This window comes from Paraburkholderia phymatum (genome assembly GCF_038900715.1).
Taxonomy (GTDB): Bacteria; Pseudomonadota; Gammaproteobacteria; order Burkholderiales; family Burkholderiaceae; genus Paraburkholderia; species Paraburkholderia phymatum_A.
Window position 1 is genome coordinate 1 of the sequence record NZ_JAYMRZ010000021.1, and the last position, 55300, is coordinate 55300.

The window sequence follows — 55300 nt, forward strand, 5'->3', positions numbered from 1 at the left end:
CCCGTCATGCCTGATGACCATAGCGAGTCGGTCCCACCCCTTCCCATCCCGAACAGGACCGTGAAACGACTCCACGCCGATGATAGTGCGGATTGCCCGTGTGAAAGTAGGTAATCGTCAGGCTCCTCACCCAGACCACAGCCCCGCCCCTCAAAAGGCGGGGCTTGGGCGTTTACGGTTCTGCTATAAGTGAGAGCCTATGGGTTCCGAGCGGTCAAGTAGTGCTTGACAAGACGTTATCGCTCCCCCATAATCATCAGTTCTCTGCGGAGGGGTGCCCGAGTGGCTAAAGGGGGCAGACTGTAAATCTGTTGGCTTACGCCTACGTTGGTTCGAATCCAACCTCCTCCACCAGATTTCAAGGCTGTAAAGCGTTTGTTGGGAATCGACAGATCCTTGCGGGTGTAGCTCAATGGTAGAGCAGAAGCCTTCCAAGCTTACGACGAGGGTTCGATTCCCTTCACCCGCTCCAGCAGGCAAAGTAGATGTAGCGCCCATGTGGCTCAGTGGTAGAGCACTCCCTTGGTAAGGGAGAGGTCGGCAGTTCGATCCTGCCCATGGGCACCAGCCAGTACCAAGTGATTGTTTGCGCCTGGCGCAACGTACGGAAAAATCCTCTTAGGAGTCGAAAATGGCCAAAGGTAAGTTTGAGCGGACCAAGCCGCACGTGAACGTCGGCACGATCGGTCACGTTGACCACGGCAAGACCACGCTGACGGCAGCGATCACGACGGTGCTGACCGCCAAGTTCGGCGGCGAAGCAAAGGCCTACGACCAGATCGACGCTGCGCCGGAAGAAAAAGCGCGCGGCATCACGATCAACACGGCACACGTCGAGTACGAAACGGCTAACCGCCACTACGCACACGTCGACTGCCCGGGCCACGCCGACTACGTGAAGAACATGATCACGGGCGCCGCGCAGATGGACGGCGCGATCCTGGTGTGCTCGGCCGCTGACGGCCCGATGCCGCAAACGCGTGAGCACATCCTGCTGGCGCGTCAGGTCGGTGTGCCGTACATCATCGTGTTCCTGAACAAGTGCGACATGGTCGACGACGCCGAGCTGCTCGAGCTGGTCGAAATGGAAGTGCGCGAACTGCTGTCGAAGTACGACTTCCCGGGCGACGACACGCCGATCATCAAGGGTTCGGCGAAGCTGGCGCTGGAAGGCGACAAGGGCGAGCTGGGCGAAGTGGCGATCATGAACCTGGCCGACGCGCTGGACACGTACATCCCGACGCCGGAGCGCGCCGTGGACGGCGCGTTCCTGATGCCGGTGGAAGACGTGTTCTCGATCTCGGGTCGCGGCACGGTGGTGACGGGTCGCGTCGAGCGCGGTGTCATCAAGGTCGGCGAGGAAATCGAGATCGTCGGTATCAAGCCGACGGTGAAGACGACCTGCACGGGCGTGGAAATGTTCCGCAAGCTGCTCGACCAGGGTCAGGCAGGCGACAACGTCGGTATCCTGCTGCGCGGCACGAAGCGTGAAGACGTGGAGCGTGGCCAGGTGCTGGCCAAGCCGGGTTCGATCACGCCGCACACGCACTTCACGGCTGAGGTGTACGTGCTGAGCAAGGACGAAGGCGGCCGTCATACGCCGTTCTTCAACAACTACCGTCCGCAGTTCTACTTCCGTACGACGGACGTGACGGGCTCGATCGAGCTGCCGAAGGACAAGGAAATGGTGATGCCGGGCGACAACGTGTCGATCACGGTCAAGCTGATCGCGCCGATCGCGATGGAGGAAGGTCTGCGCTTCGCCATCCGCGAAGGTGGCCGTACCGTCGGTGCCGGTGTCGTTGCCAAGATCATCGAGTAAGCCAGCTAGTTCTCGTTGATCGGTTGTTTCGGGGTTGGCAATGTTGCCGACCCTAATGGTTTAGGGGTATAGCTCAACTGGCAGAGCGTCGGTCTCCAAAACCGAAGGTTGGGGGTTCGATTCCCTCTGCCCCTGCCAACTCTCGCGTCGCAAGCGACGCTCGTTAAGGTGTTATGGCGAATCCTTCCGTCGAAACTGTTAATACTTCCAGCGACAAACTGATGCTCGTCGCCGGCGTATTGTTGGTCTTGGCCGGGTTCGTGGGGTTCTTCTGGCTGAATGGCCAAGAGTGGTACGTCCGCGGAACAGCTCTGGCTGTCGGGCTGATCGCAGGCGTCGCAGTCGGTCTTCTCTCAGCGCCCGGCAAGGGTTTTATCGCATTCGCCAAAGATTCGTACAAGGAAGTCCGGAAGGTTGTCTGGCCGACGCGTAAAGAAGCCAGCCAAACGACCTTGGTAGTTTTCGGCTTTGTGCTGATCATGGCGGTGTTCCTCTGGATTTGTGACAAATCCATCGAGTGGGCGATTTTCTCGGCGATTCTGGGTTGGAAATGATATGAGTGATATTCCGGCATCCCCGAGCGGAAAACGCTGGTACGTGGTGCACGCCTACTCCGGTATGGAGAAGAGCGTGCAACGTGCGCTTCAAGAGCGCATCGAGCGTGCTGGCATGCAAGATAAGTTTGGCCAGATTCTCGTTCCGACTGAAGAAGTCGTCGAGGTGAAGGGTGGTCACAAATCGGTGACAGAGCGTCGTTTCTTTCCGGGCTACGTGCTCGTTGAAATGGAAATGACGGACGAAACATGGCACCTCGTGAAAAACACGGCAAAGGTGACGGGTTTCGTGGGCGGTGCGCGCAATCGTCCGAGCCCGATTTCCCCGCGGGAAGTCGAGAAGATCATGTCGCAGATGCAGGAAGGCGTGGAAAAGCCGCGTCCGAAGACCCTGTTCGAAGTCGGCGAGATGGTTCGCGTGAAGGATGGTCCTTTTACGGACTTCAACGGCAGCGTCGAGGAAGTGAATTACGAAAAGTCGCGCGTCCGTGTGTCTGTGACGATTTTCGGTCGCGCAACGCCGGTCGAACTGGAATTCGGCCAGGTGGAAAAGCTGTAATCGGGTTTTTGCGGATCGCGCCAGATGGCGCGATTCGTCTTTCGCGCTTACGGTCCGCGTAACGGCCGTTGAGGAGCGTCGGTAGTCAGAAACAGGACGAAGGCGCGCTACTACTCACCGAACGCAATCGCGTTCTAAAGAGGTTTATCAACATGGCAAAGAAAATTGTCGGCTTTATCAAGCTGCAGATTCCTGCAGGTAAAGCCAACCCGTCGCCGCCGGTTGGCCCGGCACTGGGTCAACGCGGCCTGAACATCATGGAGTTCTGCAAGGCGTTCAACGCGCAGACTCAAGCGATGGAACCGGGTCTGCCGATTCCGGTCGTTATTACTGCGTTCGCAGACAAGAGCTTCACGTTTGTCCTGAAGACGCCGCCGGCTACGGTTCTGATCAAGAAGGCAGCGAAGATCGATAAGGGTTCGAGCAAGCCGCACACCGACAAGGTCGGCAAGATCACGCGCGCTCAAGCTGAAGAAATCGCCAAGACCAAGATGCCGGACCTCACGGCAGCTGATCTGGACGCAGCGGTCCGTACGATCGCTGGTAGCGCCCGCTCGATGGGCATCACCGTGGAGGGCGTGTAAATGGCTAAGCTTTCGAAGCGTCTGCAAGCATTTGCAAACAAGGTCGATCGTCAGAAGCTGTACGCGATCGATGAAGCCCTGTCGCTCGTGAAGGAATGCGCAAGCGCGAAGTTCGACGAGTCGATCGACGTCGCGGTGCAACTTGGCATCGATGCGAAGAAGTCGGACCAAGTGGTTCGCGGTTCGGTCGTTCTGCCGGCTGGTACCGGTAAGTCGGTTCGCGTTGCCGTGTTCGCGCAAGGCGAAAAGGCTGAACAGGCTCGCGCAGCTGGCGCGGATATCGTCGGCATGGAAGATCTGGCTGAGCAAGTCAAGGCCGGTAACCTGAACTTCGACGTCGTGATCGCTTCGCCGGACACGATGCGTGTCGTCGGTACGCTGGGCCAGATCCTCGGCCCGCGCGGCCTGATGCCGAACCCGAAGGTCGGTACGGTCACGCCGGACGTCGCGACGGCAGTGAAGAACGCAAAGGCAGGTCAGGTGCAATTCCGTGTCGACAAGGCCGGTATCATCCATGCAACGATCGGCCGTGCATCGTTCGAGCCGACGGCTCTGCGTTCGAACCTGAGCGCGCTGGTCGAAGCGCTGCAAAAGGCGAAGCCGGCTACGAGCAAGGGCGTGTACCTGCGCAAGATCGCACTGTCCAGCACGATGGGCGTGGGCGTGCGTGTCGACCAGGCTACGCTGGCAGCACAGTAAAGTTTTAACCGTCCCGCTCGAAAGGTCGGGGCGGATTTAAGGGCTTTGGGCGGTCGCAAGATTGCAGTCTGAATCGAGCGGCCGGTTGTCAAAGACCGTTGGTGGAAACGCAGCAGTCGGGCGTTTCCTTAATTCAAGCCAACGCAGATGGCGAACCCGAAAAAGTTTTGAAGTGATGAAGCCGTTTGATTCCCGCAGCCATGCGGACCTCGAATGGTTGAAATACTCCTGACTGGTCGGACGCCGTTGTTGAACGCGACGCACGAAGCATATGCCCAGTGCGTCGAATCTGGAGGTTAACCGTGCCACTGAACAAAGAAGGTAAGCAGGCCGTAGTGGCTGAGGTTTCCGCGCAAGTCGCGAAAGCTCAGACCATGGTTCTGGCCGAGTATCGTGGGATCACGGTTGGCGATCTGACCAAGCTGCGCGCGAAAGCGCGCGAGCAACAGGTGTATCTGCGCGTGTTGAAGAACACGCTGGCGCGTCGCGCTGTCGAAGGTACCCCGTTTGCTCCGCTGGCTGAGCAGATGACCGGTCCTCTGATCTACGGCATCTCGGAAGATGCGATTGCTGCTGCTAAGGTCGTCAACGACTTCGGCAAGAGCAATGACAAGTTGATCATCAAGGCTGGTTCGTACGAAGGCAAGGTGATGGACAAGGCAGGCGTGCAAGCGCTGGCCAACATCCCGAGCCGCGAAGAACTGCTCTCCAAGCTGTTGTTCGTCATGCAAGCGCCTGTTTCTGGCTTTGCGCGCGCTATGGCCGCGCTGGCAGAGAAGAAGCAAGGCGAGGCTGCGTAAGCGGTGCATCGACGCACTTCAGTCGGGCGTAATTGATCGCTGGCTGTATCCGAATTCAATTTAGGAGTATTTCAAATGGCAATCGCAAAAGAAGACATCCTCGAAGCCGTAGGCGCGATGTCGGTTCTGGAACTGAACGAGCTGGTTAAGGCGTTCGAAGAGAAGTTTGGCGTGTCGGCTGCTGCTGTTGCAGTTGCTGGCCCCGCAGGCGCGGGCGGCGGCGCTGCTGCTGCTGAAGAGCAAACCGAATTCACGGTTGTTCTGACTGAAGCAGGCGGCAACAAGGTTGCAGTGATTAAGGCTGTTCGCGAACTGACGGGCCTGGGCCTGAAGGAAGCGAAGGACCTGGTCGACGGCGCACCGAAGCCCGTGAAGGAAGCGGTGCCCAAGGCTGCAGCTGACGAAGCCAAGAAGAAGCTGGAAGACGCAGGCGCGAAGGCTGAAATCAAGTAATTTTCAGCACGCTGTGCGAAGGCTGGCGGTTTTCCCACCGCCGGCCTTTTTGTGCTTTGTGGGAACGACGTTTTTGCGTGCTTGCATCGGCAAAAATGTCCACCCAGAAGCCAAAGAGAATCGTCGTTCGGCAAGTTCGACTGGCGCTTCTCTTTGTCTTCTGAAGCGACTGCAGAAGGCAAGTTTGGTCGGGTAGCGGGCAACACAGGCATCCGCTGCCGTCAGCCAGCGGTTGGTAGCGGCCAACCACCAAGCTTCTAGGCTCGTTCAAGCCATCGGACGGCCAACGGGTCTCAGTCGGTGAACACTCGGGTTGTCACATCAAGGTATCCCGCCTCGACAACAATGCCCGCCGTGATTCGGAGATCGTATGCAATATTCCTTCACCGAGAAGAAGCGCATTCGCAAGAGTTTCGCGAAGCGCCCCATCGTTCACCAAGTACCTTTCCTGCTGGCTACCCAGCTTGAATCATTCAGCACGTTTCTGCAAGCAGAAGTGCCAACGGTGCAGCGCAAACCGGAAGGTCTGCAAGCTGCGTTCACCTCGGTTTTCCCCATTGTTTCGCACAACGGCTTCGCTCGTCTAGAGTTCGTCAGCTACATGCTGTCGTCGCCGGCATTCAACATCAAGGAATGCCAGCAGCGCGGTCTGACTTACTGCTCGGCGCTGCGTGCCAAGGTGCGTCTGGTTCTGCTCGACAAGGAATCGCCGAGCAAGCCCGTCGTCAAGGAAGTGAAAGAGCAGGAAGTGTACATGGGCGAAATTCCGCTCATGACGCCGACCGGCTCCTTCGTCATCAACGGCACGGAACGTGTGATCGTGTCGCAGCTGCACCGTTCGCCTGGCGTGTTCTTCGAACACGACAAGGGCAAGACGCACAGCTCCGGCAAGCTGCTGTTCTCGGCACGTATCATCCCTTACCGCGGCTCGTGGCTCGACTTCGAATTCGATCCGAAGGACGTGCTGTACTTCCGCGTCGACCGTCGCCGCAAGATGCCCGTCACGATCCTGCTGAAGGCAATCGGCCTGACGCCGGAACAGATCCTCGCGAACTTCTTCGTGTTCGACAACTTCACGCTGATGCCGGAAGGCGCGCAGATGGAGTTCGTGCCCGAGCGTCTGCGTGGCGAAGTTGCGCGCTTCGACATCACGGATCGCGACGGCAACGTCATCGTCCAGAAGGACAAGCGTATCAACGCGAAGCACATTCGCGATCTCGATAACGCGAAGACCAAGTTCATTTCGGTTCCCGAAGACTATCTGCTCGGCCGCGTGCTGGCGAAGAACGTTGTCGACGGCGACACGGGCGAAGTGATCGCGAACGCGAACGACGAGATCACGGAAGGCGTGCTCGACAAGCTGCGCGAAGCGAAGATCAAGGACATCCAGACGCTCTATACGAACGATCTGGACCAGGGTCCGTACATCTCGTCGACGCTGCGTATCGACGAAACGGCCGACAAGATGGCCGCACGTATCGCGATCTATCGCATGATGCGTCCGGGCGAGCCGCCGACGGAAGAAGCCGTCGAGGCGCTGTTCAACCGTCTGTTCTACAGCGAGGAAGCGTACGACCTGTCGAAGGTGGGTCGTATGAAGTTCAATCGCCGCGTCGGCCGTGACGAAATCACGGGTCCGATGACGCTGCAGGACGACGACATTCTCGCGACCATCAAGATCCTCGTCGAGCTGCGCAACGGCAAGGGCGAAGTGGACGACATCGACCACCTCGGCAACCGTCGCGTGCGTTGCGTCGGCGAACTGGCGGAGAACCAGTTCCGCGCGGGTCTCGTGCGTGTCGAACGTGCAGTGAAGGAACGCCTCGGCCAGGCCGAAAGCGAAAACCTGATGCCGCACGACCTGATCAACTCGAAGCCGATTTCGTCGGCGATTCGCGAGTTCTTCGGTTCGTCGCAGCTGTCGCAGTTCATGGACCAGACCAACCCGCTGTCGGAGATCACCCACAAGCGCCGCGTGTCGGCACTTGGACCGGGCGGTCTGACGCGCGAGCGCGCTGGCTTCGAAGTCCGCGACGTGCACCCGACCCACTACGGCCGCGTGTGCCCGATCGAAACGCCGGAAGGTCCGAACATCGGCCTGATCAACTCGCTGGCTCTGTATGCGCACCTGAACGAATACGGCTTCCTCGAAACGCCGTATCGCAAGGTCACGGACAGCAAGGTGACGGATCAGATCGACTACCTGTCGGCGATCGAAGAAGGCCGTTACGTGATTGCTCAGGCGAACGCGGCTGTGGCGGAAGATGGGTCGCTGACCGACGAACTCGTGTCGTCGCGTGAAGCGGGCGAAACGCTGATGGTCACGCCGGACCGCATCCAGTACATGGACGTGGCGCCGTCGCAGATCGTGTCGGTGGCTGCATCGCTGATTCCGTTCCTCGAGCACGACGACGCGAACCGTGCACTGATGGGCTCGAACATGCAGCGTCAGGCTGTGCCGTGTCTGCGTCCGGAGAAGCCGGTCGTCGGTACGGGCATCGAGCGCACGGTGGCTGTCGACTCGGGCACGACCGTGCAGGCCCTGCGCGGCGGTGTGGTCGATTACGTCGACGCAGGCCGTATCGTGATTCGTGTGAACGACGACGAAGCGGTTGCGGGTGACGTCGGTGTCGACATCTATAACCTGATCAAGTACACGCGTTCGAACCAGAACACGAACATCAACCAGCGTCCGATCGTGAAGGTCGGCGACAAGGTTGCGCGCGGCGACGTGCTGGCTGACGGCGCTTCGACGGATCTCGGCGAACTGGCGCTCGGCCAGAACATGCTGGTCGCGTTCATGCCGTGGAACGGTTACAACTTCGAAGACTCGATCCTGATCTCGGAGAAGGTCGTTGCGGACGATCGCTACACGTCGATCCACATCGAAGAACTGAACGTCGTGGCTCGCGACACGAAGCTCGGACCGGAAGAAATCACGCGCGACATTTCGAACCTCGCTGAAGTGCAGCTTGGCCGTCTCGACGAGTCGGGCATCGTGTACATCGGCGCTGAAGTCGAAGCCGGCGACGTGCTGGTCGGCAAGGTCACGCCGAAGGGCGAAACCCAGCTGACGCCGGAAGAAAAGCTGCTGCGCGCGATCTTCGGCGAGAAGGCATCGGACGTGAAGGATACGTCGCTGCGCGTGCCGTCGGGCATGAGTGGCACCGTGATCGACGTGCAGGTGTTCACGCGTGAAGGCATCCAGCGCGACAAGCGCGCGCAACAGATCATCGACGATGAACTGAAGCGCTATCGCCTCGACCTGAACGACCAGCTCCGCATCGTGGAAGGCGACGCGTTCCAGCGTCTCGCACGTATGCTCGTCGGCAAGGTCGCGAACGGCGGTCCGAAGAAGCTCGCGAAGGGCACGAAGATCGAACAGGCCTACCTGGAAGATCTCGACCACTACCACTGGTTCGACATCCGCCTCGCGGACGAAGAAGCAGCAGCTCAGCTCGAAGCGATCAAGGACTCGATCGAACAGAAGCGTCACCAGTTCGACCTCGCGTTCGAAGAGAAGCGCAAGAAGCTCACGCAAGGCGACGAACTGCCGCCGGGCGTGCTGAAGATGGTCAAGGTCTACCTCGCCGTGAAGCGTCGTCTGCAGCCTGGCGACAAGATGGCAGGCCGTCACGGCAACAAGGGTGTCGTGTCGAAGATCGTGCCGATCGAAGACATGCCGTACATGGCCGATGGCCGTCCCGCAGACGTCGTGCTGAACCCGCTCGGCGTTCCGTCACGGATGAACGTGGGTCAGGTTCTCGAAGTGCATCTGGGTTGGGCCGCGAAGGGTCTGGGCTGGCGTATCGGCGAAATGCTGCAGCGTCAGTCGAAGATCGAAGAAGTGCGCACGTTCCTGACCAAGATCTACAACGAGTCGGGCCGCGCGGAAGAGCTGGAAAGCTTCTCCGACGACGAGATCCTCGAACTGGCGAGGAACCTGCGCGAAGGCGTGCCGTTCGCGACGCCGGTGTTCGACGGTGCAACGGAAGACGAAATGTCCAACATGCTGGATCTCGCCTTCCCGGATGACATCGCGCAGAACCTCGGCATGACGAAGTCGAAAAACCAGGTGCGTCTGTACGACGGCCGCACGGGTGAAGCCTTCGAACGGACGGTGACGGTCGGCTACATGCACTACCTGAAGCTGCATCACCTGGTCGACGACAAGATGCACGCGCGTTCGACGGGCCCGTACTCGCTCGTGACCCAGCAGCCGTTGGGCGGCAAGGCGCAGTTCGGTGGTCAGCGCTTCGGTGAGATGGAAGTGTGGGCGCTTGAGGCCTATGGCGCATCGTATGTGCTGCAGGAAATGTTGACGGTCAAGTCGGACGACGTGACGGGCCGGACCAAGGTTTACGAGAACCTGGTCAAGGGCGATCACGTGATCGACGCGGGTATGCCGGAATCCTTCAACGTGCTGGTGAAGGAAATCCGCTCGCTCGGTATCGACATCGACCTCGATCGCAACTAATCGGACTACGGAGAGAAAGCAATGAAAGCTCTGCTCGATCTATTCAAGCAAGTCCAACAGGAAGAAGTTTTTGACGCGATCAAGATCGGTCTGGCCTCGCCCGACAAGATCCGTTCGTGGTCGTTCGGCGAAGTGAAGAAGCCGGAAACCATCAACTACCGCACGTTCAAGCCGGAGCGGGATGGTCTGTTCTGCGCGAAGATTTTTGGTCCGATCAAGGACTACGAATGCCTTTGCGGCAAGTACAAGCGCCTCAAGCACCGTGGCGTGATCTGCGAGAAGTGCGGCGTCGAAGTGACGCTCGCAAAGGTGCGTCGCGAACGCATGGGCCACATCGAACTGGCCTCGCCCGTCGCGCACATCTGGTTCCTGAAGTCGCTGCCGTCGCGTCTGGGCATGGTGCTCGACATGACGCTGCGCGACATCGAGCGTGTGCTGTACTTCGAAGCATATGTGGTGATCGATCCGGGCATGACGCCGCTGAAGGCGCGTCAGATCATGACGGAAGAGGATTACTACAACAAGGTCGAAGAGTACGGCGACGAATTCCGCGCTGAAATGGGCGCGGAAGGCGTGCGCGAACTGCTGCGCGCGATCAACATCGACGAGCAGGTCGAAACGCTGCGCTCGGAGCTGAAGAACACGGGTTCGGAAGCGAAGATCAAGAAGTACGCGAAGCGTCTGAAGGTGCTCGAGGCTTTCCAGCGTTCGGGCATCAAGCCCGAGTGGATGATTCTCGAAGTGCTGCCCGTGCTGCCGCCGGAACTGCGTCCGCTGGTTCCGCTGGACGGCGGCCGTTTCGCGACCTCGGACCTGAACGACCTGTATCGCCGCGTGATCAACCGTAACAACCGGTTGAAGCGTCTGCTCGAACTGAAGGCGCCTGAAATCATCGTCCGCAACGAAAAGCGGATGCTGCAGGAAGCCGTCGATTCGCTGCTCGACAACGGCCGTCGCGGCAAGGCGATGACGGGCGCGAACAAGCGTCCGCTGAAGTCGCTCGCCGACATGATCAAGGGTAAGGGCGGTCGCTTCCGTCAGAACCTGCTGGGTAAGCGCGTCGACTACTCGGGCCGTTCGGTCATCGTGGTCGGTCCGACGCTGAAGCTGCACCAGTGTGGTCTGCCGAAGCTGATGGCGCTCGAGCTCTTCAAGCCGTTCATCTTCAACAAGCTGGAAGTGATGGGCGTCGCGACGACCATCAAGGCGGCGAAGAAGGAAGTCGAGAACCAGACGCCGGTGGTGTGGGACATCCTCGAAGAGGTGATCCGCGAGCATCCGGTCATGCTGAACCGTGCGCCGACGCTGCACCGTCTCGGCATTCAGGCGTTCGAGCCGGTGCTGATCGAAGGCAAGGCAATCCAGCTGCACCCGCTCGTTTGCGCGGCGTTCAACGCCGACTTCGACGGTGACCAGATGGCTGTTCACGTTCCGCTGTCGCTCGAAGCGCAGATGGAAGCGCGCACGCTGATGCTGGCGTCGAACAACGTGCTGTTCCCGGCCAACGGCGATCCGTCGATCGTGCCGTCGCAGGACATCGTGCTCGGCCTGTACTACGCGACGCGCGAAGCGATCAACGGCAAGGGCGAAGGCATGTCGTTCACGGGCGTGTCGGAAGTGCTGCGCGCCTATGAAAACAAGGAAGTCGAGCTGGCCTCGCGCGTCAACGTGCGGATCACCGAAATGGTCCACAACGAAGACAAGTCGGAAGGCGCGCCGGCATTCGTGCCGAAGATCTCGCTGTACGCGACGACCGTCGGCCGCGCAATCCTGTCGGAAATCCTGCCGCCGGGCCTGCCGTTCTCGGTGCTGAACAAGCCGCTGAAGAAGAAGGAAATCTCGCGTCTGATCAACACGGCGTTCCGCCGCTGCGGTCTGCGCGAAACGGTGATCTTCGCCGACCAGCTGATGCAGTCGGGTTTCCGCCTCGCAACGCGCGCCGGCATTTCGATCTGCGTCGACGACATGCTCGTGCCGCCGCAGAAGGAACAGATCGTTGGCGACGCAGCGAAGAAGGTGAAGGAATACGACCGTCAGTACATGTCGGGTCTCGTCACCGCGCAGGAACGCTACAACAACGTGGTCGACATCTGGTCGGCGACGTCGGAAGCGGTCGGCAAGGCGATGATGGAGCAGCTGTCGACGGAGCCCGTCGTGGACCGCGACGGCAACGAAACGCGTCAGGAGTCGTTCAACTCCATCTACATGATGGCTGACTCGGGTGCGCGTGGTTCGGCAGTGCAGATTCGTCAGCTGGCCGGTATGCGCGGCCTGATGGCGAAGCCAGACGGCTCGATCATCGAGACGCCGATTACGGCGAACTTCCGCGAAGGTCTGAACGTGTTGCAGTACTTCATCTCGACCCACGGCGCACGTAAGGGTCTGGCTGATACGGCACTGAAGACGGCAAACTCGGGTTATCTGACGCGTCGTCTGGTGGACGTGACGCAAGACCTCGTCGTGGTCGAAGACGATTGCGGTACGTCGAACGGCGTCGCGATGAAGGCGCTGGTCGAAGGCGGTGAAGTCGTCGAAGCGCTGCGCGACCGTATTCTCGGCCGCGTTGCAGTGGCTGACGTCGTCAATCCGGAAACGCAAGAGACGCTGTACGAATCGGGCACGCTGCTCGACGAAACGGCTGTCGAAGACATCGAGCGTCTGGGCATCGACGAAGTGCGCGTGCGCACGCCGCTCACCTGCGAAACGCGTTACGGTCTGTGCGCGTCGTGCTATGGCCGCGACCTGGGCCGCGGTTCGCTCGTGAACGTCGGCGAAGCAGTCGGCGTGATCGCTGCGCAGTCGATCGGCGAGCCGGGCACGCAGCTGACGATGCGTACGTTCCACATCGGTGGCGCGGCATCGCGTGCGGCAGTGGCGTCGTCGATCGAGGCGAAGTCGAACGGTACGGTGCGTTTCACGTCGACGATGCGTTACGTCACGAATGCGAAGGGCGAGCAGATCGTCATCTCGCGTTCGGGCGAAGCGATGATCACCGACGATCACGGCCGCGAGCGCGAGCGTCACAAGGTGCCGTACGGCGCGACGCTGCTGCAACTCGACGGCGCGCAGATCAAGGCAGGCACGCAGCTGGCCACGTGGGATCCGATGACGCGTCCGATCATCACCGAGTACGGTGGTACGGTGAAGTTCGAAAACGTCGAGGAAGGCGTGACGGTCGCGAAGCAGATCGACGACGTGACGGGTCTTTCGACTCTCGTCGTGATCGACGTGAAGCGCCGTGGTTCGCAGGCGTCGAAGAGCGTGCGTCCGCAGGTGAAGCTGCTCGACTCGAACGGCGAGGAAGTGAAGATCCCGAACTCGGAGCACTCGGTTCAGATCGGCTTCCAGGTCGGCGCACTGATCACCGTGAAGGACGGTCAGCAGGTTCAGGTGGGTGAAGTGCTTGCACGTATCCCGACGGAATCGCAGAAGACGCGTGACATTACGGGTGGTCTGCCGCGTGTGGCGGAACTGTTCGAAGCACGTTCGCCGAAGGACGCAGGTATCCTGGCGGAAGTCACGGGTACGACGTCGTTCGGTAAGGACACGAAGGGCAAGCAGCGTCTCGTTATCACGGACCTCGAAGGCAACCAGCACGAGTTCCTGATCGCGAAGGAAAAGCAGGTTCTGGTGCACGATGGTCAGGTCGTCAACAAGGGCGAAATGATCGTCGACGGGCCGGCCGATCCGCACGACATCCTGCGTCTGCAGGGTATCGAAGCGCTGTCGCGCTACATCGTGGACGAAGTGCAGGACGTGTACCGTCTGCAGGGCGTGAAGATCAACGACAAGCACATTGAAGTGATCGTGCGTCAGATGCTGCGTCGTGTGCAGATCAGCGACAACGGCGATACGCGCTTCATCCCGGGCGAGCAGGTCGAGCGTTCGGACATGCTGGACGAAAACGATCGCATGATCGCGGAAGACAAGCGTCCGGCAACGTACGAGAACATCCTGCTGGGTATCACGAAGGCGTCGCTGTCGACCGACTCGTTCATCTCCGCAGCATCGTTCCAGGAAACGACCCGCGTACTGACGGAAGCGGCCATCATGGGCAAGCGCGACGATCTGCGTGGCCTGAAGGAAAACGTGATCGTCGGCCGTCTGATTCCGGCCGGTACGGGTCTCGCGTTCCACAAGGCGCGCAAGACCAAGGAACTGGCGGATCGCGAGCGTTTCGACCAGATCGCTGCCGAAGAGGCCTTCGAGTTCGGTACGCCGGAAAACCCGGCCGCCGAGCAAACGCCGCACACCAACGAGTAAGCTGGCCGGCGGCGCAAGCCGCCATGTCCGGCGAAGTTGGCAAACCGCCCGGTTTCGACCGGGCGGTTTTTTTTCGTCCGCCGATCGTGCGTTTCTCCTATGTCGTTTGGCGTCGGCCGGATAGCGAATGCGTCGACAAAGCCCAGGCGAAACGCGATTGCGTTGGTAAAATTCGTGTCACCGTCTCCGCGCTCTTCTCTCTTTTCTCCATGTCCCGTCCGCTCCAGATCCTCAACGAAGTCTTCGGTTATCCCGCGTTTCGAGGGCAGCAGAGCGAAATCGTCGAGCATGTCGCCGCGGGCGGCGACTGCCTGGTGCTGATGCCGACGGGCGGCGGCAAATCGCTGTGCTATCAGATTCCGTCGCTGGTGCGGCGCGAAGCCGGTTTGGGCGCGGGCATCGTCGTGTCGCCGTTGATCGCGCTGATGCAGGATCAGGTGGCGGCGTTGACGGAAGTCGGCGTGCGAGCGGCGTATCTGAACTCGACGCTGTCGGGCGCCGATGCCGCCGCGACCGAGCGCGCGCTGCGCGAAGGCGAAATCGATCTGCTCTACGTCGCGCCGGAACGCCTGATGACGCCGCGTTTTCTCGATCTGCTCGAGCGCGCGCGCATCGGCCTGTTCGCCATCGACGAAGCGCATTGCGTGTCGCAATGGGGGCACGATTTCCGACCCGAGTACATTCAGCTCTCGGTGCTGCACGAGCGGTTTCCGTCTGTGCCGCGCATCGCGCTCACCGCGACCGCTGACGCGATCACGCGCGATGAAATCATTCATCGCCTCGCGCTCGACGATGCGCGCGTTTTCGTGTCGAGCTTCGACCGGCCGAATATCCGCTACCGGATCGTCGAGAAAGATAACGCGCGCGCGCAACTGCTCGACTTCATCCGCGCGGAACACATGCGCGCTGACGGCACCAGCGATGCGGGCGTCGTGTATTGCCTGTCGCGTCGCAAGGTCGAAGAAACCGCCGAGTGGCTAAAAGGGCAGGGCATCCGCGCGCTGCCTTATCACGCGGGCATGGAGTTCGAAGTGCGTCAGCAGCATCAGGAAATCTTCCAGCGCGAGGAAGGCATCGTGATGTGCGCGACGATTGCGTTCGGCATGGGCATCGACAAGCCGGACGTGCGCTTCGTTGCGCACCTGGATCTGCCGAAGAGCGTCGAAGGCTACTACCAGGAAACGGGACGCGCCGGACGCGACGGTCTGCCGGCCAACGCGTGGATGGCTTACGGGCTCGGCGACGTCGTGCAGCAGCGCAAGATGATCGACGAATCGGACGCCGACGACGCGCATAAGCGGGTGCAGACAGGCAAGCTCGACGCGCTGCTCGGACTGTGCGAAACGGCGGCGTGCCGCCGCGTGCGTCTGCTTGCCTACTTCGGCGAGGCGGGCAAGCCTTGCGGCAACTGCGATACCTGTCTCGAGCCGCCGGCGTCGTGGGACGCGACGCGCGAATCGCAGATGGCGCTGTCGTGCGTTTTTCGTGCACAGCGCGCCAGCGGGTTCAATTTCGGCGCCGGGCATCTGATCGACATTCTGCGTGGCAATCGCAACGAGAAGATTCTGCAGCGCGGTCACGATCGGCTCAGTACATTCGGAATCGGTGCGGCTTTGTCCGAGCATGAATGGCGAGCGGTTTTTCGCCAGTTGGTCGCATTCGGATTTCTCACCGTCGATCACGAGGGCTTTGGCGCGCTCGTGTTGACGGAAGCGAGCAAGCCCGTATTGAAGGGCGAGCAGCAGGTGACGATGCGCCGGTATGTGAAGCCGGTGCGTACGCGTCAATCGTCCGGACGCACGAGCGAGCGCGCAGATCCGACGGCCGGCATGAATGCACGCGAGCGCGCGCGCTGGGACAGGTTGCGCGCGTGGCGCACCGAGACGGCGAAGAGCGACGGCGTGCCCGCCTACGTCATTTTCCACGATGCCACGCTGGCAGAAATCGCGCGCAATCACCCCGAGTCGCTGGACGATTTGCGCCACATTCCGGGAATGGGCGCGCGCAAACTCGACCGGTTCGGCGACGAATTGCTTGAAGTCGTCGCCGCGGACTGAGCTGGAATCATCGACAAACCCGCTCGGATCGACGCAACCTGTTGACTCGTTTGGGATTTTCGGAATATGATGCTAGGTTCCGGTTCTTGGCAGGATTGCGCGCGGCGTAAGCCCCGCGAGCCCGCCAGGGCAGGAAGTCAGAAGCGCATTCGTTTTTGCTTTGCCCAGAAAAGGATGCGTCGATTTTGTTCAATTTCAGGAATAAACAATGCCAACCATCAATCAACTGGTTCGCAAAGGCCGCACGTCGGAAACGACGAAGAGCAAGAGCCCGGCCTTGCAGGACTGCCCCCAGCGTCGTGGCGTGTGCACCCGTGTGTACACCACGACGCCGAAGAAGCCGAACTCGGCACTCCGTAAGGTCGCCAAGGTTCGTTTGACGAACGGCTTCGAAGTGATTTCGTACATCGGTGGTGAAGGCCACAACCTGCAGGAACACTCGGTCGTGCTGATTCGCGGCGGCCGTGTGAAGGACTTGCCGGGTGTGCGTTACCACATGGTTCGCGGCTCGCTGGATACCCAGGGCGTCAAGGATCGTAAGCAGGCTCGCTCGAAGTACGGTGCGAAGCGCGCCAAGGCCGGCAAGTAATCAGCCGGTCAATGCAGCAGTAACAGGTCGCCTGCAAAGGCGGTTATAGCGGTGGTGCCGGATAGCCGGTGCTGTCGAGTAAGTGGTCACCCGACCAGGCTGGTAAGTCGTAATGGATGAATCGGGTTAGTTGGTGGCCGCGGGGTGGTGCAGAGGCACTGCTCCAACTGAAAAGTCAAAGGAAGAAACATGCCGCGTCGTCGCGAAGTCCCCAAGCGGGAAGTGTTGCCGGATCCGAAGTTCGGTAACGTTGATGTAGCAAAATTCATGAACGTGCTGATGCTCTCCGGCAAGAAGTCGGTTGCCGAGCGCATCGTGTACGGCGCTTTCGAACAGATCCAGACCAAGGGTGGCAAGGACCCGCTGGAAGTGTTCACGGTAGCGCTCAACAACGTCAAGCCGGTGGTCGAAGTGAAGAGCCGCCGCGTTGGTGGTGCGAACTATCAGGTTCCGGTCGAAGTGCGTCCGTCGCGTCGTATGGCATTGGCGATGCGTTGGTTGCGTGAAGCCGCGAAGAAGCGCAGCGAAAAGTCGATGGCCCTGCGCCTGGCAGGTGAACTCTCCGAAGCGGCTGAAGGCCGTGGTGGCGCAATGAAGAAGCGCGACGAAGTTCACCGGATGGCAGAAGCCAACAAGGCGTTCTCGCATTTCCGTTTCTAAGCGTCCCGTCCCCGGGTTAGCAGTAAAGCGGAAAGAAATTCCGGGCGGGTGCGCTTACAGGCGCCTCGCCCGTTTGTGTTAGGGCGCGATGGACTCTCTGTTCCATCGCGTCATCCCAATAGAGGATCAAAGTGGCTCGCAAGACTCCTATCGAGCGCTACCGCAACATCGGTATTAGCGCTCACATCGACGCCGGCAAGACGACGACGACCGAGCGCATCCTGTTCTATACCGGCGTGAACCACAAGATCGGTGAAGTGCACGACGGCGCCGCTACCATGGACTGGATGGAGCAGGAACAGGAACGTGGTATCACGATCACGTCCGCTGCTACCACGGCGTTCTGGAAGGGCATGGGTAACAACTACCCGGAACACCGCATCAACATCATCGACACCCCGGGTCACGTCGACTTCACGATCGAAGTCGAGCGCTCGATGCGCGTGCTCGACGGCGCATGCATGGTGTACTGCGCAGTGGGCGGCGTGCAGCCGCAGTCGGAAACGGTGTGGCGCCAGGCTAACAAGTACAAGGTTCCCCGTCTCGCGTTCGTCAACAAGATGGACCGTACCGGCGCGAACTTCTTCAAGGTCTACGACCAGCTGAAGACCCGTCTGAAGGCCAACCCGGTCCCCGTCGTGGTGCCGATCGGCTCGGAAGAGAACTTCAAGGGCGTCGTCGATCTGCTGAAGATGAAGGCGATCATTTGGGACGAAGCGTCGCAAGGCACGAAGTTCGACTACGTCGACATCCCGGCTGAACTCGTTGACACGTGCAACGAGTGGCGCGAAAAGATGATCGAATCGGCGGCTGAAGCCAGCGAAGAGCTGATGGAAAAGTACCTCGGCGGCGACACGCTGACCGAAGCTGAAATCGTCAAGGCTCTGCGCGACCGTACGATCGCTTGCGAAATCCAGCCGATGCTGTGCGGCACCGCGTTCAAAAACAAGGGCGTGCAGCGCATGCTCGACGCCGTGATCGACTTCCTGCCGTCGCCGGTCGACATTCCCCCTGTCAAGGGCGAACTCGAAAGCGGTGAGGCTGCTGAGCGCAAGGCGTCGGACGACGAGAAGTTCTCGGCACTGGCGTTCAAGATCATGACCGACCCGTTCGTCGGCCAGCTGATCTTCTTCCGCGTGTACTCGGGTATCGTGAATTCGGGCGACACCGTGCTGAACTCGACCAAGGACAAGAAGGAGCGTCTTGGCCGTATTCTGCAGATGCACGCAAACCAGCGCGAAGAAATCAAGGAAGTGCGCGCAGGTGACATCGCTGCTGCCGTCGGCCTGAAGGAAGCGACCACGGGCGACACGCTGTGCGACCCGGCGCACCCGATCGTTCTCGAGCGCATGATTTTCCCGGAGCCGGTGATTTCGCAGGCAGTCGAGCCGAAGACGAAGGCGGACCAGGAAAAGATGGGCCTGGCGCTGAACCGTCTGGCTCAGGAAGACCCGTCGTTCCGCGTGCAAACGGATGAAGAATCGGGCCAGACCATCATTTCGGGTATGGGCGAACTGCACCTCGAAATTCTGGTCGACCGTATGAAGCGTGAGTTCAACGTCGAAGCGACCGTCGGCAAGCCGCAGGTTGCATACCGCGAAACGATTCGCGCGACGGCGACGGACGTGGAAGGCAAGTTCGTCAAGCAGTCGGGCGGCCGCGGCCAGTACGGTCACGCCGTCATCACGCTCGAGCCGAACGAGCAGGGCAAGGGCTACGAGTTCCTGGATGAGATCAAGGGTGGTGTGATTCCGCGTGAATACATCCCGGCGGTCGACAAGGGTATCCTGGAAACGCTGAAGAGCGGCGTGCTCGCTGGCTTCCCGGTCGTCGACGTGAAGGTTCACCTGACGTTCGGTTCGTACCACGACGTTGACTCGAACGAAAATGCGTTCCGCATGGCCGGTTCGATGGCGTTCAAGGAAGCAATGCGCAAGGCGAGCCCGGTTATCCTCGAGCCGATGATGGCCGTGGAAGTCGAAACGCCTGAAGACTACATGGGCAACGTGATGGGCGACCTGTCGGGCCGTCGCGGTATCGTCCAGGGCATGGAAGACATGGTGGGCGGTGGCAAGATCGTCCGCGCCGAAGTGCCGCTGTCGGAGATGTTTGGCTACTCGACGTCGCTGCGCTCGCTGACGCAAGGCCGCGCAACGTACACGATGGAATTCAAGCACTACGCAGAAGCTCCGCGTAACGTGTCGGAAGCGATCATCAACGCGAAGTCGAAGTAAGACCTCGCACAGTCATTCATCGAACAACTTTTTGAAAGAAGAGAAACATGGCTAAAGGTAAATTCGAACGGACCAAGCCGCACGTGAACGTCGGCACGATCGGTCACGTTGACCACGGCAAGACCACGCTGACGGCAGCGATCACGACGGTGCTGACCGCCAAGTTCGGCGGCGAAGCAAAGGCCTACGACCAGATCGACGCTGCGCCGGAAGAAAAAGCGCGCGGCATCACGATCAACACGGCACACGTCGAGTACGAAACGGCTAACCGCCACTACGCACACGTCGACTGCCCGGGCCACGCCGACTACGTGAAGAACATGATCACGGGCGCCGCGCAGATGGACGGCGCGATCCTGGTGTGCTCGGCCGCTGACGGCCCGATGCCGCAAACGCGTGAGCACATCCTGCTGGCGCGTCAGGTCGGTGTGCCGTACATCATCGTGTTCCTGAACAAGTGCGACATGGTCGACGACGCCGAGCTGCTCGAGCTGGTCGAAATGGAAGTGCGCGAACTGCTGTCGAAGTACGACTTCCCGGGCGACGACACGCCGATCATCAAGGGTTCGGCGAAGCTGGCGCTGGAAGGCGACAAGGGCGAGCTGGGCGAAGTGGCGATCATGAACCTGGCCGACGCGCTGGACACGTACATCCCGACGCCGGAGCGCGCCGTGGACGGCGCGTTCCTGATGCCGGTGGAAGACGTGTTCTCGATCTCGGGTCGCGGCACGGTGGTGACGGGTCGCGTCGAGCGCGGTGTCATCAAGGTCGGCGAGGAAATCGAGATCGTCGGTATCAAGCCGACGGTGAAGACGACCTGCACGGGCGTGGAAATGTTCCGCAAGCTGCTCGACCAGGGTCAGGCAGGCGACAACGTCGGTATCCTGCTGCGCGGCACGAAGCGTGAAGACGTGGAGCGTGGCCAGGTGCTGGCCAAGCCGGGTTCGATCACGCCGCACACGCACTTCACGGCTGAGGTGTACGTGCTGAGCAAGGACGAAGGCGGCCGTCATACGCCGTTCTTCAACAACTACCGTCCGCAGTTCTACTTCCGTACGACGGACGTGACGGGCTCGATCGAGCTGCCGAAGGACAAGGAAATGGTGATGCCGGGCGACAACGTGTCGATCACGGTCAAGCTGATCGCGCCGATCGCGATGGAGGAAGGTCTGCGCTTCGCCATCCGCGAAGGTGGCCGTACCGTCGGTGCCGGTGTCGTTGCCAAGATCATCGAGTAAAATCGAAGATTGCCGTAGCAGTATGCAGTGCCCGGGTCTGGGTACTCGCGCCCCGCGGGCGCCCAGACCTACGTTCTTTTACTAATCGGCGGTGCAATACCGCCTCGCTCTTTCCAAGGAATTCGTCATGCAGAACCAGAAAATCCGCATTCGCCTGAAGGCTTTCGACTATCGTCTGATCGACCAATCGGCAGCTGAAATCGTCGACACGGCAAAGCGGACTGGCGCAATCGTTCGTGGTCCGGTGCCCCTGCCGACCCGTATCCAGCGTTTCGACATCCTGCGTTCGCCGCACGTCAACAAGACGTCGCGCGATCAGCTCGAAATCCGCACGCACCAACGCCTGATGGACATCATCGATCCGACGGACAAGACCGTCGACGCGCTGATGAAGCTGGATCTGCCGGCTGGCGTGGACGTCGAAATCAAGCTGCAGTAAAGGTTTCAAGCGGCATCCAGATCACCGGATGCCGCTAAGTCTTTGATTGCTTGCAGAAAAGAAAAAGCCTTGCTACAATGCTAGGCTTTTCGCGCATTTGCGTAAAAAAGCCGCCGTGGTTCGCCTCTGGATCGCGCGGCATTTTGTAAATTAGCCCCGACCAATCGCAGTCGGGAATGGAGAAAACGATGAGCCTTGGACTCGTAGGTCGCAAGGTTGGCATGACCCGTATCTTCACGGCTGAAGGGGATTCGATTCCCGTCACCGTGCTGGACGTGTCCGACAACCGTGTGACGCAGATCAAGACTGTTGAAACCGACGGCTACACGGCCGTTCAGGTTGCCTTCGGTACGCGCCGTGCATCGCGCGTGACGAAGCCGTTGGCAGGTCATCTCGCCAAAGCCGGCGTTCAGGCCGGTGAAATCCTCAAGGAATTCCAAATCGACGCCACCAAGGCTGCCGAGCTGTCGAACGGCGCCGTGATCGGTGTGGATCTCTTCGAAGTGGGCCAGAAGGTCGACGTGCAAGGCACCTCGATCGGTAAGGGCTACGCCGGTACCATCAAGCGTTACAACTTCGGTTCGGGCCGTGCATCGCACGGTAACTCGCGTTCGCACAACGTGCCGGGCTCGATCGGTATGGCGCAGGATCCGGGTCGTGTTTTCCCGGGTAAGCGCATGACCGGTCACATGGGTGACGAGACGGTGACGGTGCAAAACCTCGAAATCGCTCGTATCGACGCCGACCGCAAGCTGCTGCTGGTCAAGGGTGCCGTTCCGGGTGCGAAGGGCGGCAAGGTTTTCGTGACGCCGGCCGTGAAGGTGCGTGCCGTGAAAGGAGCGAAATAATGGAACTTAAGCTCCTGAATGCAAATGGTCAGGAAGGCGCAGCGGTTAGCGCGTCGGACGTCGTGTTCGGCCGTGACTACAACGAAGCGCTGATTCACCAGATCGTCGTCGCTTACCAGGCGAACGCACGTAGCGGCAACCGCGCTCAGAAGGACCGCGAGCAGGTCAAGCACACGACGAAGAAGCCGTGGCGTCAGAAGGGCACGGGCCGTGCTCGTGCCGGTATGTCGTCGAGCCCGTTGTGGCGTGGCGGTGGTCGCATTTTCCCGAACTCGCCGGAAGAAAATTTCTCGCACAAGGTCAACAAGAAGATGCATCGCGCAGGTCTCTGCTCGATCTTCTCGCAGCTGGCCCGCGAAGGCCGCATCGCGGTTGTCGACGAGCTGACGCTCGAAGCGCCGAAGACGAAGCTGCTGGCCGAAAAGTTCAAGGCTATGGGTCTCGATTCCGTGCTGGTCATCACCGACACGGTTGACGAAAACCTGTACCTCGCGTCGCGCAACCTGGCCCATGTGGCGGTTGTCGAGCCGCGTTACGCCGACCCCCTGTCGCTGATCTACTTCAAGAAAGTGCTGATCACGAAGGCTGCGGTCGCCCAGATCGAGGAGTTGCTGTCATGAGCGAAGTTCGCAAAAACGATCATCGTTTGATGCAAGTTCTGCTCGCGCCGGTGATCTCCGAAAAGGCGACGCTGGTGGCTGACAAGAACGAGCAAGTCGTGTTCGAAGTTGCGCCGGACGCTACGAAGCAGGAAGTGAAGGCCGCTGTCGAGCTGCTGTTCAAGGTGGAAGTCAATTCCGTCAATGTGCTGGTCCAGAAAGGCAAAGCCAAGCGCTTTGGCCGCTACATGGGCAAGCGCAAGGACGTGAAGAAGGCGTACGTCTGCCTGAAGCCCGGCCAGGAAATCAACTTTGAAGCGGAGGCCAAGTAATCATGGCAATCGTGAAAGTTAAGCCGACTTCGCCGGGTCGCCGTGCGATGGTCAAGGTGGTCAACAAGGATCTGCACAAGGGCAAGCCGTACGCGCCGCTGCTCGACACGCAGAGCTCGACCGCCGGCCGTAACAACAACGGCCACATCACCACGCGTCACAAGGGCGGTGGTCACAAGCATCACTATCGTATCGTCGACTTCCGTCGCACGAAGGATGGCATTCCCGCGAAGGTCGAACGCCTCGAGTACGATCCGAACCGTAGCGCAAACATCGCGCTGGTCGTGTACGCAGACGGCGAGCGTCGCTACATCATCGCTCCGAAGGGCGTGACGGTTGGTCAGCAACTGATGTCGGGTTCGGAAGCGCCGATCCGCGCAGGCAACACGCTGCCGATCCGCAACATCCCGGTCGGTACGACGATTCACTGCATCGAAATGCTGCCGGGCAAGGGCGCGCAAATGGCGCGTTCGGCGGGTACGTCGGCGATGCTGCTGGCTCGTGAAGGCACCTACGCGCAGGTTCGTCTGCGTTCGGGCGAAATCCGCCGCGTTCACATCGAGTGCCGCGCGACGATCGGTGAAGTGGGCAACGAAGAGCATAGCCTCCGTCAAATCGGTAAGGCTGGCGCGAACCGCTGGCGCGGTATCCGTCCGACGGTGCGCGGCGTTGCAATGAACCCGGTCGATCACCCGCACGGTGGTGGTGAAGGCAAGACGGCTGCAGGTCGCGATCCGGTGAGCCCGTGGGGCACGCCGACGAAGGGCTATCGCACCCGTAGCAACAAGCGCACGACGAGCATGATCGTCCAGCGCCGTCACAAGCGTTAAGGAGTAGGCAATGGCACGTTCTATTAAAAAAGGTCCGTTCTGCGACGCCCATTTGCTGAAGAAAGTTGAGGCGGCTGCAGCTTCGCGCGACAAGAAGCCAATCAAGACCTGGTCGCGTCGCTCGACGATCCTGCCGGACTTCATCGGCCTGACGATCGCCGTTCATAACGGCCGTCAACACGTTCCGGTGTATGTCACGGAAAACATGGTCGGCCACAAGCTTGGCGAGTTCGCACTGACCCGTACGTTCAAGGGTCACGCGGCCGACAAGAAGGCCAAGAAATAAGGGGCTATCAAGATGGAAGTGAAAGCAATTCATCGCGGTGCCCGCATCTCGGCGCAGAAGACGCGCCTTGTGGCTGACCAGATCCGCGGTTTGCCGGTCGACAAGGCGCTGAACGTTCTGACGTTCTCGCCGAAGAAGGCGGCTGGCATCGTGAAGAAGGTCGTGCTGTCGGCGATCGCGAATGCGGAGCACAACGAAGGTGCTGATATCGACGAGCTCAAGATCACGAGCATCTACGTCGACAAGGCAGCGTCGCTCAAGCGGTTCACCGCGCGCGCCAAGGGCCGCGGCAACCGCATTGAGAAGCAATCCTGTCACATCACTGTGACGGTCGGGAATTAAGGGGTCATACGATGGGACAGAAAATTCATCCGACTGGCTTCCGTTTGGCCGTCAGCCGCAATTGGGCTTCGCGTTGGTACGCGAACAACAACAATTTCGCGGCGATGTTGCAGGAAGACATCGGTGTTCGTGAATACCTGAAGAAGAAGCTGAAGAACGCGTCCGTCGGCCGTGTCGTGATCGAGCGTCCTGCAAAGAACGCGCGTATCACGATTTTCAGCTCGCGTCCGGGTGTTGTGATCGGCAAGAAGGGCGAAGACATCGAACTGTTGAAGTCGGAACTGCAGAAGCGCATGGGCGTTCCGGTTCACGTCAACATCGAAGAAATTCGCAAGCCGGAAACCGACGCGCAACTGATCGCCGATTCGATCACGCAACAGCTCGAGCGCCGGATCATGTTCCGCCGCGCGATGAAGCGTGCGATGCAAAACGCAATGCGTCTCGGTGCTCAAGGCATCAAGATCATGAGCGCAGGCCGTCTGAACGGTATCGAAATCGCTCGTACCGAGTGGTATCGCGAAGGCCGCGTGCCCCTGCATACGCTGCGTGCGGACATCGACTACGCGACCTCGGAAGCGAAGACGACGTACGGCATCATCGGCGTGAAGGTGTGGGTCTACAAGGGCGATACGCTCGGCCGCAATGACGCTCCGGTGGTGGAAGAAGTCGCCGAAGAAAAGCGTCCGCGCCGCAATGCACGTCCGGGTGACCGTCGCCCGCGTCGCGATGGTGAAGGTGCACCGGCAGGTGCTCGCCGTGGCGGTCCGCGCCGAGGCGGTGCCGGCGACGGTAAGACTGGAGAATAACGATGCTGCAACCGAAACGCAGGAAGTATCGCAAAGAGCAGAAGGGTCGTAACACTGGCGTCGCAACGCGTGGTAACGCGGTGTCGTTCGGTGAATACGGTCTGAAGGCTATCGGTCGCGGCCGCCTGACCGCGCGTCAGATTGAAGCAGCGCGTCGTGCAATGACGCGTCACATCAAGCGCGGCGGCCGCATCTGGATTCGCATTTTCCCGGACAAGCCGATCTCGCAAAAGCCGGCTGAAGTACGTATGGGTAACGGTAAGGGTAACCCGGAGTACTACGTCGCCGAGATTCAACCGGGCAAGATGCTGTACGAAATGGACGGTGTGTCCGAAGAACTGGCGCGTGAAGCGTTCCGTCTGGCTGCAGCCAAGCTGCCGCTGAAGACGACGTTCATGGTTCGTCAGCTCGGCGCCTAAGGAGTGAACGATGAAGGCTTCTGAACTTCACCAGAAAGATCAGGCCGCGCTCAACAAAGAGCTGTCGGACCTGTTGAAGGCGCAATTCGGCCTGCGCATGCAACTCGCGACCCAGCAGCTCACGAATACGAGCCAGCTGAAGAAGGTTCGTCGCGACATCGCACGTGTGCGGACCGTCCTGACTGAGAAGGCGAACCAGAAATGAACGATAGCGTAAAAACCTCGCTCAAGCGGACGCTGGTCGGCAAGGTCGTCAGCAACAAGATGGACAAGACGGTTACCGTGCTGGTCGAGCACCGTGTGAAGCACCCGATCTACGGCAAGTATGTCGTACGTTCGAAGAAGTACCACGCTCACGACGAGGCGAACACCTACAACGAGGGCGACCTCGTTGAAATCCAGGAAACTCGTCCGATCTCGAAGACGAAGGCTTGGACGGTGTCGCGTCTGGTCGAAGCTGCTCGCGTCATCTAAAGCAGCTGAGCAACAGAAGTAGTTGAAATCGCAGTAGATTTCGCTTGCAAGACCGAGATTATTTGTTATAATCTCGGTCTTCCCTCTTTGTGGGAGCCCCATCGCGGGCGAAGTTGAGGTGGGGGAAGCGATGTGAGCGTCAGTTCATGTCGGCAGATTCACCGGATTGCGATGGCGGGTTTCGTTTGCCGTCGCTGCTGTTCTAACCCAAGCAGCCGATTGGCTGACGGGACCAAGACTGACCGAATGCATCATGGTGGTGCAATCGGATTAAGTTGGGAAAGATAAACCATGATCCAGACCGAAACTCGGCTCGAAGTGGCCGACAACACGGGTGCGCGTGAAGTCATGTGCATCAAGGTGCTCGGCGGCTCGAAGCGTCGTTATGCCAACATCGGCGACATCATCAAGGTGAGCGTCAAAGAGGCAACGCCGCGCGGGCGCGTGAAGAAAGGCGAAATCTACAACGCCGTGGTGGTTCGCACCGCCAAGGGCGTTCGCCGTCAAGACGGCTCGCTGATCAAGTTCGACGGCAACGCCGCCGTGCTTTTGAATACCAAGCTCGAGCCTATCGGCACCCGCATCTTCGGGCCGGTCACGCGTGAGCTGCGCAGCGAACGCTTCATGAAGATCGTTTCGCTCGCGCCGGAAGTGCTGTAAGGAGCCGAGATGAACAAGATTCGCAAGGGTGACGAAGTCATCGTCATCACCGGCAAAGACAAGGGCAAGCGCGGCGTCGTGCTGGCTGTTGGCGACGACCGTGTGACCGTCGAAGGCCTCAATATCGCCAAGAAGCATGTGAAGCCGAACCCGATGAAGGGTACGACGGGCGGCGTGGAAGCGAAGGCAATGCCGCTGCACATTTCGAACGTCGCGCTGGTCGACGCGAACGGCAAGCCGTCGCGTGTCGGCATCAAGGTCGAGGGAGACAAGAAAGTCCGTTTCCTGAAGACGACCGGTGCTGTGCTGAGCGCCTGACGCGGAGTAAAAAATGGCACGTTTGCAAGAATTTTATAAAGAGAAGGTTGTCCCCGGCCTGATCGAGAAGTTCGGTTACAAGTCCGTGATGGAAGTGCCGCGCATCACCAAGATCACCCTGAACATGGGTCTTGGCGAAGCCGTCGCCGACAAGAAGATCATCGAGAACGCCGTTGGCGATCTGACGAAGATCGCGGGCCAGAAGCCGGTGATCACGAAGGCACGCAAGGCAATCGCGGGCTTCAAGATCCGTCAGGGTTATCCGATCGGCGCAATGGTCACGCTGCGTGGCCAGGCGATGTACGAATTCCTGGACCGTTTCGTCACGGTCGCGCTCCCGCGTGTGCGTGACTTCCGTGGCGTGTCGGGCCGTGCATTCGACGGTCGTGGCAACTACAACATCGGTGTGAAAGAGCAGATCATTTTCCCCGAAATCGACTACGACAAAATCGACGCGCTGCGTGGGCTGAACATCAGCATCACGACGACTGCGAAGACTGACGACGAAGCAAAGGCACTGCTCGCCAGCTTCAAGTTCCCGTTCAGAAACTGAGGTTACCGTGGCTAAACTGGCACTGATCGAACGTGAAAAGAAGCGTGCGCGCCTGGCTGCCAAGTACGCTCCCAAGCGTGCTGCGCTGAAGGCAATCATCGACGACCAAAGCAAGTCGGAAGAAGAGCGCTATGCGGCTCGTCTCGAGCTGCAGCAACTGCCGCGCAATTCGAACCCGACCCGTAAGCGCAATCGTTGCGCGATCACCGGTCGTCCGCGCGGCACGTTCCGCAAATTCGGGCTGGCGCGTAACAAGATTCGTGAAATCGCGTTCCGCGGCGAGATCCCTGGCCTGACCAAGGCGAGCTGGTAATAGGAGAAACGTAAATGAGCATGAGTGATCCTATCGCCGATATGCTGACTCGCATCCGCAATGCGCAGATGGTCGAGAAGGTTTCGGTGACGATGCCCTCGTCGAAAGTCAAGATTGCAATCGCGCAAGTCCTGAAGGATGAAGGCTATATCGACGATTTCGCAGTGAAGTCCGAAGGTGCGAAGTCGGAATTGAACATCGCGTTGAAGTACTACGCTGGCCGTCCGGTTATCGAGCGCCTCGAGCGCGTTTCGAAGCCTGGTCTGCGCGTGTACCGCGGCCGCAACGAAATCCCGCAGGTCATGAACGGCCTGGGTGTTGCGATCGTGTCGACGCCGAAGGGTGTGATGACTGACCGCAAGGCGCGCGCTACGGGCGTCGGCGGCGAAGTCATCTGCTACGTCGCTTAAAGCCGAAGGGAGAAGAAACATGTCTCGAGTAGGTAAAAGCCCGATCGCGCTGCAAGGCGCAGAAGTGGCCCTGAGCGACGAGCGTATTAGCGTCAAGGGCCCGCTGGGCACGATTACGCAAGCTGCGAATCGCCTGGTGAAGGTGGTGAACGACAACGGCACGCTGAAGTTCGAGCCGGTGGACGAGAGCCGCGAAGCAAATGCAATGTCGGGCACGATGCGCGCGCTGGTCGCAAACATGGTGCAAGGCGTGACCAAGGGTTTCGAGCGCAAGCTGACGCTGGTTGGCGTCGGTTATCGTGCGCAAGCGCAAGGCGACAAGCTGAACCTGTCGCTGGGTTTCTCGCACCCGGTGGTGCACCAGATGCCGGAAGGCGTGAAGGCTGAAACCCCGTCGCAAACGGAAATCGTGATCAAGGGGATCGACAAGCAGAAAGTTGGCCAAGTCGCTGCAGAAGTGCGCGGCTACCGTCCGCCGGAGCCCTACAAGGGCAAGGGCGTGCGCTATGCCAACGAGGTTGTGATCCTCAAAGAAACGAAGAAGAAGTAAGGGTGCGCAATCATGGATAAGACTCAATCTCGCCTGCGCCGCGCTCGTCAGACGCGTCTCAAGATCGCTGAGCTGCAAGTCGCGCGTCTGGCCGTGCATCGCACGAACACGCACATCTATGCGCAAGTGTTCTCGCCGTGCGGCACCAAGGTGCTCGCCAGCGCATCGACGCTCGAAGCCGAAGTGCGTGCGCAGCTCGCCGACAAGACGGGCAAGGGTGGCAACGTTGCCGCTGCAACCCTGATCGGCAAGCGCATCGCAGAAAAGGCTAAGGCTGCCGGCATCGAATCCGTCGCCTTTGACCGCTCGGGTTTCCGCTACCACGGCCGCGTGAAGGCGCTGGCTGATGCGGCGCGCGAAGCCGGGCTCAAGTTCTAAGGAAGGAATTCGTCATGGCAAAGATGCAAGCGAAAGTTCAGGCTGACGAACGCGACGACGGCCTTCGCGAAAAGATGATTTCGGTCAATCGCGTGACCAAGGTCGTGAAGGGTGGCCGTATTCTCGGCTTCGCCGCACTGACCGTGGTTGGCGACGGTGATGGCCGCGTCGGCATGGGCAAGGGCAAGGCGAAGGAAGTGCCGGTTGCCGTTCAGAAGGCAATGGAACAAGCCCGCCGCAACATGTTCAAGGTGCCGCTCAAGAACGGTACGTTGCAACACGAAGTGCACGGCAAGCACGGCGCATCGACGGTTCTCCTCGCTCCGGCGAAGGACGGTACCGGCGTGATCGCTGGCGGCCCGATGCGCGCAGTGTTCGACGTGATGGGCGTGCAAAACGTTGTGGCCAAGAGCCACGGTTCGACGAACCCGTACAACCTCGTTCGTGCGACGCTGGACGGCCTGCGCAAGCAGTCGACCCCGGCTGACATCGCGGCGAAGCGTGGTAAGTCCGTCGAAGAAATTCTGGGCTAAGGTGGTCACCATGTCTGAAAAAACTGTCAAGGTTCAGCTCGTCAAGAGCCTGATTGGGACCCGCGAATCGCACCGTGCGACGGTGCGTGGTCTTGGTCTGCGCCGCCTGAACTCGATTAGCGAGCTGCAGGACACGCCGGCTGTGCGCGGCATGATCAACAAGGTCTCGTACCTCGTTAAGGTCATCGGCTAAGCGGCCGTTCGGGCACTCAAGGAGTTGATAATGGAATTGAATAACCTGAAGCCGGCCGAAGGCGCGAAGCACGCAAAGCGTCGCGTTGGTCGCGGCATCGGCTCCGGCCTCGGCAAGACCGCTGGCCGTGGTCACAAGGGTCAGAAGTCGCGTTCGGGTGGCTTCCACAAGGTCGGCTTCGAAGGCGGTCAGATGCCGCTGCAACGCCGTCTGCCGAAGCGTGGCTTTACCTCGCTGACGAAGGAATTCGTCGGTGAAGTGCGCCTCGGTGACCTGGAAAAGCTGCCGGTCGACGAAATCGATCTGTTGGCACTGAAGCAAGCCGGTCTGATTGGCGAGATGATGACGAGCGCCAAGATCATCGCGACGGGCGAGCTGAAGCGCAAGATCGTCGTGAAAGGTCTGTCTGCGACGAAGGGCGCGCGCGCTGCGATTGAAGCAGCTGGCGGTTCTTTCGCCGAGTAACGTGCAAGTCGTTTGCCGTCACTAGCATTTGCATCGGAGAAGGTACTTGGCTAACAGCCCGAGTCTCGCAAAACCCGGTCGAAGCGCGGCGAAGTTTGGCGATCTGCGCCGGCGTGCAGTGTTCCTGCTGCTGGCGCTGGTCGTCTACCGTGTTGGCGCGCACATTCCGGTGCCGGGCATTGACCCGGACCAACTGGCAAAGCTGTTCCAAAGCCAGTCGGGCGGCATCCTAGGCATGTTCAACATGTTCTCGGGTGGCGCACTTTCGCGGTTCACGATTTTTGCGCTTGGGATCATGCCGTATATTTCGGCGTCGATCATCATGCAGTTGCTGGCGATCGTCTCGCCGCAGCTCGAAGCGCTGAAGAAGGAAGGGCAGGCAGGACAACGGAAGATCACGCAGTACACGCGTGTTTTTACGGTAGTTCTGGCGACGTTCCAGGCTTTTGGCATCGCTGTCGCGCTTGAGAATCAGCCGGCACTGGTGATCGATCCTGGCATGGTCTTCCGGCTGACGACGGTTGTGACGCTCGTGACCGGCACGATGTTCCTGATGTGGCTCGGTGAGCAAATCACGGAACGTGGTCTGGGCAACGGCATTTCGATCATTATTTTCGGCGGCATCGCGGCGGGTTTCCCGAATGCGATCGGTGGTCTCTTCGAACTGGTTCGCACCGGATCGATGAGCATCATCTCGGCGATTATCGTGGTCGCGCTGATTGCAGCTGTGACGTATCTGGTGGTGTTCATCGAACGCGGCCAGCGCAAGATTCTTGTGAACTACGCGAAGCGGCAAGTCGGCAATAAGATTTATGGCGGACAGTCGTCGCATCTGCCGTTGAAGTTGAACATGTCGGGCGTGATTCCGCCGATCTTCGCGTCGTCGATCATCCTGTTCCCGGCAACCATCCTGAACTGGTTCAGTTCCGGTTCGCGGACCGGCTGGTTCGCAGACACGCTGCACAATGTGGCCGAAGCGATCAAGCCCGGTCAGCCGGTGTACGTGTTGCTGTACGCGTTGGCGATCGTGTTCTTCTGCTTCTTTTACACCGCGCTGGTGTTCAACAGCAGAGAGACGGCCGACAACCTGAAAAAGAGCGGTGCATTCGTCCCGGGTATTCGTCCGGGAGACCAGACGGCGCGCTATATCGACCGCATCCTGACGCGTCTGACGTTGGCTGGTGCGATCTACATCGTGTTCGTTTGCTTGCTGCCCGAGTTTTTGGTGCTGCGCTGGAATGTGCCGTTTTATTTTGGTGGAACGTCGCTGCTGATCATTGTCGTCGTCACAATGGACTTCATGGCGCAGGTGCAGTCGTACGTTATGTCGCAACAGTATGAGTCGCTGCTGAAGAAGGCAAACTTCAAGGGCGGCGGCGTCCCGATGCGTTGAAAGGACTTATGGCCAAAGACGATGTAATCCAGATGCAAGGCGAGGTTATCGAAAACCTCCCCAATGCTACCTTCCGGGTGAAGCTGGAAAACGGCCATGTCGTATTGGGACACATATCCGGCAAGATGCGGATGCACTACATCCGTATTCTGCCGGGCGACAAGGTGACGGTTGAATTGACGCCTTACGATCTGTCGCGTGCGCGGATCGTGTTCCGGGCGAAGTGATTTGAAAAAAGGGTAATATCATGAAAGTGATGGCATCGGTTAAGCGCATTTGCCGCAATTGCAAGATCATCAAGCGCAAGGGCGTCGTTCGCGTGATTTGCAGCTCTGATCCGCGCCACAAGCAGCGTCAAGGCTGAACGCCGCGCTTTTGTTTGCGCTTTTTGTTTGAGGAAAAACAATGGCTCGTATCGCAGGGGTTAATATCCCGAACCACCAGCATACCGAAATCGGCCTGACGGCAATTTACGGTATCGGTCGCACGCGCTCGCGCAACATTTGCGTTGCTGCTGGTGTGGAATTTTCGAAGAAGGTTAAGGACCTGACCGACGCAGATCTCGAAAAGCTGCGTGAAGAAGTCGGCAAGTTTATCGTTGAAGGCGATCTGCGCCGTGAAACGACGATGAACATCAAGCGCCTGATGGACCTCGGTTGCTACCGTGGCGTGCGCCATCGTAAGGGCCTGCCCCTGCGCGGCCAGCGCACGCGTACGAATGCGCGTACGCGCAAGGGTCCGCGTCGTGCAGCGCAAGCGCTGAAGAAGTAAGCGAGACTGACAGTTACAGGAAAACGTAATGGCTAAGGCTTCGAACAACTCCGCGGCGCAACGCGTTCGCAAGAAGGTCAAGAAGAACGTCGCCGAGGGCGTGGTTCACGTTCACGCGTCGTTCAACAACACCATCATCACGATCACCGACCGTCAAGGCAATGCATTGGCTTGGGCAACGTCGGGTGGTCAGGGCTTCAAGGGTTCGCGTAAGTCGACCCCGTTTGCAGCTCAGGTTGCCGCTGAATCGGCTGGCCGCGTGGCGATGGAATACGGCGTGAAGAACCTCGAAGTACGGATCAAGGGCCCCGGCCCTGGCCGTGAGTCCGCGGTGCGCGCGTTGCATGGTCTTGGCATCAAGATCACCGCGATCTCCGACGTGACGCCGGTTCCGCACAACGGCTGCCGTCCGCCGAAGCGTCGTCGTATCTAAGACGCTTGCTCCGCTTGCGCCTGTTGCCGCTAAAGGCGGTAGCAGGCTGCTTGCGTTATTGAATTGACTAAGCCCACCGTTCGACCCAAAGGGTTCGGACTAGCGTGAATGAATGTTCACGTGATCAATCATAGAAGGAATGCAAAGTGGCACGCTATATCGGCCCTAAAGCCAAGCTGTCTCGCCGTGAAGGCACCGATCTCTTCCTGAAGAGCGCCCGTCGTTCGCTCGCTGACAAGTGCAAGCTTGACAGCAAGCCGGGTCAACATGGCCGCACCTCGGGCGCCCGTACGTCCGACTACGGCACGCAGTTGCGCGAAAAGCAAAAAGTGAAGCGCATCTACGGCGTGCTCGAGCGCCAGTTCCGCCGTTATTTCGCTGAAGCTGATCGCCGCAAGGGCAACACGGGTGAAAACCTGCTGAAATTGCTCGAGTCGCGTCTGGACAACGTCGTGTATCGCATGGGCTTCGGCTCGACGCGCGCAGAAGCACGTCAGCTCGTGAGCCACAAGGCAATCACGGTGAACGGTGTCGTCGCGAACATCCCGTCGCTGCAAGTGAAGGCTGGCGACGTGATCTCCGTGCGCGAACAGGCCAAGAAGCAGGCTCGTATTCTCGAAGCGCTGTCGCTCGCGGAACAGGGCGGCCTGCCGAGCTGGGTTGCTGTCGATTCGAAGAAGTTCGAAGGTACGTTCAAGCAAATGCCGGAACGCAGCGATATCGCTGGCGACATCAACGAAAGCCTGATCGTCGAATTGTATTCGCGGTAATCGGATTAACGGCCGAGGTTCCCGGATTGCGTTAGGCAAGGGGGCGCCTCGGCTGTTTATTTTCAGGTTGTTACCGGTCAGCCTTATCGGTGTAACGAGCCGAGGGTATTGAAAAGGAAAACCTATGCAAACCAGTTTGTTGAAGCCCAAGATCATCGCAGTTGAATCGCTTGGCGAAAGCCACGCGAAAGTGGTCATGGAACCGTTTGAACGCGGTTATGGCCACACCTTGGGTAACGCGCTTCGGCGCGTGTTGCTGTCGTCGATGGTTGGCTACGCGCCGACGGAAGTGACGATTGCAGGCGTCGTGCATGAATACTCGACGCTCGATGGTGTGCAAGAGGACGTGGTCAACCTGTTGTTGAACCTGAAGGGCGTGGTGTTCAAGCTGCATAACCGTGACGAAGTGACGGTTACGCTGCGCAAGGAAGGTGAAGGCGTTGTTACCGCTGGCGACATCGAGCTCGCCCACGACTGCGAAGTGATGAATCCGGATCATGTGATCGCGCACCTGTCGAAGGGCGGCAAGCTCGACGTGCAGATCAAGGTCGAAAAGGGCCGTGGCTATGTGCCGGGCAACGTGCGTCGTTACGGTGAAGAATCGGCCAAGATCATTGGCCGTATCGTGCTGGACGCGTCGTTCTCGCCGGTTCGCCGTGTGAGCTATGCAGTGGAAAGCGCGCGTGTCGAACAGCGTACCGACCTCGACAAGCTCGTGATGAACATCGAAACCAACGGCGTCATCTCGCCGGAAGAAGCGATCCGTCAATCGGCGCGTATTCTGGTCGATCAGCTGTCGGTGTTCGCAGCACTGGAAGGCACGGAAGCCGCGGCAGAAGCACCGTCGCGTGCACCGCAGATCGATCCGATCCTGCTGCGCCCGGTCGATGATCTCGAACTGACGGTTCGCTCGGCGAACTGCCTGAAGGCCGAGAACATCTACTACATCGGCGACCTGATCCAGCGCACGGAAAACGAGCTGCTGAAGACGCCGAATCTGGGCCGCAAGTCGCTGAACGAGATCAAGGAAGTGCTCGCTTCGCGCGGTCTGACGCTCGGCATGAAGCTCGAAAACTGGCCGCCGGCTGGTCTCGACAAGTAATCGCGCAGCATCAACTGGCCAGGACGCGGATTTTCCTTTAAAATCCGCGTCTTGCCTTTTTCACTACCGGCCCGTGCTTTCCACGGAAAGCGATAGAAGAGCTGGACCAAAACTTTGAATCAAGGAAATTGAAATGCGTCACCGTCATGGTCTGCGGAAACTGAACCGCACGAGCAGCCACCGTCTGGCAATGCTCCGTAACATGTCCAACTCGCTGATCGAGCACGAAGTCATCAAGACCACGCTGCCGAAGGCGAAGGAACTCCGTAAGGTCGTCGAGCCGCTGATCACGCTCGGCAAGAAGCCGTCGCTGGCAAACCGTCGTCTGGCGTTCAACCGCCTGCGCGATCGTGACTCGGTCACGAAGCTGTTCGACGTGCTGGGCCCGCGCTTCGCGAACCGTCCGGGTGGCTATCTGCGCATCCTGAAGTTCGGTTTCCGCGTTGGCGACAATGCACCGATGGCGCTTGTCGAACTGCTGGACCGTCCGGAAGTCGAGGAAGTCGAGAACGTTGCAGAAGCTGAATAAGCGTTCTGACAACTGCTAAAAAGCCAGGCGAAAGTCTGGCTTTTTTGTTTTCGGGCGTGCGTATGGCCTATGCCAATTGGCCGCCAGCGACGTCTTGGAACAAGGTGATACGATAGCGTCACCCTGTTGCGAAAGTGCTGGAGCGGTCGGTGAACGTGAATGTGAGTTTGATTTTGACGACCGTGCCGGACCTCGCGACGGCGCAAAAGCTGGCTCAGGATGCGCTTTCTGCCCGTCTTGCCGCGTGCGTGACGCAGCTTGGCAGCGTCCAGTCGAGCTATCACTGGCAGGGCAAGATCGAATCGGCGGATGAAATCCAGTTGCTGTTCAAGACGAGCGTCGTCCGGGCGTTCGAACTCGAGCAGTTCATTCAGGCTCAGCATCCGTACGAGACGCCCGAAATCCTCTCCTGGCAGGTCACAGCGTCGGCCGCGTATGGCCAATGGGTGAACACCGAAACGCAACGCCCGATCCATGTTTAACAGCTTCTCCAGGCGCTGGCGCGATACCGCGCGCTTCCTCATCCTCATGACCGGCATTCTGCTGCTCTCGCTATTCAGGGCGAGCGGCGCACACGCTGACGACTTCCTTGATCCCGCCGTTGCTTTCAGATTCAGCGCATCTGAGCAGCCGGGCGAAGTGCTGGTTCACTACAAGATCGCCGACGGTTACTACATGTATCGCGAGCGATTCGCCTTTGCGACCCGCAACGGCACAGTCACCATCGGAGATCCGCAGTTGCCCGCGGGCCATGTGAAGTTCGACCAGACCTTCGCGAAGAATGTGGAAACCTATCGCGGCGAACTGACGATCCGCGTACCGGTGAAGCAGGCAAGCGGTCCGTTCGATCTCGCCGTGACGTCGCAAGGCTGTGCCGACGCCGGCATCTGCTATCCGCCGATGGAACGCGTCTATCACGTGACGGGCGCCGCCTTGCACGCTGCCGTGACGGGCGTTGTCGACGGCGCACAAAGTGTCCAGGGCACGCAGGGCGGCGCGTCGTGGTACGAACGCGCGACTAGCGCAGACTATGCGCAGTCGCTGCTGCAGGGCGGGGGCTTCTTTGCAATCGTCGGATTGTATTTCGTCGCCGGCGTGGTGCTGAGCCTGCTGCCGTGTTCGTATCCGATGATCCCGATCCTGTCCGCGATCATCATCGGCGAGGGGCCGCGCGTGACGCGTGGCCGGGGCTTCGCGTTGTCGCTCGCCTATGTCATCGGCATGGCGCTCGTTTATACCGTGCTCGGCATTGCCGCCGCGCTCGTCGGGCAAAGCCTTGGTGCATGGCTCCAGAATCCGTGGGTGCTCGGCGCGTTCGCGCTTGTGCTGACAGTGTTCGCTCTCTCGTTGATCGCGGGCGTCGATATCGTGTTGCCGCAGCGCTGGCAGAACGGTGTCTCGAAGGCGTCGGGAGGACGGTCGGGAGGCAAATTCGCTGCTGTCGCAGTGATGGGCGCGCTGTCGGCGCTGGTGGTGGGGGCGTGCATGACGGCGCCGCTTTTCGCCGTGCTGGCGTTCATCGCGCACACGGGCAACGCCGTATTGGGTGGTGCGGCCCTGTTTTCGATGGGCGTCGGGCTCGGTGTACCGCTGCTGATCATCGGGCTTGGCGCGGGTACGTTGCTGCCGCGCGCGGGCGCATGGATGGACAGCGTGAAGGTCTTCTTCGGTGTTGTGCTGCTGGCAGCGGCGCTGTGGATCGTATGGCCGGTTCTGGGCGCGACCGCGCAAATGCTGTTGGCAGCGCTGTGGCTGCTGATTGCCGCGGCCGGTTTGGGACTTTTTTCGCCGCACGCCGGAGCAAAGTCCATTTGGCGCGGTCTCGGTCGCGGAATCGGCGCGGCGTTGGCGATCTGGGCGGCAACGCTGCTCGTCGGGCTCGCAGCGGGATCGACGAACCCATTCGAGCCGCTAGCAGTGCTTGCCAGCCGCACGGCGAATGCGCCGTCTACAGCGGCCCCTCAGGGCGATCTGGCCTTTGCGCCCGTGCGATCATCGGGGCAACTCGACGAGGCCGTCAAAACGGCTGCACAGCCCGCTATGCTCGATTTCTATGCGGACTGGTGCGTCAGCTGCAAGGAAATGGAGAAGCTCACCTTCAGCGATCCACGCGTTCAGGCCAAGCTCAAGCAGATGAATCTGCTGCGAGCCGACGTTACGGCGAACAATGCTGACGATCAGGCATTGCTCAAGCGCTTCAACCTGTTCGGGCCGCCAGGCATCATATTTTTCGACCGAGGCGGCAGAGAGGTATTGCGCGTGGTCGGTTACGAATCGGCGGACAAATTCCTGAGAAGTCTCGACCGTGTGACGATGGCACCCCAGACCTGAAACGGCAACGCGAGTCAGCTGTTAGCCAATTTCGCGCTCGACGCGCACCAAACCCAACCGATCGACATTTACCCGCGACTCTCAAAAAGTCTCGCAACAAAAAAGCGGAGGCAGCCGCAAGGCCATCTCCGCTTTTTCAATGCCACAGCGCTACCACGTAGCGCGTCCCTTACTTCTGCGCCCGCAACACGCGCGCAGCATCAAGCGCGAAGTACGTCAGCACACCGTCCGCGCCTGCGCGCTTGAAAGCGAGCAGCGATTCCATCATCACCTTGTCGTGATCCAGCCAGCCGTATTGCGCGGCCGCCTTCAGCATCGCGTATTCGCCGCTCACCTGGTAGACGTAGGTCGGGAAGCGGAACTCGTCCTTCACGCGACGCACGATGTCCAGATACGGCATACCCGGCTTGACCATCACCATGTCCGCGCCTTCGTCGATGTCGGCGCGCACTTCTCGCAGCGCTTCGTCCGAGTTCGCGGGATCGAGCTGGTACGTCATCTTGTTGCCCTTGCCCAAGTTCGCTGCGGAACCCACGGCGTCGCGGAACGGGCCGTAGAACGCCGACGCGAACTTTGCCGAGTACGCCATGATCCGCGTGTGGATGTGGCCCTCGCTCTCCAGCATCTCGCGGATCGAGCCGATGCGGCCGTCCATCATGTCGGACGGAGCGACGATGTCGACGCCTGCCTCTGCCTGCGCCTTCGCCTGCTCGACAAGAATTTCGACGGTTTCGTCATTGATCACGTAGCCGCTCTCGTCGAGCACGCCATCCTGGCCGTGGCTCGTGTAGGGATCGAGCGCGACGTCCGTCAGCACGCCCAATTCGGGAAAGCGCTTCTTCAATTCACGCACGGCGCGCGGAATCAGGCCTGCTTCATTGGTCGCTTCGCGTCCGTCGGGCGTCTTGATGGACGGCTCGATCACCGGAAAGAGCGACAGCACGGGCACGCCCAGTTCGAGACATTGCTCGGCCACGCCCATCAGCAGATCGACGGATACGCGTTCGACGCCCGGCATCGACGGAACGGCCTGACGCACATTCGTGCCTTCGATAATGAAGACGGGATAGATCAGATCGTTGGTGGTAAGAATGTTTTCACGCATCATGCGGCGCGAGAATTCGTCGCGGCGCATGCGGCGCGGACGGTGGTGGGGATAGAAGCTCATGTGGGGTGTCGTGTCTGCAGAAGTCGAGAACGCTGGCTGTTCCCTGCCAGAAACTTTTCGAGACAATGGTATATCATACCGATCGAGCAAGGCGCCTAGCGCTGACCTCCCCGCTTCTCCTCCCTGAGCGGGTGCCTGTCGTTTTTCGATTAGGCTGTTTAACCCGCCGTCAACTAGCGGCGGGTTTTTTTATGGGCGATCGAAAAACGGCGCGGTGCCCTCTGCGACGGCCTTCCAGGCCTTACTCGGCGGACGCGGATACGTCGGCATCGCCCGCCACATCGGGCGCGATCCAGCTTTCGATCAGCTCGTGCGCCTCGTCGAGGCCGGTCCGCTTCAGCGCCGAAAAGAGCTGGGCGGTCAATTCGCCCTGATAGCCGGCGGCGCGATATTCATCCAGCCCTTTCTTCGTCGCGCGCAGCGCATTGACGCCCTCCTGGCGGGTCAATTTGTCGCACTTGGTGAGCAATGTGTGAATCGGCTTGCCGGTCGGCGCGAACCACTCGATCATCCGTCGGTCCAGTTCCGTGAGCGGGCGGCGCGAATCCATCATCAGGATCATGCCGCGCAGTTGCGAGCGCGTCTGCAGATAGGTCGACAGCAACTGTTCCCAGTGGGCTTTCGCCGCGCCGGGCACTTCGGCGTAGCCGTAACCCGGCAAATCGACGAGATTCGCGACAGGCTCGGCTGCCGGGCCCACCGAAAAAAAGTTGATGTGCTGAGTCCGTCCCGGCGTCTTACTGGCGAACGCAAGGCGCTTCTGGTTGCAGAGGATGTTGATGGCCGTCGACTTTCCCGCGTTCGAGCGCCCCGCGAACGCGACCTCCGGCTGCGGCGAAGGCGGCAGATCGCGCAAGTGATTGACGGTCGTAAAGAAGCGGGCTTGGTGGAGCAGGAAAGACATGGAGAAGACCGGAAGGACGGGTAAATGGACGTCAAGCGGACGTCCAGCGAACATCGATGGACGCGATGAAATGCCGTGCAAGGGCGAGACAGCCCGCCGCGAAGGCCGGAGAGGCCCGACTGGCGCCAGCGCGAATAGCGAGTTATTGTACAATACGATGGTTTACTGAAAACCTGTGAGGCCGTCGCGCGGGCCTCTGCGGCTGTGATCGGCCGCTGTCGTATTTTGCAGAACCTCTAATTCCCACAAGACGAAACAGGGTGTGCGAATGAATCGACTGGGCAAGTTTCTGGTGGTACTTCACACAGCAGCAGGTCTTTCAGGTTTCGCAGTACAGGCAAGAGCAGCAGATCAGGCAAAGCCGGATTTGAATCGGGGGCAGGCAATCGCGGCGCAGGTATGCGCTTCGTGTCATGGGGCCGATGGCAACAGCGCCGGCGGCGCGTATCCGAAGCTTGCGGGCCAGCATCCCGAGTATCTCGTCAAGCAGCTGAAGGATTTCAAAACGCAACCCGGTGCCAAGCAGCCCGTCCGCAACAATGCGATCATGGCGGGTATGGTGGCAGCGTTGTCCAATCAGGACATGGTGAACGTGGCGGCATACTTCTCGTCGCAGGCACCGAAGCCGGGCTACGCGCACAACAAGGACACCGTGCCCCTGGGGCAAAAGATCTATCGCGCTGGCGTCGCCGACAAGGGCGTGCCGGCGTGCGCAAGCTGCCACGGGCCGACGGGGCAGGGGATTCCGTCGCAGTATCCGCGGCTGTCGGGGCAATGGGCGGAATACACGGTGACGCAGTTGACCGCGTTCACCCAAGGCCCGGGCGCGCGCAATAACAACGATGCGATGCACGCCATCGCGTCGCGTTTGTCGGACAGCGAGATCAAGGCTGTCGCCGATTACGTCGCGGGCTTGCACTAAGAGTCCGTACGAAAGCGAAGCCGGCCGCAAAGAGGCCGGCAAGAAAACAAGAAAAGGGTGAGGGAGTCGCATGAAGCGATGCCCTGCACCCTTTTTTGCTGTTGAGTCGGAGTTTGAATGAGCGTCACCACGTCGGGTTGGGAGTTGAAGTCGCGGCCGCGCTTCGTGCGCACGTCCGTCGAATTGCTGAGTTCGATGCGCTTCGCGATCGCGTTGCTCGTGATCCTGTCGATCGCAAGCATCATCGGCACCGTGCTCACGCAGGACGACCCGTATCCGAACTACGTCAACCAGTTCGGCCCGTTCTGGGCCGACATCTTCCGTTCGCTGAGCCTCTACAACGTGTACAGCGCGTGGTGGTTCATGCTGATCCTCGGCTTTCTCGTTGTGTCGATCTCGCTGTGCGTGATCCGCAATGCGCCGAAGATGATCGCCGACACGAAGAGCTGGAAAGACAAGGTTCGCGAAGGCAGCCTGCGCGCGTTCCATCACAAAGGCGAGTACGCCGTTCTGGACACGACCCGCGCGCAGGCTGCGGCGACGCTCGGCAAGCTTTCCGCGAGGCTCGGCTACAAATACGTGACGCGCGAATCGGAAGGCGCGACGCTGATCGCCGCGAAGCGCGGCGCGCTGACCAAGCTTGGCTACATCTCCGCGCACCTTGCGATCGTCATCATCTGTATCGGCGGTCTGCTCGACAGCAACTTGCCCATCAAGCTGCAGATGTGGCTCTTCGACAAGACGCCGATCCGCAGCAACACCGTCATCAACGAGATTCCGCCCGAACACCGCCTGTCGCAGGGCAACCCGACATTCCGCGGCTACGCGTGGGTGCCCGAGGGGCAGCATGTGTCGACGGCGATCCTGAACCAGCAGGACGGCTCGTTGATCCAGGACCTGCCGTTCTCGATCGAGCTGAAGAAGTTCATCGTCGACTACTACTCGACGGGCATGCCGAAGCTCTTCGCCAGCGACATCGTCGTGATCGACCACAAGACGGGCGCGCGCGTCCCGGCGCGCGTCGAGGTGAACAAGCCGTTCGAGTACGACGGTGTGTCGATCTACCAGTCGAGTTTCCAGGACGGCGGCTCGCAGATGCAGATGACCGCGTATCCAATGACGGGCAGCAATAGCAAGAGCGAGCCTTTCAACGGGGAAATCGGCGGCTCGAAAGTGCTGAGCGCGTCGATGCCGGGCACGGACGGCCAGACCGTCGAGTTCGCGGACTTCCGCGCGATCAACGTCGAGAACATCTCGAACGGCAATGGGCAGAACGATGCGCGCGGCGTGACCGCGCACCAGTCGCTGAAGGAAGCCTTCGACGAGCGTCTCGGCTCCGGCGCGAAGACGTCGAAGCCGGTCGATCTGCATAACGTCGGCCCGTCGGTGCAGTACAAAGTGCGCGACAAGGACGGCCAGGCGCGCGAGTACAACAACTACATGTTGCCCGTCGACGTCGGCGGCGAGCGCGTGTTCCTTGCCGGCATGCGCATGAATCCGGACGATCCGTTCCGCTATCTGCGCATTCCCGCCGACTCCGCCGGCACGGTCAACGAATGGATGAAACTGCGCGCCGCGCTCGAAGACCCGGCCATCCGCGCGCAGGCGGCTCAACAGTTCGCGCAGCGCTCGGTGCAGTCGAACGCGGACCTGCAGCAGCATCTGGAGGAAAGCGCGTCGCGCGTGCTGACGCTTTTTGCAGGCGGCGATCCGGCGATCGGCAAGGCGCCCGATGGTCAGACGATTGGCGGCTTCCAGGCGATTGCCGCGTTCATCGACCGTTCCGTCCCCAAGGGTGAGCAGGAGAAGGCGGCAGGACTCTTGCTTCGTATGCTGGAAGGCGCGACATGGGACGTATGGCAGATTGCGCGGCAGCAGGCGGGAGAAGGCCCGGCGACGGCGGACGCGACCACGAGCCGCTTTATCCAGACCTCGATCAATGCGCTATCCGACAGCTTTCTGTACGGTTCGCCAGTGTTTTTGCAGCTTGACTCCTTCAAGCAGGTGCAAGCTTCGGTATTTCAGTTGGCGCGCGCGCCGGGCAAAAAAGTCGTGTATCTTGGCAGCCTGCTACTCGTGTTAGGCATCTTTTCGATGTTCTACGTCCGCGAACGGCGCCTGTGGTTCTGGCTCAAGGAGGCGGATCGCGGCGTGAGCGTCGTGATGGCGATGTCGACGGCACGCAGGACATTCGATTTCGAGAAGGAATTTGCCCGAACCCGCGACGCAGTCGGTGCGGTGCTCGGAACGAAGCCTCTCGATGCAGATGCCGATGCCGCCAACGAGGCAAAGGGCGCCGCCCGTCCAGCGGATGCAGCGTCCACAGATTCACCCGATTCGACCCGGTAAGAACATGGACTTGACCCAAGTTTCTTCTTCCTCGCGCGCCACGCCGCGCGCCGATACGTCGGCTCATTCGGCCACGCATCTGCATGCGCATGTGCCAGGTGAACCGGCGCTGCTGGACGACCGTCCGTTCCTGAAGCGCCTCGGCGCGTTCGACTGGCTGTTCGCGCTGGCGATGGTCGTGGGAGCCGGGTTCGCGCTGTCGCGCTACTACGAGTACATGAATTACTACGACAAGCTGGTGCTGGTTTGCTCGGTGCCGGCTTTCGTCGTGCTCGGCTGGCGCTGGAAGCCCGCGCGCCTGCTGATGGCGTGCATCGCCGTGCTCTCGCTCTTTGCGATCCAGTTGTACGGCGGCGATCTGACCCGCGCCGATCACGCGTTCTTCCTCAAGTATTTCCTGTCGAGCCAGTCTGCGATTCTGTGGATGAGCGCGCTGTTCGTGCTCGCGACGCTGTTCTACTGGATCGGCGTGCTGTCGCGCTCGCCGTCGGGCGCCGCGATCGGCTCGAAGATGACGTGGGTCGCCGTGCTGATGGGTTTCGTCGGCTTGATGGTGCGTTGGTACGAGTCGTATCTGATCGGCTCGGACGTCGGCCATATCCCCATCTCGAACCTCTACGAAGTGTTCGTGCTGTTCAGTTTGATTACAGCGTTGTTCTACCTGTACTACGAGCAACACTACAACACGCGCGCGCTCGGCGCGTTCGTGCTGCTGGTGATCAGCGCGGCCGTCGGCTTCCTGATGTGGTACTCGATCGCGCGCGACGCGCAGCAGATCCAGCCGCTCGTTCCCGCGCTGCAAAGCTGGTGGATGAAGATTCACGTGCCAGCGAACTTCATCGGTTACGGCAGCTTCGCGCTGTCGGCGATGGTCGGCGTCGCGTATCTGATGAAAGAGCGCGGCGTGCTGGCCGACCGCCTGCCGACGCTCGACGTGCTCGACGACGTCATGTACAAGTCGATCGCCGTCGGCTTCGCGTTCTTCACGATCGCGACGATTCTCGGCGCGCTGTGGGCCGCTGAAGCGTGGGGCGGCTATTGGAGCTGGGACCCGAAGGAAACGTGGGCGCTGATCGTGTGGCTGAACTACGCGGCATGGCTGCACATGCGCCTGATGAAAGGCCTGCGCGGCGCGGCCGCTGCCTGGTGGGCGCTGACGGGCCTGCTGGTGACGAGCTTCGCGTTCCTCGGCGTGAACATGTTCCTGTCGGGGCTGCATAGCTACGGCAAGCTGTAATATCCGCCGAATTTGAGGCCGGGACACAGAAAAACCGCCGCGTGCGCTGCACCGGCGGTTTTTTTATGCGGATATGGAAGGATTGCGCGCCGCTTGTGTTAACCAGAACGGTGGCCGCAATCAGCGGGTCGAATGACAAGCGGGTCGAACGGATATCGTCCGGGCCAGTACGCCCGGCAAGGAGTTTCAGCATGTGGATCAAGCGAAGCGAACGGAGCCGTCTCTACGGCGACGACATCGCGCGCAGCGAAATCACGCCGCGGCGCGTGTTCGAGAATCGCCGGCGGATCTTGCAGGCAGCGGGCGCGGCGGCGCTCGGCGGCCTGATCGGCGTGCAGGGCGAGGCGTTTGCGGAGTATTCGTCGTCCGACGCGAAAGCGCAGAAGCTCGGCGCAAAGACCAATTCGAAGTTCGTCGTCGCCGACAAGGTCACGCCGTTCAAGGACATCACAACGTACAACAACTACTACGAGTTCGGCACCGACAAGAGCGATCCGTCGCACAACGCGGGCACGCTGCGGCCGCATCCGTGGAAGGTGAGCGTCGAGGGTGAGGTGAAGAACGCGAAGGTCTACGACATCGACGAGCTGCTGAAGCTCGCGCCGCTGGAGGAGCGCGTGTACCGGCTGCGCTGCGTCGAAGGCTGGTCGATGGTGATTCCGTGGATCGGCATTCCGCTGTCGGAAGTGATCCGGCGCGCGCAGCCGACCGCGAACGCGAAGTACGTGCAGTTCATCACGCTCGCCGATCCGTCGCAGATGGCGGGCCTGTCCGAGCCGATTCTCGACTGGCCCTATTCAGAAGGCCTGCGGATGGATGAAGCGATGAATCCGCTCACGCTGCTGACGATGGGCGTCTACGGTCAGGTGCTGCCGAATCAGAACGGCGCGCCCGTGCGCGTCGTCGTGCCGTGGAAGTACGGCTTCAAGAGCGCGAAGTCGCTGGTCAAGATCCGTTTCGTCGACAAGCAGCCGCCGACGAGCTGGAACACCTACGCGCCGAACGAATACGGCTTCTATTCGAACGTGAACCCGAACGTCGACCATCCGCGCTGGAGCCAGGCGACCGAGCGGCGCATCGGTGAGGACGGCTTCTTCACGCCGAAGCGCAAGACGCTGATCTTCAACGGCTATGGTGACCTCGTCGCGTCGATGTATCAGGGCATGGACCTGAAGAAGAACTTCTGATAGCGGCGCGCATGGGAACCGAGACGACATCGACCGTGACCGCAAGCACCGGCGCACGGACGGCGAGCGCTTCGAAACACGCATCGCCTTCGCGCACGACAACGACGACTGTCGGCGCTGCGCGCTGGCTCGTGCCGGCCAAGATCGCCGTGCTCGTCGCGGCGCTGTGTCCGTTTGCGCGCATCGTGCTGTTCGGTTTCACCGACCGGCTCGGCGCGAATCCCATCGAGTTCATCACGCGCTCGACGGGATTGTGGACGCTGGTGTTCATCTGCATCACGCTCGCCGTGACGCCGCTGCGCAAGCTCACCGGCTGGAACGCGCTGCTGCGCTTTCGCCGGATGCTCGGGCTCTACGCGTTCTTCTATGCAGCGTTGCACTTCACGACGTATTTCTGGTTCGACAAGTGGTTCGATTTCGCGGAGATCGTAAAGGATATCGGCAAGCGGCCGTTCATCACGGTCGGCTTCGCGGCGTTCGTGCTGCTGGTCCCGCTCGCCGTCACGTCGCCGAAAGCGATGGTGCGCAAGCTCGGCCGACGCTGGCAGACGTTGCATCGCGCGATCTATCTGATAGCCACGCTCGCGATCCTGCATTTCTGGTGGATGAAAGCGGGCAAGCACGATCTGATCTTGCCGAAGATTTACGGTGCTATCGTGATTGCGTTGCTCGGCTGGCGACTGCTTGCATGGGCACGCGACAGAATCCGGCAACGGGCGAGAAGCTAGCTGGTCGTGCGGAACGGGTGAGGGCAACAAAAAAGGCGATGCGTTTTGTGCGCATCGCCTTTTTGCTTCGAGCGTTCGAAGCGTTCAGCTTCGATCCGGCAGAACCGATTCGCCCGCGAACAGTTCCTTCACTTCTTCGCGCTGGCGCACGACGTAGGCCTTGTCGCCATCGACCATCACTTCGGCGGCGCGCGCGCGTGTGTTGTAGTTCGAGCTCATCGTGAATCCATAGGCGCCTGCCGACCGGATCGCGAGTAGATCACCCGGTTCGACAGCCAGTTCCCGCTCGCGCCCGAGCCAGTCGCCGCTTTCGCACACGGGACCGACGACGTCATACAGATGCTTGTCCCCGTCGCGCTGCACGACGGGTTCGATCGCGTGATAAGCCTCGTACATTGCTGGACGCGCGAGATCGTTCATCGCCGCATCGACAATCGCGAAGTTCTTTTCGACGCCCGGCTTCAGGAACTCGACCCGTGTGAGCAGCACGCCCGCATTGCCGACGAGCGAGCGGCCTGGCTCGAAATACACTTCACGATGACCGTGCCCGCGCGCGTCGATCCGGTCGAGCAGCGTGCGCACGAAGTCGCCGATATCGGGCGGCGTTTCGTCGTCGTACGTGATGCCGAGTCCGCCGCCCACATCGATATGCCGTATCTTCACGCCGTCTGCTTCGATCTGGTCGACGAGTTCGAGCAACTTGTCGACGGCATCGAGGTACGGCGCGACTTCCGTGATCTGCGAACCGATATGGCAGTCGATGCCGACCACTTCCAGGTTCTTCATCGCGGCGGCCGCGCGATACGTGGCGCGCGCGTCGTCGAACGCGACGCCGAACTTGTTCGACTTGAGGCCCGTCGAGATATACGGATGTGTCTTCGCGTCGACGTCGGGATTCACGCGCAGCGACACGGGCGCTTTCTTGCCCATTTCGCCCGCGACGGCATTCAGGCGGTCCAGTTCGGGAATCGACTCGACGTTGAAGCACTTCACGCCTGCCGCGAGCGCTTCGCGCATTTCCGCGACGCTCTTGCCGACGCCGGAGAACACGGTGTTTTCCGCTTTGCCGCCCGCTGCGAGCACACGCGCCAGTTCGCCGCCCGACACGATGTCGAAGCCCGCGCCCATGCGCGCGAAAAGATTGAGCACGGCGAGATTGCTGTTCGCCTTCACGGCGACGTGCACGGTGGCGCGCCGGCCGACGCACGCGTCGGCGTAGGCGTGCCACGCAGCGCTGAGCGCCGCGCGCGAGTAGACGTAGAGCGGCGTGCCGAATTGCTCGGCAAGCGAGACGGCGGACACGCCTTCGGCGTGCAGCACGCCGTCGACATAGGCGAAGGCAGATTGAGTCATGCGACGGTCTTATTGAGCTTCGGATGCACCCGACGCCGGCTGGGCGGGCGCATTCGTATTCGGCGCAGTGCGCAGTTCGGTATCGGGCGACAAGGACAGCGGCGTGCCCGACGTATCCGGTACGGAGTCTCGAGCGGATTCGGCGCCGGGTTTCATTGCATCGGGCGAGGTCTGGGTCTGTTCGCTCGGCTTGGCCGGAAGAGGCGGAACGGTCGGCAGATAGAGCGAACCGCGTTGTCCGCAGCCGTTGAGCGCGACACCTGCGACAATAGCCAGAGTCGCTACAATCGCGCGGGACCATCCGCGGGGCGCCAGTACATCAGTTGCCGCTGCGCTCATCCGGAATACGACTCGCATGACTGTCCCTGAACAATTAATCGTTGGAGTTTAGCATGTCCGACAGTGAATACCTGACCCGTGCCGAGGCCGTGCTCGCGGCCATCGAGCGCGCGCTCGACGATACCGACGCCGATATCGAATTCGAGCGCAGCGGCAACGTATTGACGCTCGAATTCGAGAGCGGCACGAAGATCATCGTGAACCTTCAGCCGCCGATGCAGGAGATCTGGATCGCCGCGAAATCGGGCGGATATCACTTCCGTTACGTCGACGGCGAGTGGCGCGATACGCGCAACGGCACCGAGTTTTACGCGTCGCTGTCCGAATACGCGACGCAGCAGGCGGGCGAGCCGGTCACGATCGCGCCGTAACGTATCTGTTTTCATCTCGACGTGCGCGATGCCGATCGATGCGCGTTTTCAGAAAGCAAAAAGCCGCCGTCAGAGAGCCAAAAAGCCGCCGCGTTCACCACGCGGCGGCTTTGTTTTTTCACGCGATCAAGCGATCAGGCGTGAGCGGACCTAGTGACCTCTGAACAGGTTCATGATGTTCTCTTTTTCCTGCTCGCCGACCTGAGCGGGCGCAGCGCTTGCCGCACCGTTCGCTTCCGCCGGCGGAACCGTCACGCCGACGGTCGACACGAAGCCGTTGCCCGGCGTGAAGTCGTCGAAATACAGTTCGTCGCCGAGCGTCACCACGTCTTCCGGCATCGGCATCTTGTACTCGGGCACGCCCTTCAGCGCGCGGCCCATGTAGTCGATCCACACGGGAAGCGCGAGCCCGCCGCCCGTTTCCTTGTCGCCCAGGCTGCGCGGGTTGTCGTAGCCCATCCACGCGATCGCGCACAACGTGTGCTGATAGCCGGCGAACCAGGCGTCGCGCGAATCATTTGTCGTGCCCGTCTTGCCGGCGAGGTCGGTGCGTTTCAGCATGTTCGACTTCGCGCCCGTGCCGCGCTGCGCGACGCTCGTCAACAGGCTGTTCATCACGTATGCGTTGCGCGGCTCGATCGCGTGCGGCGCGTTGCTGCCCGCGACGAGCGGCTCCGCATGCGCGACGACGACGCCGCGCTGATCGGTGACTTCCGCGATCAGATACGGATTCACGCGATACCCGCCGTTCGCGAACACTGAGTAGCCGGCCGCCATCTGCAGCGGCGTGACGAGACCTGCGCCGAGCGCCATCGGCAGATAGGCGGGATGGCGGTCCGCGTCGAAGCCAAAGTGCGTGATGTACTGCTGCGCGTACTTCGTGCCGATGTGATTGAGGATGCGGATCGACACGAGATTCTTCGATTTCTGCAACGCGGTGCGCATCGACATCGGACCGTCGAAGCCGCCGCCGTAGTTCTTCGGCTCCCATGCCTGGCCGCCCGTTTCGGCGGCGCTGAAGAAGAGCGGCGCATCGTTGATGACGGTCGCGGGCCCGAGACCCTTTTCGAGCGACGCCGAGTAGATGAACGGCTTGAAGCTCGAACCCGGCTGACGCCACGCTTGCGTCACGTGATTGAACTTGTTCTTGTTGAAGTCGAAGCCGCCGACGAGCGCGCGGATCGCGCCGTCCTGCGGCACGACGGAAATGAACGCGCCTTCGATCTGCGGCAACTGCGTGATCGACCAGTTTCCGTCGTCGTTCTTCGCGATACGGATGACGGCGCCCGGCCTCACGCGCTGGTTCGGCTGCGCGCGCGCACTGAGCGCGAATGACGCGTAGCGCAGCCCGTCGCCCTGAATCGTCACGACATTGCCGTCGATCAGCGTCGCCTGCACCTGCTTCGGATTCGCCGACGTCACCACGGCCGCGATGATCTCGCCGTTGTCGGGGTGTTCGAGCAGCGCGTCGTCGATGGCCTGTTCGCGCTCGCCGGCGTCGGAGGGCAGATCGATGAACGCCTCGGGCCCGCGATAGCCGTGACGGCGCTCGTAGTCCATCAGGCCTTTGCGCAGCGCGTGATAGGCGGCGTCCTGATCGGCGGAATCGATCGTCGTCACGACATTCAGGCCGCGCGTATACGCCTCTTCGCGGTACTGCGCGTACATCATCTGCCGCACCATTTCCGCGACGTATTCCGCGTGCACGCTGAACTCCTTGCCCGCGCCCTTCACGATGAGCGGCTGCTGGCTCGCGATTTCGTACTGATTCTCCGTGATGTAGCCCAGTTCCAGCATCCGCTGAAGGATGTATTCCTGACGCACTTTCGCGCGCTTCGGGTTCACGACGGGGTTGTACGCGGAAGGCGCTTTAGGCAGGCCGGCGAGCATCGCGCATTCGGCCAGCGACAGGTCTTTCAGGTCCTTGCCGAAGTACACGCGCGCGGCGCTCGCGAAACCGTACGCGCGCTGGCCGAGATAGATCTGATTCATGTACACCTCGAGAATCTGATCCTTGCTCAGCTTCGATTCGATCTTGTACGCGAGCAGCATCTCGTAGACCTTGCGCGTGTAGGTCTTCTCGCTGGAAAGGAAGAAGTTGCGCGCGACCTGCATCGTGATCGTGCTCGCGCCCTGCGTAGCGTGACCGTTCGTGAGCGCGACGATGCCGGCGCGCGCGATGCCCGTCAGGTCGACGCCGCCGTGATCGTAGAAGCGGGCGTCCTCGATTGCGAGCACGGCCTTCTTGAGATTGTCCGGCACGTCGCGGAAGTGCACGATGTCGCGCCGCTCCTCGCCGAATTCGCCGATCAGCACGTGATCGGCGGTGTAGATGCGCAGCGGCACTTTCGGGCGATAGTCGGTGAGCGCATCGAGCGACGGCAGATTCGGCGTCGCGACGACCAGCGCATAGCCGAGCACGAGCATGACACAGACGATGCCGGCGAAGATCAGCCCGACAAACCCGAGGATGATCTTGAGCCAGAGGGGACGTTTGCGCTTCGGCGGGGCCGGAGGCGGAGACGTAGGAGTCGTGGATTGCATATGAACACCAAAAAACGGTCCCGCGATTATAGCCGCCCGACCTGGCAGCTTTCGGCGTGCTTACGGCCGCCGCAACCGCACGACTATGAGAACACTGTAGTTCGTTTGATTGTCGCCGGATATCGCTCGCCGGACCATTAGCCATTCGGCCGAATTTCGCTGGTGCGCCGCGCTGCGCAGAATCCTTCCCGTTGCCCGTGTCTTTCGAATGACGCGGGCCTTCAGAGTCGGTTTGTGTCCGAGGGGGAAGGTATGTCGTTGAAAGACTCGTTACGGATGGCGATGCGGCGGCACGCAGTCGGCATCGATGTGGGTGCGCATGCGGTCAGGGTCGTGGTGCTGAGTTGCAGCGGGCGAAAGGGCGGCCCCGTGCGCATCGAGTGCGTGGCGTCGGAGCCGCTTGCGCCGGGCGCGATGGCGGGCATGGAGATCGTCGACCGGCAGGCGGTGGCGCGCGCGCTCGCCGCTGTGCTCGGGCATGTGCCGCAGCATTGCGCGTCGCAGGGGCTGCGCTGCGCGATGGCTATTCCCGGCTCCGCGACGTTCACCGCGCATCTGCCGGTCGGCCACATGAACGGCCAGCATAGGCGGGCGGCCGTCGAGCCCGTCGTGATGATGGAAGCCGAGCGGATCGCGGGCATCGAACGTCACGCATTGGCCGTCGACTGGTATGTCGAGGACACGCCGCCGCGCCTCGGCGAAATCGCGGTTGCGGCGACGGCGCGCGAGCACCTCGAAGCACGCATCGAATGCGCGGCGATGGCGGACATCTCGCTGACCACGGTCGACGTGGAGCCGCACGCGGCGCTGCGTGCGCTGCGTCATGCCGCGACATTCGAACTCGAACTGAACGAGCCGTACGCCGCGATCTGGATCGGCAGCGACGGCGTCTACGGCTGGCGCATCGACGGTGAAACCGTCGCGGAAGAGATCCGCTATCCGTCGCCCGAGTATTCGTGTGTCGCCGACGCGTTGCGCGATCTCGCGGAAAACAATCTGAATGTGTGTGCGCTGGTCGGCGGCGAAATCGACTTGCTGGAAGGCGTGTGCTTCTCGCTCGCCGACATCGGCGACGTGCTGGGTTGCACCGTGTTGCCGTTCGACTGTTCGTCGTTCAGCGACGACAACGCGATCCCGTCTTCGGACCTGTTGCACGAGCCTTCTTTGGCCGTCGCGTTCGGCCTCGCGCTGCGCGGCATCGCGCAATGACGGCGGCGCGAATCAAAGCCGGCGGCTTCAACCTGTTGCCGCACCGTCAGCGCGATGCACGGCTCGCGCGCCGACGTCGCTATATCGAATGGACGACTGCGGCGCTTTGCGGTTGCGTTGCCGCCGCGGCGCTGGTGGCCTGGCAGGCATTCGAGCGAGCGAGCATCGACAGACAGCGTGCAGTGCTCGACCGGAAGCTCGCGACGCTTGCATCGCCGCTCGCCGAGCATACGCGCCTGACAGGCGAAGCCAGCAACGAGCGCTTGCAGAACGAGCGCGCCGCGACGCTTTCCGAGCCGCTTGTCCATTTGCTCGATCTGCTCGATGCGTTGAGTCAGGAGCCGTCCGAAGCCGTTGTCATCAAGCAGTTGAGGCAGCGTGGGCGCGACACCGAAATGCTTGCTGCGTCGACGGATCACGCGGCGGCGTCGGCGTGGCTGAACCGGCTTGCCGCGTTGAGAGGCGTGAAGGACGCCAGTCTCAGCGACTTGCATCGAACTGCAAGCGCAACGGAATCATCCGCTGCCATCGAGCTCACGGCGAATCTGAAGTGGGATGGGCCGCCTGAAAAAGCTAAAGCGTCCGCGGCGGTTCGTCAGAAAACGAGAGGTGAGAAATGAATACAACCACGGTCGGCCGAATCGGCGCGCCGTCTAAGCGCGTGCCGTTCGGGGACGCAATCGCCGAGCGTCTGCGCGTGCCGCTCGAAGCATGGAGCGCGCGGCGGCGCTGCCTTGTCGCGCTGGCAATTGCCGTTGCGGTGTTCGCGCTCGGCGCGAACGCGTGGATCGCTAGGGACATGAGCGGCGCGCAGGCGAGCAGCGATGCCTTGTCAGCCGCGCAGCGAAAATTGAGCGACGCGCAAGCCGCTGTCGCGCAACTGCCGGCGCTGCGCCGTGCGGCGCCTGTTTCGCACGTGCCGGCGGGATGGTCCTCCGCAGATGACGTGCGCGTTATCTCGCAGCTCGCCGCGCGCAGCGACGTGACGCTGCTGAAAATCGAGCCGGGTGCGGTGGCGGGAAGCGGACTCGACGCGATGCGTCCGCTGCACGTGACAGCGCAGGCCGATTTCGATCACGCCGTCGATTTTCTCGAAGGCCTGTCGAGCCTGCCCGTGCTCGTCGTGCCCGACGAACTGACGCTCAAGCGCCAGGGCGAGGCATTGTCGATTAGCGCGACGTTGCATTCGTTCAACGCGATTCATCCTGTTCCGAGCGCCGCGCGCCCAACTGTGCGCAACGATCCCGACGCATTCGATCCAGACGCATTCGATCCCGATGAAGAGATCGTGTTCTACGATCCGTTCCAGCCACCGACGTTCGCGCCTGCATCGGAGGACGCGCCGGGATCGATGCGGCTCGTCGGACTGCTGTCCGACCGCATGCGCGGGCTCGCGCTGATCGAAACGGGCGATGGCGCAGAGACACTCGAAAGCGGGCAGCAGTGGGGCGACGAGCGTGTCACGCATGTCGACTCCAACGCACTCACGTTTGCAAAGCGTGATGGCAGCATGCATTCGTTCACGCTTGCGGAGGCCGTCGAATGATGCGCGTGCACAACAAACGATGGCTTCTCGCGTGCGCGTCGTGCGTCGCGATGGCGGCGCAAGCGGCGTTGCCGCCGCTTCCCTCGAACATGCCGTTCGATGATGCGATCGCGCCGGCCGGCATGCCGCCATTGCCGCGCGTGATTACGACTGACGTCGCGAATCCGTTCGTGCTCGACGCAGCGGATGACGGCGGCGGATTGACAGCCGATGCGAAGGCGCCGCCGCTGGATTCCGCGCAACCGCTTTCTGTCGACCGCGATGACGCCGAACCTCGACGCAAGACAGAAAGCGAGGCACGGCAAGAAGCACGGCAAGATCAGCAAGAAGCACGGCAAGAGTCACGGCATGAAGCACAGCACGAAGCGCTCGAAGGTCCGCCCGTCCCGCTTGCACCCGCCGCTCGTCTGAGCGCGAGCGCATCCGCCGCGTTTCCCGCCGACCGACCGATCACGCTGCACTTCCAGCACGCCGAGTTGGGCGCCGTGCTCGGCGCATTCGCGCGATTCACGGGCCTCAGCATCGTCGCGAGCGAAAAGGCGCGCGGCACGGTCACGCTGCATCTGGACAACGTGCCGTGGCGCACCGCGTTCGATACGCTGCTCGACGTCAACGGACTCGCGATGGAGCAGCGCGGCAAGGTGATCTGGGTCGCGCCGCTGTCGGAACTCGCCGCGCGCGAGCGTCAGCGTTTCGAGGCGCATGCGCGCGCAGCCGAACTCGAACCGCTCGCGAGCCGCACGTTCGAGCTGCACTACGCGCACGCCGACGAACTGCGCAAGCTGCTGACGGCGTCGGGCAATCAGCGCGTACTGTCGAAGCGTGGCGCCGCGATGGCCGACGCGCGCACCAATCTGCTGTTTGTCACCGATCTCGACGCGCGCCTCGTGCAGATCGCGGAACTGGTCGCGTCGCTCGACCGGCCGACGCGCCAGGTGCTGATCGAGGCGCGAATCGTCGAAGCGGAGAAGGGCTTCTCGCGCAATCTCGGCGTGAAGCTGTCGATGGCAGCCGCGAGCGAGGACGGCAAGGCGACGGGCCTCGTCGGCGGAAAGGACGGCGCGGTCTTCGACCTGTCGGCGCGGCCGATTTCAGGGTTTGACGCCGCCACGGCCGGCCTGACGCTTTTCGCCGCACAAGCGACGCGGCTTCTGAACATCGAGCTGAGCGCGCTCGAAGCGCAAGGGCGCGGCCAGATCGTGTCGAGCCCGCGCGTGGTGACGGCGGACCGGATGAAGGCGATCGTCGAGCAGGGCACGGAACTGCCGTATCAGGCGAAGGTCGGGCAAGGCGTGTCGGGCGTGCAGTTTCGCCGTGCGAGCCTCAAACTGGAGGTGGAGCCGCAAATCACGCCTGACGGCCGGGTCGTGCTGGACC

At 60.9% G+C, this 55300-nt stretch carries 60 protein-coding genes, 4 tRNA genes and 1 rRNA gene (1 of these 65 cut by a window edge); 60 read left to right on the forward strand and 5 right to left on the reverse strand.

The features are described from left to right. Positions 1–9: 9 nt before the first annotated feature. The 50 genes from rrf (at position 10) to dsbD (ending at position 38066) form a co-directional block, all read left to right on the forward strand. A 5S ribosomal RNA gene (gene rrf, locus VSR68_RS30810) occupies positions 10–123 on the forward strand. Positions 124–268: 145 nt separating this feature from the next. Continuing rightward, a tRNA-Tyr gene (locus VSR68_RS30815) sits at positions 269–354 on the forward strand. A 44-nt stretch (positions 355–398) separates the two neighbouring features. Then, positions 399–472, forward strand: a tRNA-Gly gene (locus VSR68_RS30820). Between the two features lie 20 nt (positions 473–492). Continuing rightward, positions 493–567 (forward strand) — tRNA-Thr (locus VSR68_RS30825). 64 nt (positions 568–631) lie between these two features. After that, positions 632–1822 carry an elongation factor Tu gene (gene tuf / locus VSR68_RS30830; protein ID WP_012402197.1) on the forward strand — a complete coding sequence of 397 codons (1191 nt, stop codon included), beginning with the start codon at positions 632–634 and terminating at the stop codon, positions 1820–1822. A gap of 62 nt (positions 1823–1884) precedes the next feature. Then, a tRNA-Trp gene (locus VSR68_RS30835) sits at positions 1885–1960 on the forward strand. A gap of 35 nt (positions 1961–1995) precedes the next feature. Next, entirely contained in the window at positions 1996–2376 is a 381-nt protein-coding gene (gene secE, locus VSR68_RS30840) for a preprotein translocase subunit SecE (RefSeq protein WP_342943456.1), read from the forward strand. A gap of 1 nt (position 2377) precedes the next feature. Then, positions 2378–2935, forward strand: a complete 558-nt coding sequence (gene nusG / locus VSR68_RS30845; RefSeq protein WP_007578364.1) for a transcription termination/antitermination protein NusG — start codon at positions 2378–2380, stop codon at positions 2933–2935. Between the two features lie 152 nt (positions 2936–3087). After that, positions 3088–3519 carry a 50S ribosomal protein L11 gene (gene rplK / locus VSR68_RS30850; RefSeq protein WP_090873965.1) on the forward strand — a complete coding sequence of 144 codons (432 nt, stop codon included), beginning with the start codon at positions 3088–3090 and terminating at the stop codon, positions 3517–3519. Next, entirely contained in the window at positions 3520–4218 is a 699-nt protein-coding gene (rplA, locus tag VSR68_RS30855) for a 50S ribosomal protein L1 (protein ID WP_090873966.1), read from the forward strand. Between the two features lie 302 nt (positions 4219–4520). After that, positions 4521–5018 carry a 50S ribosomal protein L10 gene (gene rplJ / locus VSR68_RS30860; RefSeq protein WP_090873967.1) on the forward strand — a complete coding sequence of 166 codons (498 nt, stop codon included), beginning with the start codon at positions 4521–4523 and terminating at the stop codon, positions 5016–5018. 75 nt (positions 5019–5093) lie between these two features. After that, a complete protein-coding gene (gene rplL, locus VSR68_RS30865) occupies positions 5094–5471 on the forward strand; it encodes a 50S ribosomal protein L7/L12 (RefSeq protein ID WP_090873968.1) in 378 nt (125 codons plus the stop codon). A gap of 370 nt (positions 5472–5841) precedes the next feature. Then, the gene (rpoB, locus tag VSR68_RS30870) at positions 5842–9948 is read left to right on the forward strand and encodes a DNA-directed RNA polymerase subunit beta (RefSeq protein WP_342943457.1); all 4107 of its coding nucleotides are present in this window, start codon (positions 5842–5844) and stop codon (positions 9946–9948) included. A gap of 21 nt (positions 9949–9969) precedes the next feature. Then, on the forward strand, positions 9970–14211 hold the full coding sequence (rpoC, locus tag VSR68_RS30875) for a DNA-directed RNA polymerase subunit beta' (protein ID WP_342943458.1): 4242 nt from the start codon (positions 9970–9972) through the stop codon (positions 14209–14211). A gap of 209 nt (positions 14212–14420) precedes the next feature. After that, positions 14421–16268, forward strand: a complete 1848-nt coding sequence (gene recQ, locus VSR68_RS30880; protein WP_342943459.1) for a DNA helicase RecQ — start codon at positions 14421–14423, stop codon at positions 16266–16268. Positions 16269–16476: 208 nt separating this feature from the next. Next, the gene (gene rpsL / locus VSR68_RS30885) at positions 16477–16857 is read left to right on the forward strand and encodes a 30S ribosomal protein S12 (RefSeq protein ID WP_006053290.1); all 381 of its coding nucleotides are present in this window, start codon (positions 16477–16479) and stop codon (positions 16855–16857) included. Between the two features lie 189 nt (positions 16858–17046). Continuing rightward, positions 17047–17517, forward strand: coding sequence for a 30S ribosomal protein S7 (gene rpsG / locus VSR68_RS30890; RefSeq protein ID WP_006053291.1), 471 nt, complete (start codon positions 17047–17049; stop codon positions 17515–17517). Positions 17518–17648: 131 nt separating this feature from the next. Then, positions 17649–19751 carry an elongation factor G gene (gene fusA / locus VSR68_RS30895; protein ID WP_342943460.1) on the forward strand — a complete coding sequence of 701 codons (2103 nt, stop codon included), beginning with the start codon at positions 17649–17651 and terminating at the stop codon, positions 19749–19751. Between the two features lie 47 nt (positions 19752–19798). Further along, positions 19799–20989 (forward strand): elongation factor Tu, encoded by a 1191-nt coding sequence (tuf, locus tag VSR68_RS30900; RefSeq protein ID WP_012402197.1) that lies wholly within the window; start codon positions 19799–19801, stop codon positions 20987–20989. Positions 20990–21116: 127 nt separating this feature from the next. Continuing rightward, positions 21117–21428: a 30S ribosomal protein S10 gene (gene rpsJ / locus VSR68_RS30905; protein WP_087736409.1), complete on the forward strand. Its 312-nt coding sequence runs from the start codon at positions 21117–21119 to the stop codon at positions 21426–21428. Between the two features lie 188 nt (positions 21429–21616). After that, entirely contained in the window at positions 21617–22276 is a 660-nt protein-coding gene (rplC, locus tag VSR68_RS30910) for a 50S ribosomal protein L3 (RefSeq protein WP_090871845.1), read from the forward strand. Further along, positions 22276–22896 (forward strand): 50S ribosomal protein L4, encoded by a 621-nt coding sequence (rplD, locus tag VSR68_RS30915; protein ID WP_087736410.1) that lies wholly within the window; start codon positions 22276–22278, stop codon positions 22894–22896. Before rplC ends, rplD begins: the two co-directional genes overlap by 1 nt. Beyond that, a complete protein-coding gene (rplW, locus tag VSR68_RS30920; protein ID WP_087736411.1) occupies positions 22893–23207 on the forward strand; it encodes a 50S ribosomal protein L23 in 315 nt (104 codons plus the stop codon). The genes rplD and rplW overlap by 4 nt, the downstream gene beginning before the upstream one ends. Positions 23208–23209: 2 nt before the next feature. Then, positions 23210–24037 (forward strand): 50S ribosomal protein L2, encoded by an 828-nt coding sequence (gene rplB / locus VSR68_RS30925; protein ID WP_012402194.1) that lies wholly within the window; start codon positions 23210–23212, stop codon positions 24035–24037. Positions 24038–24047: 10 nt separating this feature from the next. Beyond that, positions 24048–24323 carry a 30S ribosomal protein S19 gene (rpsS, locus tag VSR68_RS30930; RefSeq protein WP_006998484.1) on the forward strand — a complete coding sequence of 92 codons (276 nt, stop codon included), beginning with the start codon at positions 24048–24050 and terminating at the stop codon, positions 24321–24323. A 12-nt stretch (positions 24324–24335) separates the two neighbouring features. After that, the gene (gene rplV, locus VSR68_RS30935; protein ID WP_007730533.1) at positions 24336–24665 is read left to right on the forward strand and encodes a 50S ribosomal protein L22; all 330 of its coding nucleotides are present in this window, start codon (positions 24336–24338) and stop codon (positions 24663–24665) included. Between the two features lie 11 nt (positions 24666–24676). Further along, the gene (gene rpsC, locus VSR68_RS30940; protein ID WP_087736413.1) at positions 24677–25471 is read left to right on the forward strand and encodes a 30S ribosomal protein S3; all 795 of its coding nucleotides are present in this window, start codon (positions 24677–24679) and stop codon (positions 25469–25471) included. Positions 25472–25473: 2 nt separating this feature from the next. Then, positions 25474–25890, forward strand: a complete 417-nt coding sequence (rplP, locus tag VSR68_RS30945) for a 50S ribosomal protein L16 (protein ID WP_012402192.1) — start codon at positions 25474–25476, stop codon at positions 25888–25890. Positions 25891–25900: 10 nt separating this feature from the next. Then, positions 25901–26095: a 50S ribosomal protein L29 gene (rpmC, locus tag VSR68_RS30950; protein WP_007180130.1), complete on the forward strand. Its 195-nt coding sequence runs from the start codon at positions 25901–25903 to the stop codon at positions 26093–26095. Beyond that, positions 26092–26364 (forward strand): 30S ribosomal protein S17, encoded by a 273-nt coding sequence (gene rpsQ / locus VSR68_RS30955; RefSeq protein WP_087736414.1) that lies wholly within the window; start codon positions 26092–26094, stop codon positions 26362–26364. The genes rpmC and rpsQ overlap by 4 nt, the downstream gene beginning before the upstream one ends. A gap of 291 nt (positions 26365–26655) precedes the next feature. Continuing rightward, on the forward strand, positions 26656–27024 hold the full coding sequence (gene rplN, locus VSR68_RS30960) for a 50S ribosomal protein L14 (RefSeq protein ID WP_012402188.1): 369 nt from the start codon (positions 26656–26658) through the stop codon (positions 27022–27024). Between the two features lie 9 nt (positions 27025–27033). After that, a complete protein-coding gene (rplX, locus tag VSR68_RS30965; RefSeq protein WP_090871714.1) occupies positions 27034–27342 on the forward strand; it encodes a 50S ribosomal protein L24 in 309 nt (102 codons plus the stop codon). Positions 27343–27355: 13 nt separating this feature from the next. After that, positions 27356–27895, forward strand: a complete 540-nt coding sequence (gene rplE / locus VSR68_RS30970; protein ID WP_006052214.1) for a 50S ribosomal protein L5 — start codon at positions 27356–27358, stop codon at positions 27893–27895. Positions 27896–27902: 7 nt separating this feature from the next. Then, positions 27903–28208 (forward strand): 30S ribosomal protein S14, encoded by a 306-nt coding sequence (gene rpsN / locus VSR68_RS30975; RefSeq protein ID WP_087736416.1) that lies wholly within the window; start codon positions 27903–27905, stop codon positions 28206–28208. 14 nt (positions 28209–28222) lie between these two features. Continuing rightward, positions 28223–28618: a 30S ribosomal protein S8 gene (gene rpsH, locus VSR68_RS30980; protein WP_090871716.1), complete on the forward strand. Its 396-nt coding sequence runs from the start codon at positions 28223–28225 to the stop codon at positions 28616–28618. 19 nt (positions 28619–28637) lie between these two features. After that, entirely contained in the window at positions 28638–29168 is a 531-nt protein-coding gene (gene rplF, locus VSR68_RS30985; RefSeq protein ID WP_090871718.1) for a 50S ribosomal protein L6, read from the forward strand. Between the two features lie 12 nt (positions 29169–29180). Continuing rightward, on the forward strand, positions 29181–29546 hold the full coding sequence (gene rplR / locus VSR68_RS30990) for a 50S ribosomal protein L18 (protein ID WP_102131678.1): 366 nt from the start codon (positions 29181–29183) through the stop codon (positions 29544–29546). A gap of 14 nt (positions 29547–29560) precedes the next feature. Further along, positions 29561–30079: a 30S ribosomal protein S5 gene (gene rpsE, locus VSR68_RS30995; protein ID WP_004197945.1), complete on the forward strand. Its 519-nt coding sequence runs from the start codon at positions 29561–29563 to the stop codon at positions 30077–30079. Positions 30080–30089: 10 nt separating this feature from the next. Continuing rightward, positions 30090–30272, forward strand: a complete 183-nt coding sequence (gene rpmD, locus VSR68_RS31000; protein WP_342943461.1) for a 50S ribosomal protein L30 — start codon at positions 30090–30092, stop codon at positions 30270–30272. Between the two features lie 30 nt (positions 30273–30302). Continuing rightward, positions 30303–30737 (forward strand): 50S ribosomal protein L15, encoded by a 435-nt coding sequence (rplO, locus tag VSR68_RS31005; RefSeq protein WP_087736420.1) that lies wholly within the window; start codon positions 30303–30305, stop codon positions 30735–30737. A 46-nt stretch (positions 30738–30783) separates the two neighbouring features. Continuing rightward, the gene (gene secY / locus VSR68_RS31010; protein ID WP_342943462.1) at positions 30784–32130 is read left to right on the forward strand and encodes a preprotein translocase subunit SecY; all 1347 of its coding nucleotides are present in this window, start codon (positions 30784–30786) and stop codon (positions 32128–32130) included. Positions 32131–32138: 8 nt separating this feature from the next. Beyond that, a complete protein-coding gene (gene infA / locus VSR68_RS31015) occupies positions 32139–32357 on the forward strand; it encodes a translation initiation factor IF-1 (RefSeq protein WP_004521905.1) in 219 nt (72 codons plus the stop codon). Positions 32358–32377: 20 nt separating this feature from the next. After that, positions 32378–32494 (forward strand): 50S ribosomal protein L36, encoded by a 117-nt coding sequence (rpmJ, locus tag VSR68_RS31020; RefSeq protein ID WP_004199844.1) that lies wholly within the window; start codon positions 32378–32380, stop codon positions 32492–32494. A gap of 41 nt (positions 32495–32535) precedes the next feature. Beyond that, positions 32536–32901, forward strand: coding sequence for a 30S ribosomal protein S13 (gene rpsM / locus VSR68_RS31025; RefSeq protein WP_087736422.1), 366 nt, complete (start codon positions 32536–32538; stop codon positions 32899–32901). A 28-nt stretch (positions 32902–32929) separates the two neighbouring features. Then, on the forward strand, positions 32930–33334 hold the full coding sequence (rpsK, locus tag VSR68_RS31030; RefSeq protein ID WP_006052224.1) for a 30S ribosomal protein S11: 405 nt from the start codon (positions 32930–32932) through the stop codon (positions 33332–33334). A 146-nt stretch (positions 33335–33480) separates the two neighbouring features. Next, on the forward strand, positions 33481–34104 hold the full coding sequence (rpsD, locus tag VSR68_RS31035; protein WP_090871720.1) for a 30S ribosomal protein S4: 624 nt from the start codon (positions 33481–33483) through the stop codon (positions 34102–34104). Positions 34105–34228: 124 nt separating this feature from the next. Further along, positions 34229–35206 carry a DNA-directed RNA polymerase subunit alpha gene (locus tag VSR68_RS31040; RefSeq protein WP_087736424.1) on the forward strand — a complete coding sequence of 326 codons (978 nt, stop codon included), beginning with the start codon at positions 34229–34231 and terminating at the stop codon, positions 35204–35206. 133 nt (positions 35207–35339) lie between these two features. Further along, positions 35340–35735 (forward strand): 50S ribosomal protein L17, encoded by a 396-nt coding sequence (gene rplQ, locus VSR68_RS31045; protein ID WP_007730705.1) that lies wholly within the window; start codon positions 35340–35342, stop codon positions 35733–35735. 149 nt (positions 35736–35884) lie between these two features. Beyond that, a complete protein-coding gene (gene cutA, locus VSR68_RS31050) occupies positions 35885–36217 on the forward strand; it encodes a divalent-cation tolerance protein CutA (protein ID WP_428983629.1) in 333 nt (110 codons plus the stop codon). Then, positions 36210–38066 (forward strand): protein-disulfide reductase DsbD, encoded by a 1857-nt coding sequence (gene dsbD, locus VSR68_RS31055; protein WP_342943463.1) that lies wholly within the window; start codon positions 36210–36212, stop codon positions 38064–38066. Before cutA ends, dsbD begins: the two co-directional genes overlap by 8 nt. Before the next feature lie 169 nt (positions 38067–38235). Here dsbD and hemB read toward each other — a convergent pair whose 3' ends face one another. Together hemB and yihA are read right to left on the reverse strand one after the other, a co-directional pair. Continuing rightward, on the reverse strand, positions 38236–39234 hold the full coding sequence (gene hemB / locus VSR68_RS31060) for a porphobilinogen synthase (protein WP_342943464.1): 999 nt from the start codon (positions 39232–39234) through the stop codon (positions 38236–38238). Between the two features lie 241 nt (positions 39235–39475). Continuing rightward, the gene (yihA, locus tag VSR68_RS31065; RefSeq protein WP_342943465.1) at positions 39476–40138 is read right to left on the reverse strand and encodes a ribosome biogenesis GTP-binding protein YihA/YsxC; all 663 of its coding nucleotides are present in this window, start codon (positions 40136–40138) and stop codon (positions 39476–39478) included. Positions 40139–40406: 268 nt separating this feature from the next. Here yihA and VSR68_RS31070 point away from each other — a divergent pair, with 268 nt between their 5' ends. The 5 genes from VSR68_RS31070 (at position 40407) to msrQ (ending at position 46561) form a co-directional block, all read left to right on the forward strand. Next, a complete protein-coding gene (locus VSR68_RS31070) occupies positions 40407–41060 on the forward strand; it encodes a c-type cytochrome (protein WP_342943466.1) in 654 nt (217 codons plus the stop codon). Between the two features lie 117 nt (positions 41061–41177). After that, positions 41178–43409: a cytochrome c biogenesis protein ResB gene (locus VSR68_RS31075; RefSeq protein ID WP_342943467.1), complete on the forward strand. Its 2232-nt coding sequence runs from the start codon at positions 41178–41180 to the stop codon at positions 43407–43409. A gap of 4 nt (positions 43410–43413) precedes the next feature. Then, on the forward strand, positions 43414–44646 hold the full coding sequence (gene ccsB, locus VSR68_RS31080; RefSeq protein WP_342943468.1) for a c-type cytochrome biogenesis protein CcsB: 1233 nt from the start codon (positions 43414–43416) through the stop codon (positions 44644–44646). 191 nt (positions 44647–44837) lie between these two features. After that, positions 44838–45833, forward strand: a complete 996-nt coding sequence (gene msrP, locus VSR68_RS31085) for a protein-methionine-sulfoxide reductase catalytic subunit MsrP (RefSeq protein WP_342943469.1) — start codon at positions 44838–44840, stop codon at positions 45831–45833. Beyond that, entirely contained in the window at positions 45833–46561 is a 729-nt protein-coding gene (gene msrQ / locus VSR68_RS31090; RefSeq protein WP_428983634.1) for a protein-methionine-sulfoxide reductase heme-binding subunit MsrQ, read from the forward strand. The genes msrP and msrQ overlap by 1 nt, the downstream gene beginning before the upstream one ends. Before the next feature lie 84 nt (positions 46562–46645). On the opposite strand, the gene lysA is transcribed toward msrQ, so the two are convergent. After that, complete coding sequence (gene lysA / locus VSR68_RS31095) at positions 46646–47914, reverse strand: diaminopimelate decarboxylase (protein WP_342943471.1); 1269 nt, start codon at positions 47912–47914, stop codon at positions 46646–46648. A 9-nt stretch (positions 47915–47923) separates the two neighbouring features. Then, entirely contained in the window at positions 47924–48271 is a 348-nt protein-coding gene (gene lptM / locus VSR68_RS31100) for an LPS translocon maturation chaperone LptM (protein ID WP_342943472.1), read from the reverse strand. A 35-nt stretch (positions 48272–48306) separates the two neighbouring features. On the opposite strand from lptM, the gene cyaY reads away from it, so the two are divergent. Further along, the gene (cyaY, locus tag VSR68_RS31105; RefSeq protein ID WP_342943473.1) at positions 48307–48624 is read left to right on the forward strand and encodes an iron donor protein CyaY; all 318 of its coding nucleotides are present in this window, start codon (positions 48307–48309) and stop codon (positions 48622–48624) included. Positions 48625–48774: 150 nt separating this feature from the next. On the opposite strand, the gene VSR68_RS31110 is transcribed toward cyaY, so the two are convergent. Further along, positions 48775–51168 carry a penicillin-binding protein 1A gene (locus VSR68_RS31110; protein WP_342943474.1) on the reverse strand — a complete coding sequence of 798 codons (2394 nt, stop codon included), beginning with the start codon at positions 51166–51168 and terminating at the stop codon, positions 48775–48777. A gap of 252 nt (positions 51169–51420) precedes the next feature. Between VSR68_RS31110 and pilM the strand changes: the two genes are divergently transcribed. The 4 genes in view from pilM to VSR68_RS31130 are tightly spaced (each overlapping or abutting the next) and all read left to right on the forward strand, a layout consistent with a single transcriptional unit that may run on beyond the window. Continuing rightward, the gene (gene pilM, locus VSR68_RS31115; RefSeq protein ID WP_342943475.1) at positions 51421–52377 is read left to right on the forward strand and encodes a pilus assembly protein PilM; all 957 of its coding nucleotides are present in this window, start codon (positions 51421–51423) and stop codon (positions 52375–52377) included. Further along, positions 52374–52997 carry a fimbrial assembly protein gene (locus VSR68_RS31120; RefSeq protein WP_342943476.1) on the forward strand — a complete coding sequence of 208 codons (624 nt, stop codon included), beginning with the start codon at positions 52374–52376 and terminating at the stop codon, positions 52995–52997. Before pilM ends, VSR68_RS31120 begins: the two co-directional genes overlap by 4 nt. Next, positions 52994–53923 (forward strand): hypothetical protein, encoded by a 930-nt coding sequence (locus VSR68_RS31125; RefSeq protein WP_342943477.1) that lies wholly within the window; start codon positions 52994–52996, stop codon positions 53921–53923. Before VSR68_RS31120 ends, VSR68_RS31125 begins: the two co-directional genes overlap by 4 nt. Then, positions 53920–55300 carry the 5' portion of a type IV pilus secretin PilQ gene (locus VSR68_RS31130; protein ID WP_342943478.1) on the forward strand. 269 nt of this gene lie beyond the right edge of the window, so only the first 1381 of its 1650 coding nucleotides appear in the window; it begins with the start codon at positions 53920–53922; the stop codon falls past the right edge of the window. Before VSR68_RS31125 ends, VSR68_RS31130 begins: the two co-directional genes overlap by 4 nt.

Coding starts and splice junctions, on each gene's coding strand:
- tuf (WP_012402197.1), top strand. CDS start 632: ATGGCCAAAGGTAAGTTTGAGCGGACCAAGCCGCACGTGAACGTCGGC.
- secE (WP_342943456.1), top strand. CDS start 1,996: ATGGCGAATCCTTCCGTCGAAACTGTTAATACTTCCAGCGACAAACTG.
- nusG (WP_007578364.1), top strand. CDS start 2,378: ATGAGTGATATTCCGGCATCCCCGAGCGGAAAACGCTGGTACGTGGTG.
- rplK (WP_090873965.1), top strand. CDS start 3,088: ATGGCAAAGAAAATTGTCGGCTTTATCAAGCTGCAGATTCCTGCAGGT.
- rplA (WP_090873966.1), top strand. CDS start 3,520: ATGGCTAAGCTTTCGAAGCGTCTGCAAGCATTTGCAAACAAGGTCGAT.
- rplL (WP_090873968.1), top strand. CDS start 5,094: ATGGCAATCGCAAAAGAAGACATCCTCGAAGCCGTAGGCGCGATGTCG.
- rpoB (WP_342943457.1), top strand. CDS start 5,842: ATGCAATATTCCTTCACCGAGAAGAAGCGCATTCGCAAGAGTTTCGCG.
- rpoC (WP_342943458.1), top strand. CDS start 9,970: ATGAAAGCTCTGCTCGATCTATTCAAGCAAGTCCAACAGGAAGAAGTT.
- recQ (WP_342943459.1), top strand. CDS start 14,421: ATGTCCCGTCCGCTCCAGATCCTCAACGAAGTCTTCGGTTATCCCGCG.
- rpsL (WP_006053290.1), top strand. CDS start 16,477: ATGCCAACCATCAATCAACTGGTTCGCAAAGGCCGCACGTCGGAAACG.
- rpsG (WP_006053291.1), top strand. CDS start 17,047: ATGCCGCGTCGTCGCGAAGTCCCCAAGCGGGAAGTGTTGCCGGATCCG.
- tuf (WP_012402197.1), top strand. CDS start 19,799: ATGGCTAAAGGTAAATTCGAACGGACCAAGCCGCACGTGAACGTCGGC.
- rpsJ (WP_087736409.1), top strand. CDS start 21,117: ATGCAGAACCAGAAAATCCGCATTCGCCTGAAGGCTTTCGACTATCGT.
- rplC (WP_090871845.1), top strand. CDS start 21,617: ATGAGCCTTGGACTCGTAGGTCGCAAGGTTGGCATGACCCGTATCTTC.
- rplD (WP_087736410.1), top strand. CDS start 22,276: ATGGAACTTAAGCTCCTGAATGCAAATGGTCAGGAAGGCGCAGCGGTT.
- rplW (WP_087736411.1), top strand. CDS start 22,893: ATGAGCGAAGTTCGCAAAAACGATCATCGTTTGATGCAAGTTCTGCTC.
- rplB (WP_012402194.1), top strand. CDS start 23,210: ATGGCAATCGTGAAAGTTAAGCCGACTTCGCCGGGTCGCCGTGCGATG.
- rpsS (WP_006998484.1), top strand. CDS start 24,048: ATGGCACGTTCTATTAAAAAAGGTCCGTTCTGCGACGCCCATTTGCTG.
- rplV (WP_007730533.1), top strand. CDS start 24,336: ATGGAAGTGAAAGCAATTCATCGCGGTGCCCGCATCTCGGCGCAGAAG.
- rpsC (WP_087736413.1), top strand. CDS start 24,677: ATGGGACAGAAAATTCATCCGACTGGCTTCCGTTTGGCCGTCAGCCGC.
- rplP (WP_012402192.1), top strand. CDS start 25,474: ATGCTGCAACCGAAACGCAGGAAGTATCGCAAAGAGCAGAAGGGTCGT.
- rpmC (WP_007180130.1), top strand. CDS start 25,901: ATGAAGGCTTCTGAACTTCACCAGAAAGATCAGGCCGCGCTCAACAAA.
- rpsQ (WP_087736414.1), top strand. CDS start 26,092: ATGAACGATAGCGTAAAAACCTCGCTCAAGCGGACGCTGGTCGGCAAG.
- rplN (WP_012402188.1), top strand. CDS start 26,656: ATGATCCAGACCGAAACTCGGCTCGAAGTGGCCGACAACACGGGTGCG.
- rplX (WP_090871714.1), top strand. CDS start 27,034: ATGAACAAGATTCGCAAGGGTGACGAAGTCATCGTCATCACCGGCAAA.
- rplE (WP_006052214.1), top strand. CDS start 27,356: ATGGCACGTTTGCAAGAATTTTATAAAGAGAAGGTTGTCCCCGGCCTG.
- rpsH (WP_090871716.1), top strand. CDS start 28,223: ATGAGCATGAGTGATCCTATCGCCGATATGCTGACTCGCATCCGCAAT.
- rplF (WP_090871718.1), top strand. CDS start 28,638: ATGTCTCGAGTAGGTAAAAGCCCGATCGCGCTGCAAGGCGCAGAAGTG.
- rplR (WP_102131678.1), top strand. CDS start 29,181: ATGGATAAGACTCAATCTCGCCTGCGCCGCGCTCGTCAGACGCGTCTC.
- rpsE (WP_004197945.1), top strand. CDS start 29,561: ATGGCAAAGATGCAAGCGAAAGTTCAGGCTGACGAACGCGACGACGGC.
- rpmD (WP_342943461.1), top strand. CDS start 30,090: ATGTCTGAAAAAACTGTCAAGGTTCAGCTCGTCAAGAGCCTGATTGGG.
- rplO (WP_087736420.1), top strand. CDS start 30,303: ATGGAATTGAATAACCTGAAGCCGGCCGAAGGCGCGAAGCACGCAAAG.
- infA (WP_004521905.1), top strand. CDS start 32,139: ATGGCCAAAGACGATGTAATCCAGATGCAAGGCGAGGTTATCGAAAAC.
- rpmJ (WP_004199844.1), top strand. CDS start 32,378: ATGAAAGTGATGGCATCGGTTAAGCGCATTTGCCGCAATTGCAAGATC.
- rpsM (WP_087736422.1), top strand. CDS start 32,536: ATGGCTCGTATCGCAGGGGTTAATATCCCGAACCACCAGCATACCGAA.
- rpsK (WP_006052224.1), top strand. CDS start 32,930: ATGGCTAAGGCTTCGAACAACTCCGCGGCGCAACGCGTTCGCAAGAAG.
- VSR68_RS31040 (WP_087736424.1), top strand. CDS start 34,229: ATGCAAACCAGTTTGTTGAAGCCCAAGATCATCGCAGTTGAATCGCTT.
- rplQ (WP_007730705.1), top strand. CDS start 35,340: ATGCGTCACCGTCATGGTCTGCGGAAACTGAACCGCACGAGCAGCCAC.
- dsbD (WP_342943463.1), top strand. CDS start 36,210: ATGTTTAACAGCTTCTCCAGGCGCTGGCGCGATACCGCGCGCTTCCTC.
- hemB (WP_342943464.1), bottom strand. CDS start 39,234: ATGAGCTTCTATCCCCACCACCGTCCGCGCCGCATGCGCCGCGACGAA.
- yihA (WP_342943465.1), bottom strand. CDS start 40,138: ATGTCTTTCCTGCTCCACCAAGCCCGCTTCTTTACGACCGTCAATCAC.
- VSR68_RS31070 (WP_342943466.1), top strand. CDS start 40,407: ATGAATCGACTGGGCAAGTTTCTGGTGGTACTTCACACAGCAGCAGGT.
- VSR68_RS31075 (WP_342943467.1), top strand. CDS start 41,178: ATGAGCGTCACCACGTCGGGTTGGGAGTTGAAGTCGCGGCCGCGCTTC.
- ccsB (WP_342943468.1), top strand. CDS start 43,414: ATGGACTTGACCCAAGTTTCTTCTTCCTCGCGCGCCACGCCGCGCGCC.
- msrP (WP_342943469.1), top strand. CDS start 44,838: ATGTGGATCAAGCGAAGCGAACGGAGCCGTCTCTACGGCGACGACATC.
- lysA (WP_342943471.1), bottom strand. CDS start 47,914: ATGACTCAATCTGCCTTCGCCTATGTCGACGGCGTGCTGCACGCCGAA.
- lptM (WP_342943472.1), bottom strand. CDS start 48,271: ATGCGAGTCGTATTCCGGATGAGCGCAGCGGCAACTGATGTACTGGCG.
- cyaY (WP_342943473.1), top strand. CDS start 48,307: ATGTCCGACAGTGAATACCTGACCCGTGCCGAGGCCGTGCTCGCGGCC.
- VSR68_RS31110 (WP_342943474.1), bottom strand. CDS start 51,168: ATGCAATCCACGACTCCTACGTCTCCGCCTCCGGCCCCGCCGAAGCGC.
- pilM (WP_342943475.1), top strand. CDS start 51,421: ATGTCGTTGAAAGACTCGTTACGGATGGCGATGCGGCGGCACGCAGTC.
- VSR68_RS31120 (WP_342943476.1), top strand. CDS start 52,374: ATGACGGCGGCGCGAATCAAAGCCGGCGGCTTCAACCTGTTGCCGCAC.
- VSR68_RS31125 (WP_342943477.1), top strand. CDS start 52,994: ATGAATACAACCACGGTCGGCCGAATCGGCGCGCCGTCTAAGCGCGTG.